Genomic DNA, 55799 nt, shown 5'->3' on the forward strand with positions numbered 1-55799 from the left:
TGTGGCCGGGGTGGTGTGAACCGGTGTGGCCGGTGCCGGTGCCGGGGCGGCCGGTGCCTGGGCGGCCGGCGCGGTGCCGTTGGCCGCGGTGAGCTGGGTTCGCACCCGGCGTCGGCGGCGGGCGGGCGCCTGGGTGCCGTAGCCGACCAGGACGTTCCCCGAGCCCTCGGCCTCGGCGGCGGGCTCCCCGGCCGGTCCGACGGAGTCGGGGGAGCCGACCGCGACCGTGATCAGCGGTGCGCCCACGGGCAGTTCGGTACCCTCCTCGCCGTAGCGGGCAGTGACCACGCCGCCGTAGGGGCAGGGGACCTCCACCATCGCCTTGGCCGTCTCGACCTCGACGACCGGCTGGTCGACGGCGACCACGTCACCGACGGCCACCAGCCAGCGCACGATCTCCGCCTCGGTGAGCCCCTCGCCGAGGTCGGGCAGCTTGAACTCCAGTACCTGGGCCATCAGTTCTCCGCCTCCCACTGGAGACGGGCCACCGCGTCCAGCACACGGTCGACACCGGGCAGGTGGTGCCGCTCCAGCATCGGCGGCGGATAGGGCAGGTCGAACCCGGCCACGCGCAGCACCGGTGCCTCCAGACGGTGGAAGCAGCGCTCGGTGATCCGGGCGGCGATCTCGCCGCCGGGCCCGCCGAACCCGGTGGACTCGTGCACGACGACCGCGCGGCCGGTGCGCCGGACGGAGGCGCACACCGTCTCGTCGTCGAAGGGCACCAGCGAGCGCAGGTCGACGACCTCCAGGTCCCAGCCCTCGGCACGGGCGGCCTCGGCGGCCTCCATGCACACCGGCAGGGAGGGCCCGTAGGTGATCAGGGTGGCGCTGGTGCCGGGGCGCCGGACGACCGCGCGTCCGATGGGCTCCACCTCGGTGGGGTGCTCGGCGTTCCAGGCGTCCTTGGACCAGTAGAGCCGCTTGGGCTCCAGGAACACCACGGGGTCGTCGGAGGCGATGGCCTGCCGCAGCAGCCCGTAGGCGTCGGCGACCGTGGCCGGGGTGACGACGTGCAGGCCGGGGGTGGCCATGTAGTACGCCTCGGACGAGTCGCTGTGGTGCTCGACGCCGCCGATGCCGCCGCCGTAGGGGACGCGGACCGTGATCGGCAGGGGCATGCGGCCCCGCGTGCGGTTGCGCATCCGGGAGACGTGGCTGATCAACTGCTCGAACGCCGGGTAGGCGAACGCGTCGAACTGCATCTCCACCACGGGCCTGAGGCCGTACATGGCCATGCCCACGGCGGCGCCGAGGATGCCGGCCTCGGCCAGCGGGGTGTCCGTGCAGCGGTCGTCGCCGAACTCGGCGGCGAGCCCGTCGGTGACCCGGAAGACGCCGCCGAGGGTGCCGACGTCCTCGCCCATGACATGGACGGCGGGATCGGCTGCCATCGCGTCGCGCATCGCGCGGGTGAGGGCCTGCGCCATGGTGGCGGGCTTGACGGCGACGGTGGTCATCGCGGGTCGCCTTCCTGGTCGTGCTGTTCGGCGGCCAGCTCGGTCTCGAGCAGCGCGCGCTGCTCACGGAGCTGCGCGGTGGGCTCGGCGTAGACGTGGTCGAAGAGGTCCATCGGGTCGAGCCGGGGGTCCTGGTTCATGCGCTCCCGCAGGTCGGCGGCCATCGCCTCGGCGTCCTGCCGGACCGCGTCGATCGCCGCCCCGTCGAGCAGGCCGCGCGAGGTCAGCTCGCGTTCCAGAAGCTGGACCGGGTCGTGCCGCCGCCACGCCTCGACCTCGTCGTCCTCGCGGTAGCGGGTCGCGTCGTCGGCGTTGGTGTGCGCCTCCACGCGGTACGTCACCGCCTCGACCAGGGTGGGGCCGCCACCCGCGCGGGCGCGCCGCACCGCGTCACCGAGCACCTCGTGCACCGCGACCGCGTCGTTGCCGTCGACCAGGCGGCCCGGCATGCCGTACCCGACCGCCTTGTGGGCGAGGGAGGGGGCGGCGGTCTGCTTGGCGAGCGGGACCGAGATGGCGAAGCCGTTGTTCTGCACCAGGAAGACGACCGGGGCCTGCCAGACGGCGGCGAAGTTCAGCGCCTCGTGGAAGTCGCCCTCGCTGGTGCCGCCGTCGCCGACCATGGCGAGCGCGACCACGTCGTCCCCCTTGAGCCGCGCGGCGTGCGCGAGGCCCACGGCGTGCGGCAACTGGGTGGCGAGCGGTGTACTGAGCGGGGCGACACGGTGGGTGTGCGGGTCGTAGCCGTTGTGCCAGTCGCCGCGCAGCAGGGTGAGCGTCTGCACCGGGTCGACCCCCCTGGCGACCACGGCGAGGGTGTCGCGGTAGCTGGGGAAGAGCCAGTCGCGTTCCTCCAGCGCCAGGGCGGCGGCGACCTCGCACGCCTCCTGTCCGGTGCTGGAGGGGTACACGGCGAGCCGGCCCTGCTTGGTGAGCGCGGTCGCCTGCGTGTTGTAACGGCGGCCGCGGACCACCTGGGCGTAGAGCCGGCGCAACAACTCCGGGTCTGCCTTGGCGGCCGTGTCGGTGCCGAGGACGCGATAGGGCTCGGCGTCGGGCAGCAGCGGCGCGGGGTCCGTGCGGGGCTGCCAGGCGGGCGGCGGCGATGGCCGGTACGCGCCCCGCTGCTCCATGACCGTCATGACGGCACCTCCTCGTGGGAGCGGCTACGAGAGGCGGGCCGACTGTGACCCGTCTCACCTACCGATTGTTCGGTCGTCGGCGCATTTTGGCTACCGGCCCCCTCAGGCTGTGGACAAACGGTTTTGCACAGCCTGGAATGAATGCAGGACGTCCACAGCGATGAAGCGGGGGGACATGACACCTGAACAAATGGCCCAGGCGGTGGAGGCGAACGGCGCGCCCCCGCCCCGCCCGCTGGACGCCATAGATCAGGACATCCTCAAGATCCTCCAGGCGGACGGCCGCGCCTCCATACGCTCGGTCGCCGAGCGGGTCCACGTCTCCCGCGCCAACGCCTACGCGCGGATCAACCGGCTGGTCGAGGACGGGGTGATCCGGGGCTTCGGCGCCCGCGTGGACCACGAGCGGGCAGGCCACGGCACCTCGGCGTACATCACGCTCAACATCGTCCAGAACACCTGGCGCACGGTGCGCGAACAGCTCCGCCGCCTGCCCGGCGCGTCCCACATGGCGCTGGTGGGCGGCGACTTCGACGTACTGCTGCTGGTGCACACGCCGGACAACAGGGCCCTGCGCGAGCTGGTGCTCACCCGGCTCCAGTCGATCCCCGAGGTGCTCGGCACCCGCACGCTGCTGGTGTTCGAGGAGGAGGACCTGGAGCCGGACGCGTGACCCCTACTCCCCGCGCAGCCCCGCGAAGACCAGCCGCACCACCGCGTCGGCCACCTCGCGCCCACTGGCCCCCCGCGTGTCGGGCCGGTACCACTCCACGATCGAGTTGATCATTCCGAAGACCAGCCGGGTCGCCAGCCGGACCTCCACGTCACCGCGCACGTCCCCGTCCTCGGCGGCCGCCCGCAGCAGGTCGGCCACCCGGTGGTCGAAGTCCCGGCGCCGCTCCAGCGCCCAGCGCTCCGCCTCGGTGTTGCCCCGGACGCGCAGGAGCAGCGTCACATAGGGCAGCTCGGCTATGAGCACCTCGACCATGCGCCGAACGACGTGCTCCAGCCGGTCCACCGGCCGTCCCACGCGCGCGTGCTCCTCGTCGAGGATGGCGAACAGCCCGTCCAGCGCCCGGCTGACGGCCCGGCGCAGCAGTTCCTCCTTGCCGCTGACGTGGTGGTAGATCGAGGACTTGGAGATGCCCGCGGCCCGCGAGAGGTGCTCCATGGAGGTGCCGTCGTAGCCGCGCTCGTTGAAGACCCCCACCGCGACCGAGAGCAGGGTCTCGGGGGTGTAGGTGTCGCGCCTGGCGGCGGTCATGAGGTGCCCTCCCGCTTGTCGGTGGCGTAGGCGTGGCGGTAGAGCGCGAGGGACGGCGCGTACCGGCCGGAGGGGTCGCGCAGGTGCAGGTCGTCCAGCAGCTCGTAGGCCCAGCTCCGGCCGAGCCTGCGACTCCACTCGAAGGGGCCGAGGGGGTAGTTGACGCCCAGGCGCATCGCCGTGTCGACGTCCTCCTCGGTGGCCACGCCCTTGGCCACGGCGTCGTGCGCGAGGTCGACGATCCGGGCCACGGTGCGGGCGACGATCATGCCGGGCACGTCCCCGATGACGCTGACGTCCTTGCCGAGCGCCTGGAAGAGGCCGACGGCCTCGGCGAGGGTGCGCGCGGAGGTGTCCTGGGAGGCGGAGAGCGCGATCCGGGTCGCGGCGCGGTAGTCGAGGGCGAGGTCGAAGTAGACGACGTCCCGGAACTCCACGGCGGTCTGGCCGTCGGCGAGGACCAGTTGGCCGCCGCTCGGCAGGGCCAGCCGGCTGCCCTGGTCCTCGTCCTCCTCGTGCACGGCGATGCCCGCCTCGCGGATCAGCGGGAGCAGCCCGGCGGCCGGTCCGAGGTCGCCCTCGACGGTGACGTGCGCCGGCGGCTTCTCCTTCTCGGCGGTGTGCGGCTCGGGACGCTCGGCGTCCTCCGCGTAATCGAACCAGCCCTGGCCGCTCTTGCGGCCGAGCCGACCGGACTCCACCAGGCGGCGCTGGGCGAGCGACGGGGTGAAACGGACGTCCTGGAAGAAGGAGTTCCAGACCGAGTGGGTGACGGATTCGTTGACGTCCTGCCCGATGAGATCGGTCAGTTCGAAGGCGCCCATGCGGAAGCCCCCGCTCTCGCGCAGTACCGCGTCGATGGTGGCCGGGTCGGCGCCCTGGGCCTCCAGCACGGCGAACGCCTCGGCGTAGAAGGGCCGGGCGATCCGGTTGACGATGAAGCCGGGGGTGTCCGCGCAGGCCACCGGACTCTTGCCCCAGGCACGGGCGGTCTCGTACGCGCGGGTGACGGACGTGACGTCGGTGGCGTGTCCGGAGACGACCTCCACCAGGGGCAGCAGCGGGGCGGGGTTGAAGAAGTGCAGGCCAAGGAAGCGGCCCGGGAAGGCGAGCGCGCCGCCGACGGCGGTCACCGACAGGGAGGAGGTGTTGGTGGCGAGCAGGCAGTCCTCGGAGACGATTCCCTCCAGCTCGCGGAACAGCTCCTGCTTGACGTCGAGCCGCTCCAGCACCGCTTCCACGACCAGCGCGCAGTCGGCCAGCTCATCGAGGTTCTCGACGGGGGTGAGCCGGGCGCGCGCCGCGTCCCGTTCGTCCGCGCCGAGCCGGCCCTTGGCCACGAGCCGGTCCAGGCGGGCGCCGATGGCCTCGGCGGCCTCCCGCGCCCGGCCGGGCAGCGCGTCGTGGAGCAGGACGGGGTGGCCGGCGGTCAGCGCGACCTGGGCGATGCCCTGGCCCATGGTTCCGGTGCCGACCACGGCCACGGGGCTGCTGAGGTCGATAGCTGTCATGTGCGCGATCCTCCCGCACGACGTTGTCCACAGATGCGGCGGACCCCCTTGTCCCGACCGATCGTTCGGTTACTCTAGCCCTGACCGCCCGCGGCCCACCACCGTCCGGCGGAAGGCTCCGCGGGCCGCGCCCGCCGCAACCCTGCCGTCTCTCCAAACGCCCAGGTCAAGAGCTCGACGACGAGTTCACGCAGACGAGGAGTTGGTCCCGGATGACCGCCCGACCGACCGCACACGAGCTGATCGCCAAGCACCGCCCCACCCTCGACCAGGCCCTCGAGGTGATCCGTACCCGCGCGTACTGGTCCCCGCACCCCGAGCACCCCAAGGCGTACGGCGAGCACGGCAGCCTGGACGCGGGCGCCGGCAAGGCCGCCTTCGACGCGCTCCTCGGCACCCGCCTGGACCTGGACCAGCCCGGCACGGACGACTGGGTGGCCGGCGAGGTCTCGCCGTACGGCATCGAGCTGGGCGTGAGCTACCCGCACGCCGACCCCGACGTACTGCTCCCCGCGATGCGCGCCGGGCAGGCCGCCTGGCGCGACGCGGGTGCGGAGACCCGCGCGGCGGTCTGCCTGGAGATCCTGAAGCGGATCAGCGACCGGACGCACGAGTTCGCGCACGCGGTCATGCACACCAGCGGCCAGGCGTTCATGATGGCGTTCCAGGCGGGCGGCCCGCACGCCCAGGACCGCGGCCTGGAGGCGGTGGCCTACGCGTACGCGGAGCAGACCCGCACACCCGGAACAGCGGAGTGGAGCAAGCCGCAGGGCAAGCGCGACCCGCTGGCGCTGACCAAGACCTTCACGCCGGTCCCGCGCGGCATCGCCCTGATGATCGGATGCAACACCTTCCCGACGTGGAACGGCTACCCGGGCCTGTTCGCCTCACTGGCCACCGGCAACGCGGTCCTGGTCAAGCCGCACCCGCGCGCGGTGCTGCCGCTCGCGCTCACCGTCCAGGTGGCCCGCGAGGTCCTGGCCGAGGCCGGGTTCGATCCCAACCTGGTCGCACTGGCCACCGAGCGGCCCGGCGAGGGCATCGCGAAGAGCCTCGCCACCCGCCCCGAGATCCGCATCATCGACTACACCGGCTCCACCGCCTTCGGCGACTGGCTGGAGGCCAACGCCCGCCAGGCGCAGGTCTACACGGAGAAGGCCGGCGTCAACACGGTGATCGTGGAGTCCACCGGCGACTACCAGGGCATGCTGGCGAACCTCGCCTTCTCGCTCTCCCTGTACAGCGGCCAGATGTGCACCACCCCGCAGAACCTGCTCATCCCGCGCGAGGGCATCAGCACCGACGAAGGCCACAAGTCCTACGACGAGGTGACCGCCGGCCTCGCCCGCGCGGTCGACGGCCTCCTCGGGGACGACGCCCGGGCCAACGCCCTGCTGGGCGCCATCGTCAACCCGGACGTGAAGGCCCGCCTGGAGGCCGCCGCCGAGCTCGGCGAAGTCGCCCTGGCCTCCCGCGAGATCACCAACCCGGACTTCCCGGACGCGGTGGTACGCACCCCGGTGATCGTGAAGCTGGACGCCGCCAAGCCGGACGACGAGGCCGCCTACCTCGGCGAGTGCTTCGGCCCGGTGTCCTTCGCGGTGGCGGTCGACTCGGTCGGGGACGCCATGGACCTGCTGCGACGCACCATCCGCGAGCAGGGCGCCATGACGGTCGGCGCCCACACCGTCGACCCGGAGGTCGCGCGGGCCGTCGAGGAGGTCTGCCTGGAGGAGCCCGCCCAGCTCTCCCTGAACCTGACCGGCGGGGTGTACGTCAACCAGACCGCCGCCTTCTCCGACTTCCACGGCTCCGGCGGGAACCCGGCGGCGAACGCGGCCCTCACCGACGGCGCGTACGTGGCCAACCGCTTCCGTGTGGTGGAGGTCCGCAAGCAGGCGTAGTGGCGCGGCTCAGGCGGTGGGCAGGCTCCAGTGGTACAGCGTCATGGCCACACTGGTAGCGAGGTTGTAACTGGAGACCTGCGGCCGCATCGGCAGTGCCAGCAGCCGGTCGGCGCGGGCCCGCAGCGGCGCCGAGAGCCCGCTGCGCTCCGAGCCGAAAGCCAGCACCGCGTCGTCGGGCAGTTCGACCCGCCGGATGTCGTCGCCCTCGGGGTCGAGGGCGAACAGCGGTCCGGCGGGCAGCTCGTCGACACCGAGGCGCTCCACGGCGGTGGCGAAGTGCAGCCCCGCCCCGCCGCGCACCACGGTGGGGTGCCAGGGATCGAGGGTGCCGGTGGTGACGACCCCGGTCGCGCCGAAGCCGGCGGCCAGCCGGATCACCGCGCCCGCGTTGCCCAGGTTGCGCGGCTCGTCCAGCACCACCACGGGCGCGGTGCGCGGCTGGTGGGCCAGCGTCCCGAGGTTGGCCTCGCGGGCCGGCCGTACGGCGAGCGCGGCCACGCCGGTCGGGTGCGGGCGGGGCACCAAGGAGGCGTAGACCGCCTGGGGCACCTCGGTCAGCAGCGCGTCCAGGGGGTCGCGGACGTCCCCGGCGAGTTCATCGGCGAGGGCGAGCGTCGCCCCGCGGTCGGTGGTGACCGCCACGGGCACCTCGGCCCCGAAGCGCAGCGCGTGCTTGAGGGCGTGGAAGCCGTCCAGCAGCACGGCGTCCGCGGCGCGCTCGCGCCAGCGGTTCAGGGCGTCGGTCATGCCCTGAACCCTACGTGCCCGGCGGTGGACTCCTCCGGGGCGCGGGGCGGGGGCACCCGGCCGGTCCCGCCGCGCCCTGTCAGCCGTCCACGCGCGCGTGCGGCCCAGCCGCCGAGGAGCAGCAGGAAGGCGGTGGGCAGGAAGACGGCGTCCGCCGTGATCATCGCCAGCGAGAAGAAGGGCAGCCCGAGGACGACGGCGATCACCGCGTGCTCGGTCATCATCAGCACCAGCAGGACGTTCTTCACCCGCCGGTTGAACAGGGTGAAGGGGAAGGCGACCTGCACCATGACCGTCCCGTAGGTCACGATCGTCATGAGGACGCCGCTGGCGGACATCAGGTCCGCGAGGGCCGGCCAGGGGGAGAAGTAGTCCAGGTGCAGCGGGTAGTAGACGGCGGTGCCGTCCTGCCAGCGCGAACCCTGGATCTTGTACCAGCCGGCAGTGGCGTAGATCAGGCACGCCTCCGCCATGATGACGGCGAGACCGGCGTTGTGGAGCACGTTCGCCAGCACGTCGAGGAGCAGCCGGGGCTGCTGTGACCGCGTCCAGCGGCCGGCCGTCCACCAGATGCCGAGTCCGGCCCACGCCGCCCACAGCAGCGCGGGCACCAGCCAGCCGCCGGCGAGCCGGCCGGTCACCGCGGCCGTGACCAGCACCATGCCGGACAGTGCCCACAGCACCGGGCCCACCCGGTCGGTGGGGACGTGCTCCCCACGCGCGCGTGCCTCCTCCGCGCGCCCGGCCCGGCGCGCGTCCAGCGACCACACCTGACCGCAGCGGGTGAGCACCAGGTAGAGGGACATCAGGTGCAGCACGTTGTCGCCGCCGTCCCCCATGAACACGCTGCGGTTCTGGAGCGAGAGCACCCCGACCATGAACAGCACGGCGGCGGTCCGGGTACGCCAGCCGACCAGCAGCATGGCACTGGCCAGGACCGCGAGGAGGTAGACGAGCTCGAACCAGAGCCGGCTGCCGGACCACATCAGCACGGTGAAGGCGTGGTTGTCGGCGATGAGCTGGTGGGCCAGGTTCCAGCTCCAGGGCCCGGCCGGCCCGTACAGCTCCTGGCGGTGCGGGAACTCGCGCAGTAGGAAGAGCAGCCAGGTCGCGGCGAACCCGATGCGGATCACGGCGCTCTGGTGCGGGCCGAGGGCGGCGCCGGTGACGCGTTCGACGCCCTTGTCGAGGGTCCGGGAGAGCCGGTTCATCGGGCGCCCTCCTCGGTCTCGTCACCGGTCACCGTCCACCAGGGCAGCACACGGAAAGCGGGGTCGGTGGAGACCTTCTCCCGGCTCCACTCGGGCGGGGGCACGTTGACGGTGCGGGAACGCACCTGCACGCGCTCGAGGGTTCCGGCGCGGTCCAGCCCCTCTTCCCGCCGCAGGCGCAGCACGACTATGCGGCGCACGTACTGCTCGGAGAGCGCCCCGCGCACGCCCACGGGCCGGTTGTCGGTGCCGTGGGTGGTGCCGAGGAAGTCCCAGGCGCGGCGCAGCTCGTTCTGCTGGGTGTGGCTGGGCAGCAGGTTGCCGTCGATGGCGGCGCCGTCCTCGGCCGACAGGTCGGTCCAGCCGGTCGTGCGCAGGTCACCGCCGTCGCCACGGATCTGGGCGCGGACCTGTACGGCGATGTTCTGCTGCAGCGGGTTCGGTGCGAACAGCTTCCAGTTCTGCTCGAACTCCGGGTACACCCACCCCTCCACCGCCTTGGTGTGCCGCTTGCTCACGGTGTTGGCGGGGGCGAGGCTCAGGAAAACCATGCCCAGGTGCACGGCGGCGACGGCCGCCACGGCCACGAGCGCGCCGCCCGCGACGAGGCGGTAGCGGGGGGAGAGGGCGGCCAGTCCGGCAGGCTGAGCCGGGTTCCCGCCCGCGTCCTCCACCCCGGTGTCCTCGCCCGGCGTGCCGGGGCCGCCCGCGCGACGCGCCCCGGCCGGGCCGCCCGGCCCGCTCAGGGCCTCCGGCTCCTCGTCGTACGCGTCCATCCCCGCCCCGTCCCGCTTTCGCTCCGGCATCGACGCACCCGTCACGGGGCGCCCCCTGGTCCTCGGGCACCTCTGCTTCCGCTTGGCACCCGCACGGAACGGTACTCAGCCCCACCCGCCCCGCGCAGCCCCGGGCCCGGCCTCCGCCGCCCGGCCCGGGGCCGCCGCACACCGGCCCCGCGCGGCCGGGAGCGCGGACCGGCCACCGGGGTTCTCCACAGGCGCGCGGCCGCGTCGTCCACAGCGGTTGACACCCGACGACGCCCCGGCACACCATTGACACGCACGAACCGAACGATCGGTCGGGGCGTGTTTCCGGCAGAGTCCTAGGTCAGGGGGACCGCATGGCCACAGCAGCCGCGCCTCGCACGGACCGCACACCCGCGGACGGCGCACCCGGCGCCACCGCGGACATCGCGGCGCACCAGCACGCCTTCGACGCGGCGGTGGCCGCCGAAGAGCGCATCGAGCCACGCGACTGGATGCCGGACGCCTACCGCGCGACGCTCGTCCGTCAGATCGCCCAGCACGCGCACTCCGAGATCATCGGCATGCAGCCCGAGGCGAACTGGATCACCCGGGCCCCCAGCCTGCGCCGCAAGGCGATCCTGATGGCCAAGGTCCAGGACGAGGCGGGCCACGGCCTCTACCTCTACAGCGCCGCCGAAACCCTCGGCACCAGCCGCGAGGAACTGCTGGACAAGCTGCACAGCGGTCGCCAGAAATACTCCTCGATCTTCAACTACCCCACTCTGACCTGGGCCGACGTGGGCGCCATCGGCTGGCTGGTGGACGGCGCCGCCATCACCAACCAGGTCCCGCTGTGCCGCTGCTCCTACGGCCCGTACGCCCGCGCCATGGTCCGCATCTGCAAGGAGGAGTCCTTCCACCAGCGCCAGGGGTACGAGCTGCTGCTCGCCCTGAGCAAGGGCACCCCCGAGCAGCACGCCATGGCGCAGGACGCGGTCGACCGCTGGTGGTGGCCCTCGCTGATGATGTTCGGCCCGCCCGACGACTCCTCCCAGCACTCCGCCCAGTCCATGGAGTGGAAGATCAAGCGCCACTCCAACGACGAGCTGCGGCAGCGCTTCGTCGACATCGCCGTCCCCCAGGCCGAGTCCCTCGGCCTCACGCTCCCCGACCCGGACCTGAAGTGGAACGAGGAGCGCGGGCACCACGACTTCGGCGCCATCGACTGGACCGAGTTCAAGGAAGTACTCAAGGGCAACGGCCCCTGCAACGAACAGCGCATCACCCAGCGCCGCCGCGCACACGACGAGGGCGCCTGGGTCAGGGAAGCGGCCGCCGCCCACGCGGCCAAACACGCCGGGAGCACCGGCCGGACAGGAGCGACGCGCGCATGACCCACACCGACTGGCCCCTGTGGGAGGTCTTCGTCCGCTCCCGTCGCGGCCTCTCCCACACCCACGCCGGCAGCCTGCACGCCCCCGACGCGGAGCTGGCCCTGCGCAACGCCCGGGACCTCTACACCCGGCGCGGCGAGGGCGTCTCCATCTGGGTCGTGCCGGCCACCGCCGTCACCGCTTCCTCGCCCGACGAGAAGGACCCGTTCTTCGAGCCGTCCGCCGACAAGCCCTACCGGCACCCGACCTTCTACGAGATCCCGGAAGGGGTGAAGCACCTGTGACCGCCACCGTCCCCACCACCGCGGCCCTCGCCCTCGGCGACGACGCCCTGGTGCTCTCCCACCGCCTCGGGGAGTGGGCCGGACACGCCCCCGTCCTGGAAGAGGAGGTCGCCCTCGCCAACATCGCGCTCGACCTGCTCGGCCAGGCCCGCGTGCTGCTCTCCATGGCCGGCGACGAGGACGAGCTGGCCTACCTCCGCGAGGAACGCGCCTTCCGTAACCTCCAGTTGGTGGAGCAGCCTGGCGGCGACTACGCCCACACCATCGCCCGGCAGCTCTACTTCTCCACCTACCAGCACCTGCTGTACTCGGAACTCGCCGCGCGGGAAGGCCCGTTCCAGCCGCTCGCCGGCAAGGCGGTCAAGGAGGTCGCCTACCACCGCGACCACGCCGAGCAGTGGACCGTGCGCCTCGGCGACGGTACCGAACTCAGCCACGACCGGATGAGCCGGGCCTGCGCCGCGCTCTGGCGGTTCACCGGGGAGATGTTCCAGCCGATCCCCGGCGTGGACGTCGACTGGGCCGCACTGGAGGCCAGTTGGCTCGCCTCCGTCACGGACGTGCTCGGGCGCGCCACCCTGCCCCTGCCCGAGGGCCCCCGTACGGGAGCGTGGGCGGCGGGCGCGGGGCGACAGGGCCTGCACACCGAGCCGTTCGGGCGGATGCTCGCCGAGATGCAGCACCTGCACCGCAGCCATCCGGGGGCGTCATGGTGACCACCACCGCGCTGGAGACGGAGCTGCTGAAGCTGGCCGGCTCGGTGCCCGACCCGGAGCTGCCCGTGCTCACCCTGCACGAGCTGGGCGTCGTGCGCGCGGTGCACCTCACCGGCACCGGCACCGTGGAGGTGGACCTCACCCCGACCTACACCGGCTGCCCGGCGGTGGAGGCGATGAGCGCGGACATCGCGGAGGCCCTGCGGGCCCACGGCATGCGGGAGGTCACCGTCCGCACGGTCCTCACCCCGGCCTGGTCCACGGACGACATCACCCCCGAGGGCCGCCGCAAGCTCCAGCAGTCCGGCATAGCCCCGCCGCGCACCCGGCATCCCGCGGGCCCGGTCACCCTCACCCTGGGCCCGACCCGCACCGGCGGCGGCATCGGAGAACAGGCACCGGAGGCCGTCCACTGCCCGCACTGCGGCTCCGCCGACACCGAGCTGCTGAGCCGCTTCTCCTCCACGGCCTGCAAGGCACTGCGCCGGTGTCTCGCCTGCCGTGAACCGTTCGACCACTTCAAGGAGTTGTGATGGCACGCTTCCACCGGCTCCGGGTGGCCGGGACAGACCGGCTGACCGACGACTCGGTCGCCGTCACCTTCGCCGTGCCACCCGAGCTGCGCGAGGAGTACCGGCACAAGCCGGGCCAGCACCTCACCCTGCGCCGCCGTGTGGACGGCGCCGACATCCGCCGCACCTACTCGATCTGCTCCCCTGCCCCCGACCCGGCCGGCCCCGGCCCGAGCATGCTGCGGGTGGGGGTGCGGCTGGTCGACGGCGGCGCGTTCTCGACGTACGCGTTCAAGGAGATCGCCGCCGGGGACGAGCTGGAGGTGATGACCCCGGCCGGGCGCTTCACGCTGGATCCGGCACCGGGTCACTTCGCGGCCGTCGTCGGCGGCAGCGGCATCACACCGGTGCTGTCGATCGCCGCCACACTGCTGGCCCGCGAACCGGGCGCACGGTTCTGCCTGATCCGGGCCGACCGCACGGCCGCCTCGACCATGTTCCTGGAGGAGGTGGCCGACCTGAAAGACCGTTACCCGGAGCGGTTCCAGCTGGTGACGGTGCTCTCCCGCGAGGAGCAGCAGGCGGGCCTGCCCTCCGGCCGCCTCGACCGGGACCGGCTGGCCGGGCTGCTGCCCGCTCTGCTCCCGGTGGACCAGGTCAAGGGCTGGTTCCTCTGCGGCCCGTACGGCCTGGTGGAGGATGCCGAACGGGCCCTGCGCGGCCTCGGCGTGGACCGCTCCGGCATCCACCAGGAGATCTTCCACGTGGACGGCGGCACCCTCCCGGCCACCACCGCGCCGGCAGCCGCCCACAGCACGGTGACCGCTCGCCTGGACGGCCGCGGCGGCAGTTGGCCGGCCCAGCAGGGCGAATCCCTCCTGGACACCGTCCTGCGCAACCGCCCCGACGCGCCCTACGCCTGCAAGGGCGGCGTCTGCGGCACCTGCCGTGCCTTCCTGGTCTCCGGCGAGGTCCGCATGGACCGCAACTTCGCCCTCGAACCCGAGGAAACCGAAGCGGGCTACGTCCTGGCCTGCCAGTCCCACCCCATGACGGAGAAGGTCGAGGTGGACTTCGACCGGTGAGCGGGCCGGCGGCGGCCGGTGACCCTTCCCGGTCACAGCACTAGATCACCACCCCGCCCTGCCCCGCATCCGTCACCACCGGGCGGCCCACGGCCTCCCAGTGCTTCATGCCGCCGTCGACGTTGACCGCGTCGATGCCCTGCTGGACGAGGTACATGGTGACCTGGGCGGAGCGGCCGCCGGAGCGGCAGATGACGTTGACGCGGCCGTCCTGGGGGGCGGCCTCGGTCAGCTCGCCGTAGCGGGCGACGAACTCGCTGACCGGGATGTGCAGCGCCCCTTCGGCATGACCGGCCTGCCACTCGTCGTCCTCGCGGACGTCCAGCAGGAAATCGCCGTCCTTGAGGTCCGCGACCTCGACCGTGGGCACACCAGCTCCGAAACTCATGCCCCCGACGCTACCCGAAGCGCCGCACGCGACGCCGGGTGATCACTCCTGCGTCAGCAGCGCCGCGAGGTCGGACTCCCGGCGGGCGATGTCGCCGTGCAGCCGCTCGGCGATCTCGGTGAGGAGGCTGTCGGGATCGTCCGGGGCGAGGCGGAGCATGCCGGCGATGGCGCCGTTCTCCAGTTCCCGGGCGACCAGGGTGAGGAGTTCCTTGCGCTCGGCGAGCCACTCCAGGCGGGCGTACAGCTCGTCGCTGGGGCTGGGCCGGCGCTCGGGCGGCACCGGGCCCGCGGCCCACTCGGCGGCGAGTTCCCGCAGCAGGGCCTCGTCCCCACGGGCGTAAGCGGCGTTGACGCGGGTGATGAACTCCTCGCGGCGGACGCGCTCGGCGTCCTCCTGGGCGAGGTCGGGGTGGGCTTTGCGCGCCAGGTCGCGGTAGAGCTTGCGGACCTCCTCACTGGGCCGCACCCGCTCCGGCGGCCGCACCGGCTGGTCGGTGAGCATCGCGGTGGCCTCCGGGAACAGCCCCTGGCCGTCCATCCAGCCGTGCAGCAGTTCCTCGACGCCGGGGATGGGCGACAGGTTGGCGCGTGCCTCGGCGGCGCGCCGGATGTCCTCGGGGTCCTGGGTACGGGCGGCCCGCGCCTCGGCGATCGAGGCGTCCAGCTCCTCGATGCGGGCGTACAGCGGGCCGAGCCGCTGTTCGTGCAGCCGGGCGAAGTTCTCGACCTCGACGCGGAAGGTCTCCACGGCGATCTCGAAGTCGATCAGCGCCTGCTCGGCGACCCGGACGGCCTTTTCCAGCCGTTCCTCGGGCCGCGGCGACTGGGACTGCTCGGTCTGCTCAGCTTCCGGGGTCGTCACCCGACCAGCCTAGGCCACACCCACAAGGCCCCCCTCGACGGAGCGGATTGACCGGCCCGGCTCGCCGGCCGCGCCTCCACACACAGGCCGCCGGGACCCACTCGGCCACCAGATCCCGGCACGCCACCACCAGCCGCCCGGGACGGCAGGCCACCTCATGGGTGCAGCCGCCCGGCAGCGGCAGGATCTCGTCCGTGATCACATCGCCCAGCGACGCCGGATCGCACACGCCCAGCACGTCCGACTGGAAGTCGGACACACCGGTGTAGCGGACCAGCAGATCCTCCTCGTGCCGGGTGCAGTCGTGCCGGAAGCGGATCTCGACGCCCCCGCCGGCCGTGCGGTTCACCCGTGTCGGCAGCAGGCCGCGGACACAGCGCCCGGCCTCGGGGTCGTAGTGCGCCGGGTCGGTCGCGAAGGCACGGGCGCCGGGCGGGAGTCCGGCGGCGATGCCGGGCAGCCGGGCGAGATAGGGACCCGGATCGGCGAGCACGGGCTCCTCGCCGCCGCCGCGCAGCTCGACGTACTTCATCTCAGCACTCCGGACGCCCTCTTCCCGCCTCGGCGGCTTCTCCCCGCATCCCCGCTCACACCCCCGTCTCGGCCGCGATCCGCCCGGAGCGGACCGCCTCCACCAGGCACGCGTGGTCGGCCTCGGTGAGGTCGGCGTAGACGGTGGCGAAGTCGGCCACGGCGTCGTCCAGTTCCTCGTTCTTGCCGCAGTACCCGGCGATGAGCCGGGGGTCGGCGCTGTGGGAGTGGGCGCGAGCCAGCAGGGCGCCGGTCATCCGGCCGTAGTCGTCGACCTGGTCCGGCGCGAGGGCGGCGGGGTCGACGCTGCCCTTGCGGTTGCGGAACTGCCGGACCTGGTAGCCGCGTCCGTCCACCGTGGTCCAGCCCAGCAGGATGTCGCTGACCACCTGCATCCGCTTCTGCCCCAGCACCACGCGCCGCCCCTCGTGCTCGGCGGGCGGCACGGGGAAGCCCGCGGTGGCCAGATGCGGGGCGAGCGCCGAGGGCCGGGCCTCCTTCACCTGGAGAACGAGCGGCTCACCGCGGTGGTCGAGGAGCAGCACCACGTAGGACCGGGTGCCCACGCTGCCGGTGCCGACGACACGGAAGGCGACGTCCTGCACCGCGTACCGCGCGAGCAGCGGCAGCCGGTCCGCGCCCAGCGTCGACAGGTACGGCTCCAGTGAGGCGGCGACGGCGGCGGCCTCGGCGTCCGGAACGCGGCGCAGCACCGGGGGCGCGTCCACGAAGCGGCGGCCACCGTCCTCGCACTCCTCGGTCGACCTGGCGGCGAAGCGGCCGCTGGTGTTGGCCCGCGCCTTCGCCGACACCCGCTCCAGGGTGCCCAGCAGGTCGTGGGCGTCGGCGTGGGAGACCAGTTCCTCGTCCGCGATGGCGTTCCAGGCGTCCAGCGCGGGCAGCCGGGCCAGCAGCCGCATGGTGCGCCGGTACGCGCCGACGGCGTCCCGCGCGGCGGCGCGACAGGTGTCCTCGTCGGCCCCCGCCTCACGCCCGGCCAGCACCAGGGAGGCTGTCAGCCGCTTCAGGTCCCACTCCCAGGGGCCGTGCACCGTCTCGTCGAAGTCGTTGAGGTCGATGACCAGACCACCGCGCGCGTCCCCGTACAGACCGAAGTTGGCCGCGTGGGCGTCACCGCAGAGCTGGGTGCCGATGCCGGTCACCGGGGTGCGGGCCAGGTCGTACCCCATGAGGCCGGCCGAGCCGCGCAGGAAGGCGAAGGGGGAGGCGGCCATGCGGCCCACCCTTATCGGGGTCAGCTCGGCAAGGCGCCCGGCGTTGGACTCCTCGACCGCGGCCACCGCGTCCGGACGCGCGCCGTCCACCACGAGATCCCGGTGGGCACCGCGGGGCACGTCGGCCCGCAGGGCCTTGCCCTGGTGCTTGGCGGACCCGGCCGGCGGCCACTGCGCGAACCCGCGCAGCCTCGGGACCCTGCCCACCGGCCCCGTCCCGGCAGGCTCCACCCCGGCTCCGGCCACCACGACCGCCTCCCCCGCGCCCCGAACGCTCCAGCACGAGCGTCTCGAACATCAACTCGTGCCGAAGGTACATGCGGTGGCCGAAACCTGTCAGACCCTGTGGACGACTCACCGTTCGTGGACATCCACGGCGACGTCCAAGACGGTCACCTCCCGCTTAGCCGGCACCCCTCCCACTACGCCGATCGCGGCCGCCTGGGAGACCGCCCCGACGGCACCGCGCTGGACCGGGGCGCCGTGCTGGACCCACTCCGACCTGATGCCGAGCAACCTGCTGGGCGCCGACGGCCGGCCGGCGGCGGTCATCGACTTCGGCACGGCGGGCGTGGGCGCCCCGGCGATCGACCTCACCCCCGCCCGGAACCTGAACAGCCCGACAAGGGTGGCCGCAGGCCCCACGTCTGCAGGGCATAGGGCCGTCCCTTCTCCTCCCCCTCGATCAGCGGCACGTCAAGCAGGCTGAATCCCGCCCTGGTGGCCACGGCGACGCTGGCGGAGTTCTCGGCCTCCAGCTCCAGGATCACTTCTTCCGCGCCCAGTTGTTCGAAGGCGTATCCGGCCATCACCCGCACCGCCCGCGCGGCCAGTCCCTGGCCGCGATACGCCGGGCCGACCGCATAGCCGATCTCTGTGCCCTCCGGGGCGCGCCGCAGCATCACCTCGCCCAGCGGCGCGCGGCCGTCAACGGTGATGGCGAGCAGGATGGTCGTGCCGTCCGCCCGCATCCGCCGGCCCCGGTCCAGCCGTGCGCGAGCGGCTGCTTCGTCGAAGGGTGAGACCATCGGCGTCCAGTACGCGATGTCGGGATGGTCGAACAAGTCCGGCATCGCGGGCAGGTCCGCTTCCGTCCAGTCACGCAGGACGAGCCCCTCCCCTGTGAGCTCGATCCGATCGGGAAACGGTGACGGGGTGCCGCTCATGGTGACGATCCTTCCTGGCCTGACGGGACAAGGCAGCGTGACCCGGGACACTCACCGCCTCACCAGGACGTGGCCCAGGCCGGGTACGCCCAGGTACCGGGCGGACGAGTTCGAGCCCGTCCGCCGAACGCAGCGGCTCCAGCAGGCACAGCAGGTCAGACCGGGACAGGACCACCGTACGCCTCCCGGGTTGACTGGCCTTCACCAATGGAGTCGCAGGTGGCCCACCCGCCGGCAAACGCTCCGAAGGATCCCCACGGGCGCCGCGGCACACCTCGTTCGCCCCGCAAAGCCGTTGCGCCGCGAGTCGGGCTCGGGCAACTCCTGGGCGCGGATACGACTACGCGTCAGGCAGTCACCGGACCAGCCGCGTGTGCGCCTCGCAGTGGGCGGCGGTGTGCACGCACTGAAGTACGTGGCGGACCTGGAGGTGCTCTCGAAGCACACCACGCGAACCATGCGGGTCGAAGCCCTGTGGACCGCCGCCAGCGTGTACGTCCGGCAGGGGAACCATGCGGCCGCCGCGGCCCGGCTGGCCGAGGCACTGGCGCTGAGCAGCAGCGCCGACGACCTCCGGCTGTGGATGCGGCTGCGCTTCGCCGCCGCGTCGCTTTACCTGCAGATGCACCCCTCCCGGCTCTCCGACGCGCAGCAGATCCTCAAGGAGGTCGAGCCCGCACTGGTCCTGGTCGGGGACGCCGGGCAGCATCTGGAGTTCCACACGATCCGGGCCCATGCGCATTTCCAGGCGGGGGAGCTCGACGCGGCGCGCAGTTTGTGCGAGGAGATCCGCCCCGACGCGAAGAAGCTCGAGTTCCGCGACATGATCCGGTTCGAGGTACTGGTCCATCTGCTCGACATCATCTCCGGGCAGGTGGAAGCCGGGGTGCGCGCCGTCGAGGCGCTGGCCGGAAAGGCGCACGAGGCGTCCAACATGGATCTCGCCGCGGAGATCTGGAAAAACCTCGCGGAAACCCTGGCCTTCGTCCAGTCGGCGAAGTCCGGCCCCGGGGCGGCCGCTTCGTAGTCCCCGCCTCACGGTCCCCACCTGGTCCGCCGCCCTCGCCGTCCCGCCTCGCATTCCGCGCCGAGGCGGGACGGGCGCGTATCAGGGACTACACCGGAGGAGGACAGGGGCGGGTTGATTCCTGAGCTGGAGGAAGCACAGTGCTCACCGATCCCGCCCCGGCCACCCGCCGGGCGCACGTCGTCGGGAGGCGGTGCATTGCCGCTGCAAGGAGCGGGGCCGACAGATGCGGGCGCTGAAGATGATCACGACGACGTCCCCGCCGTGCTGCTTAACGGGGTTCCAGCGGGAGCTGGTCCTCCCGGCGGGGCAGCGGCGGACCCGGCGGGTGCGCCCGCCGATGGCGAAGCAGCTCTTCGCCCGCCAGCCGCCGGGCAGTTGTGCATGTAAGAAGCGTCACACCGCAGCCCATCTGCCTGGACACACGGAAACGGGCTGATCGTTATCACGATCAGCCCGTCTCTTCGGTGCAACCAGAGCACTTCTAAGGGTGCTCCGTTGTGCGCGAGGGGGGAGTTGAACCCCCACGCCCTTTCGGGCACTGGAACCTGAATCCAGCGCGTCTGCCTATTCCGCCACCCGCGCATTGGGTGTGTCTTCCGGTTCGGCCCTTGCGGGCTGGCCCCTTCCGACATGCAGAACACTAGCACGGCCCACGGGGTGGAATCACATCCCTTTCCCAGGCCCCCCACCAGGCCATCTGTCCCGCCGGGTCCGAGGACGCGCATCGCACGGCGGCCCCGCCCGGCGACCCCGAGACCCCCGCTCCTGCGGACAAAGCTGTTCAGGTATCAACCTCGTACCGGTCCCGGCCATCTCATCCACAGGAGGACCGGACCGGACGCCGGGTGCGGGACACTGGACCGGGACCACCTCTACGATCCTCCTCCGAAGGAGTTCGAAGGGGGTCCGCTGGGGGAACCGGCTGATTGCCGGGCGCGTAGATACGATCAGTGAGCAGTACGGGCGAGGCTGCCGCGCCGAGCACGGCACGGCAGGACGGCAGCGACGGAGGAGGTGCCCCATGGGAGTCCTGAAGAAATTCGAGCAGCGTCTCGAAGGTCTGGTCAACGGCACCTTCGCCAAGGTGTTCAAGTCCGAGGTCCAGCCGGTGGAGATCGCCGGCGCGCTCCAGCGGGAGTGCGACAACAACGCGACGATCTGGAACCGCGACCGGACCGTCGTGCCCAACGACTTCATCGTGGAGCTGAGCACGCCCGACCACGAGCGGCTCAGCCCCTACTCCGGGCAGCTCGGCGACGAGCTGGCCGGAATGGTGCGCGACTACGCCAAGCAGCAGCGCTACACCTTCATGGGGCCGATCAAGGTCACCCTGGAGAAGGCCCCCGACCTGGACACCGGTCTGTACCGGGTGCGCAGCCGCACCCTCGCCTCCTCCAGCAGCCAGGAGCCCCAGGCCCCGCACTCCGGCGGACCGGGCCCCTCGGGACCCCAGGCCCCCCAGGGCGGATACGGCTACCCGCCCGCCGGCGCCCCCCCGATGCCGTCCGCGCCGCCCCCCGGCGCCCGGCCCGGCGGCTACGGCTACCCCCAGCCCGCAACTCAGCGCCCCGCCGCCGCCCCGATGGGCGGCGCGGCGACCCGGTACTGGATCGAGGTCAACGGCACCCGCCACCAGATCTCCCGCCCGACCCTCGTGATGGGCCGCAGCACGGAGGCGGACGTACGGATCGACGACCCCGGCGTTTCCCGCAGGCACTGCGAGATCCGCACCGGGACGCCCTCGACGATCCAGGACCTCGGGTCCACCAACGGCATCGTGGTGGACGGGCAGCACACCACCCGCGCTACGCTCCGCGACGGCTCGCGGATCGTCGTGGGCAGCACCACCGTTATCTATAGGCAAGCCGAAGGGTGAAGCGGGGGCAATGTCAGAGCTGACCCTCACGGTCATGCGGCTGGGTTTCCTGGCCGTACTGTGGCTGTTCGTGATCGTGGCCGTGCAGGTCATCCGAAGCGATCTGTTCGGTACCCGCGTCACACAGCGCGGAGCGCGCCGGGAGGCCCAGCGACCGCAGGCCGCCGCCCGGCAGCAGTCCGCGCCCCCGCAGCAGCGCGGCCAGCGCGGGCAGCGGGCCCAGCCAAGCAGCGGCGGCCGGCAGCGGCGCAACGCGCCCACCAAGCTCGTCGTCACCGAGGGCACCCTCGCCGGGACCACCGTGGCGCTCCAGGGCCAGACCATCACCCTGGGCCGCGCGCACGACTCCACGATCGTGCTGGACGACGACTACGCCTCCAGCAGGCATGCCAGGATCTACCCCGACCGCGACGGCCAGTGGATCGTGGAGGACCTCGGCTCCACCAACGGCACCTACCTGGACCGGTCCCGGCTGACGACCCCGACGCCGGTCCCGCTGGGCGGGGCGATCCGCATCGGCAAGACCGTCATCGAGCTGCGGAAGTAGTGCTACACCAATGAATGAGCGCGAGCGGAGCGAGCACGCGGCGGCGGACCGCAATCCGGTCCCCGGCGCGCTCCCGACCGGAGGGTGGGCAGTGTGGCTCGACACGACCGGCTGTACCCGGAGCCGACTGGCGAGGTGCGCATGAGCCTGTCACTGCGCTTCGCCGCCGGATCGCACAAGGGCATGATCCGGGAGGGCAACGAGGACTCCGGGTACGCCGGTCCGCGCCTGCTCGCCATCGCCGACGGCATGGGCGGCCAGGCCGCCGGTGAGGTCGCCTCCTCGGAGGTCATCTCCACCCTGGTCACGCTCGACGACGACGTGCCCGGCTCCGACATCCTCACCTCGCTCGGCACCGCCGTGCGCCGTGCCAACGAACAGCTGCGCTCCATGGTCGAGGAGGACCCGCAGCTCGAAGGCATGGGGACCACCCTCACCGCGCTGCTGTGGACCGGCCAGCGGCTCGGCCTCGTACACGTCGGCGACTCGCGCGCCTACCTGCTGCGCGACGGCATGCTCAGCCAGATCACCCAGGACCACACCTGGGTGCAGCGCCTGGTCGACGAGGGCCGGATCACCGAGGAGGAGGCCGGCGCCCACCCGCAGCGCGCGCTGCTGATGCGCGCCCTCGGCAGCGGCGACCACGTCGAGCCCGACCTCTCCATCCGCGAGGTCCGCGCCGGCGACCGCTACCTGATCTGCTCCGACGGGCTCTCCGGCGTCGTCTCCCACCAGACGATGGAGGAGGCGCTCGCCAGTTACCAGGGCCCGCAGGAGACCGTGCAGGAGCTGATCCAGCTCGCGCTGCGCGGCGGCGGCCCCGACAACATCACGGTGATCGTCGCCGACGTGCTCGACCTGGAGACCGGCGACACCCTCGCCGGGCAGCTGTCCGACACCCCGGTCGTGGTCGGCGCCGTCGCCGAGAACCAGCACCACCTGAACCACGACAACGGCATCATGCAGACCCCGGCCGGCCGCGCCTCGCACCTCGGCCGCCAGGGCCGCAGGCAGTCAGGCGGCGGCCGGCACGGCGCGCCCTCCGGCGACACCGAGGAATACGCCCCCGCGGGCAGCTTCGGCGAGTACTCCGAGGAGGACTTCACCAAGCCCCGCAAGGGCCGTCGCTGGCTGAAGCGTTCCCTCTGGAGCGCGCTGGCCCTCGCGGTCGTCGGCGGCGCCGTCTACGGCGGCTGGCGCTGGACCCAGACCCAGTACTACGTCGGGGTCAACGGCGAGCACGTCGCGCTCTACCAGGGCATCAGCCAGGACCTCGCCTGGGTCTCGCTGTCCAAGGTCGAGCAGGACCACCCCGAGATCGAACTCAAGTACCTGCCGTCGTACCAGCAGAAGCAGGTCAAGAACACGATCGTGGTGGCGGGCGGCCTGTCCCAGGCCCGTTCCAAGGTGCAGGCGCTCTCCGTGCAGGCGTCCGCCTGCCGCAAGGAGGCCGAGCACACCGCCGCCGAGCGTGAGCAGCAGAAGTCCAAGACGGGCCAGGGCGCGACCGGCGGCACCACCGGTGCCACCAAGACCGCCTTCACCAAGGCCAGCCCCTCGCCCGACCCCTCGGCCTCCGGGTCGAAGTCGCAGGCGTCGCCCTCGAAGTCCCCGACCGCGTCCGCCACTCCCCGGCCCGGCCCCAGCCTCTCCGAGGATGAGCAGAAGGTCGCCGATCAGTGCGGCAAGCAGTAGGCAAGCCGTGAGAGGCCCCGTCACACGATGAGCAGTACTACCAATTCGCCGACGCACCACACGTCCACGATCGGCTCGATCGGTGCGCCGAGCCGCCGCAACACCGAGCTGGCCCTGCTGGTCTTCGCCGTGGCCATCCCGGTGTTCGCCTACGCCAATGTGGGCCTGGCCCTCAACGACCAGGTCCCCGCGGGCCTGTTCGGCTACGGCCTGGGCCTCGGCCTGCTGGCGGGCGTCGCCCACCTCGCGGTCCGCAAGTTCGCGCCCTACGCCGACCCGCTGCTGCTGCCGCTGGCCACCCTGCTCAACGGGCTCGGTCTGGTGGCGATCTGGCGCCTGGACCAGTCGAAGCTGCTGCAGTCCATCGGCCAGGCAGGCGGCAAGGCCACCAACCAGCTGGTCTACACGGCGCTGGGCATCATCCTGTTCGCCGTCGTGCTGATCTTCCTCAAGGAGCACCGCACGCTGCAGCGGTACACGTACATCTCCATGGTGGCCGCGCTCGTCCTGCTGCTGCTCCCGCTGGTGCCCGGCCTGGGCGCGAGCGTGACCTACGGCGCCAAGATCTGGATCCAGATCGGCAGCTTCACCATCCAGCCCGGTGAGTTCGCCAAGATCGTGCTCGCGGTGTTCTTCGCCGGATACCTGATGGTCAAGCGGGACGCGCTCGCGCTCGCAAGCCGCCGCTTCATGGGTCTCTACCTGCCACGCGGCCGTGACCTCGGCCCGATCCTGGTCGTCTGGTTCACCTCGATCATCATCCTGGTCTTCGAGACCGACCTCGGAACCTCGCTGCTGTTCTTCGGCATGTTCGTGATCATGCTGTACGTGGCCACCGAGCGGACGAGCTGGATCGTCTTCGGTCTGCTGATGAGCGCCGTCGGCGCGGTCGGCGTGGCGAGCTTCGAGACACACGTTCAGCAGCGTGTCCAGGCGTGGCTCGACCCGATGAAGGAGTACACGCTCTCCCGTCAGGGCCAGGCCGGCCACTCCGACCAGCTCCAGCAGGCCCTGTGGGCCTTCGGCTCCGGCGGCACCCTCGGCACCGGCTGGGGCCAGGGCCACTCCGAGCTGATCCGCTTCGCCGCCAACTCCGACTTCATCCTCGCCACCTACGGCGAGGAGCTGGGCCTGGCGGGCATCATGGCGATCCTGCTGATCTACGGCCTGATCGTGGAGCGCGGTGTGCGTACCGCGCTGGCCGCCCGCGACCCCTTCGGCAAGATGCTCGCCATCGGCCTGTCCGGCGCGTTCGCCCTCCAGGTGTTCGTCGTCGCGGGCGGCGTGATGGGCCTCATCCCGCTGACCGGCATGACGATGCCCTTCCTCGCGTACGGCGGTTCCTCCGTCATCGCGAACTGGGCGCTCATCGGCATCCTGATCCGCATCAGCGACACCGCCCGGCGCCCGGCACCCAGCCCGGCCGGCAACCCCGACGCCGAGATGACGCAGATCGTGCGGCCCGGCACCTCCGGGCCCGACCCGCAGTGAGCACGGCGGGCGGCGGGACCGTACCTCAGGGCGGGTCCCGCCGGGCCTCAGGAGCGTCCGCGTCCACAGGCAGTGCCCCTAGACTGTGGGCGGCCAAGGACGGGGGCCAGCCCCAGCGACACCGAGAGACCGAAGCGACAGGCGTCCCTGTCAGCTCGTGGAAAGGCCGGACGTGAACAAGCCCCTGCGCCGCATCGCCCTCTTCTGCGGACTGCTCGTCCTGGCCTTGCTGATCCGCGACAACTGGCTCCAGTACGTCCAGGCCGACAAGCTCCGCACCGCGAGCGACAACCGCCGCGTCGCCATCGAGCGCTACGCGGCCCCGCGCGGTGACATCATCGTGGACGGCGAGCCGATAACCGGTTCCGTCGAGACCAAGGCCGGCGACTTCAAGTACAAGCGCACTTACAAGAACGGGCCCATGTGGGCACCGGTCACCGGTTACTCCTCGCAGGCGTTCGACAGCACCCAGCTCGAGAAGATCAACGACGGCATCCTCACCGGCAACGACGACCGGCTGTTCTTCCGCAACACCCTGGACATGCTGACCGGCAAGCCCAAGCAGGGCGGCAACGTCGTCACCACGCTCAACTCCGCGGCGCAGAAGGCCGCCTACGCCGGGCTGAAGAACCAGGGCGGCAAGGGCGCGGTCGTCGCTCTGGAGCCCTCCACCGGCAAGATCCTCGCGCTGGCCTCGTTCCCCTCGTACGACCCGTCGTCGTTCGCGGGTTCCCGTGACGGCGACGCGGAAGCCTGGTCGAAGCTGCAGAAGAAGAGCGACGCCGCCGACCCGATGCTCAACCGGGCGCTGCGCGAGACCTACCCGCCCGGCTCGACGTTCAAGGTGGTCACCGCCGCCGCGGCGCTGGAGAACGGCAAGTACTCCTCCGCCGACCAGAAGACCGACAGCCCGCTGCCCTGGGTGATGCCCGGCACGCAGACCGAGCTGAAGAACGAGGGCAACATCCCCTGCAAGGACGCGACGATGCGGGTCGCGCTCCAGTACTCCTGCAACACCGTCTTCGGCAAGATCGGCGCCGACCTCGGCAACGACAAGATGCTGGCCGAGGCGAAGAAGTTCGGCTTCGACTCCGAGCAGTTCACGCCGATCCGCGCCAACGCCTCCGTGTTCTCCAAGGACATGAACGACTCGCAGACCGCGCTGTCCTCCATCGGCCAGTTCAACACCGCGGCCACCCCGCTCCAGATGGCCATGGTCGCCTCCGCGGTCGCCAACGACGGCAAGCTGATGAAGCCCTACATGGTCGACTCGCTGCAGTCCTCCAACCTGGACCCGGTGGAGAAGAGCGAGCCGCAGGAGATGAGCCAGCCGCTCTCACCGGGCAACGCGCAGATCCTCCAGTCGATGATGGAGACGGTCGTCAAGGACGGCACCGGTAAGAGGGCGCAGATCAACGGTGTGACGGTGGGTGGCAAGACGGGTACCGCGCAGCACGGTGTGGAGAACAGCGAGAACCCCTACGCGTGGTTCCTCTCCTACGCCAAGCTGCCCGACCACAGCTCCCCGGTGGCCGTGGCCGTGGTCATCGAGGACGACAACGCCGTGCGCGACGACATCTCCGGTGGCGGCCTGGCCGCCCCGATCGCGAAGAGCGTCATGGAGGCGGTCATCAAGTCCAAGAAGTGAACCCGCTCACGTGCCCTTCACATCGCCGCACGTTGCGATACCGGTCCGGTATCGGGTTACCGGCTTGGCCGGGTCACACAGAGCGAGCCGGGTACGGTAGGCCCGGACGGAAGCTCCGGCCGCGCACACCCGTGCCGGGCGGGACCGACGGAGAGGGCTGGTAAGTAGCTATGGAAGAGCCGCGTCGCCTCGGCGGCCGGTACGAACTGGGCCACGTACTCGGCCGTGGTGGCATGGCAGAGGTCTACCTCGCGCATGACACCCGCCTCGGCCGCACCGTGGCGGTGAAGACGCTGCGCGCGGACCTCGCGCGTGATCCGTCCTTCCAGGCCCGGTTCCGCCGGGAGGCCCAGTCTGCCGCCTCGCTCAACCATCCCGCGATCGTCGCGGTCTACGACACGGGCGAGGACTACATCGACGGGGTCTCCATCCCGTACATCGTGATGGAGTACGTCGACGGCTCCACGCTCCGTGAGCTGCTGCACTCCGGGCGCAAGCTGCTGCCCGAGCGGTCGATGGAGATGACCATCGGCATCCTCCAGGGTCTGGAGTACGCCCACCGCAGCGGCATCGTCCACCGGGACATCAAGCCGGCCAACGTCATGCTGACCCGCAACGGCCAGGTCAAGGTGATGGACTTCGGCATCGCCCGCGCCATGGGCGACTCCGGGATGACGATGACGCAGACCGCGGCCGTGATCGGCACCGCCCAGTACCTCTCGCCGGAGCAGGCCAAGGGCGAGCAGGTCGACGCCCGGTCCGACCTGTACTCCACCGGCTGCCTGCTCTACGAGCTGCTGACCGTCCGCCCGCCGTTCGTGGGCGACTCCCCGGTGGCCGTCGCCTACCAGCACGTGCGCGAGGAGCCGCAGCCGCCGAGCGTGTTCGATCCGGAGATCACGCCGGAGATGGACGCGATCGTCCTCAAGGCGCTGACCAAGGACCCGAACTACCGCTACCAGTCGGCCGACGAGATGCGCGCCGACATCGAGGCGTGCCTCGACGGCCGGCCCGTCGGCGCGACCGCGGCCATGAGCACGGTCGGCTACGGCTACGCCGGCGACCAGGCGACCACCGCGCTGCGGCAGGAACCGGCCGGAGCGACGACGATGCTCCCGCCGATGAACCCGGACGACGGCGGCTACGGCTACGACGACCGGCCCGACCGGCGGCGCCAGCAGAAGAAGAACAGCAACAACACCTCGACGATCCTGCTGGCGGTCGCGGGTGTGCTGGTGCTCGTCGGCGCGATCCTCATCGGCATGTGGATGTTCCCCGGCAACACGGAGAAGCCCTTCAAGGCGCCGAACTTCGTGGGCAACACCGTCGAGGACGCCCGGAAGATGGCGGATGCCTCGGATCTGAAGCTGGGCGACATCACGCGCAAGCCGTGCGACGCCCAGCCCAGGAACAAGATCTGCTCCCAGACCCCGGCGGCCGGCTCGGACGTCAACAAGAAGGACACCATCGACCTGGTGGTCTCCACGGGCGCGCCCAAGGTGACGATCCCGAGCGTCATCGGACTCAGCTTCGACGAGGCACGGGCGAAGCTCGAGGGTGACGACTACCAGCTCACGGTGAAGAAGGAGACCCGCGTCTCCAGCGACACCCCGGACAACGTCCTCGACCAGGACCCCACCGGCGGCAAGCAGGTGCAGAAGGGGTCGACGATCACCCTGACCGTCGCCAAGGCCGAGGAGAAGGTCACCATCCCGGACGTCAAGGGCAAGTCCTGCGACGAGGCCAAGGCCGCTCTCCAGCAGGCGGGTCTCGTCCCGACCTGCAACGACCAGCCGGTGGCCGACCCGGCCCAGAAGGACAAGGTCCAGGGCACCAACCCGGAGATCGGCCGCCAGGTCAAGAAGGGCACCCCGGTCTCCATCAGCGTCGGCAAGAACGACGCCCCGGAGCAGGTCCAGGTCCCGGACGTCACCAAGCAGTCCCTGAAGGACGCCCGCAACACCCTCCAGGGCCTCGGCCTCCAGGTGAACGCCCAGGGCCCCGGCGCCGGCGACGAGAACTCCACGGTCCTCACGCAGAGCGTCCAGCCCGGCACCCCGGCCAACAAGGGCGACACCATCACCCTCATCACCGTGAGCCAGGGCAACGGCAATGGCAATGGCGGCGGCATCGGCGGAATCTTCGGCGGCCAGAACGGCTGACCCCCTCCACTCCGTCCAGCGGACAGCCCCGGCACCCACAGTGCCGGGGCTGTCCCGTTTTCCGATCGTGCCTTCATATGCCCGCAGGTCGTTGACAGGCCGTGATCGACGAATCCGTACTCCCATGGCATGGTCGTCCTGCGCGGCGCTGACCTGCGGAACTTCGAGAGTGACAACGTGTCACTCTCGCTGGAGAGTTATCCACAGGCCCGTCGGAGCCTCACCGTCTACTCCCGCCGAGCCGTCCTCAACATCGCCATGCTCCTCCGCGACAGCGAGGTCGCCCGGCGGGTGCGCACGTACCTGCTGGACGTGGAGCAGGCGTCCCGTCGCGAACTCGGCCAGGCGGCGCTGGACGACCGTATCGACCGGCGCATCGCGCACGTCCTCGGCAGGACGGTGGTGCCGATGTTCAACGCGCTGATCGAGACCTCCGGCGACCGTCAGCGGGAGCTGTCGGCGATGCGGGACGGGGTGCGGCGGATCGAGCAGCGGCTGCGGACGCATCATGCGCGGCTGCGGCGGCTGGAGTGCCCAAGGCCCTGATCAGCGCAGTTCGGCCGGAGGGGTGCGCCTGGCGTCGACCTTCTCCGTGCGGACCAGCTCCGCCCAGACCACGTAGCGGTAGCGGCTCGTGTAGACCGGGGTGCAGGTCGTCAGGGTGATGTAGTGGCCCGGCTTGGTCCTCCCGGACTCCTCGGGGACCTGGGCGAGGACGTCGACGTTGTACTTCGAGGTCTCGGGGAGGATCGAGTAGACCTTGTAGACGTACCACTCGTCCTTGGTCTCGAAGACGACCGGGTCGCCCTCGTGGACCTTGTCGATGTTGTGGAACTTGGCACCGTGGCCGTCGCGGTGGGCGGCGAGGGTGAAGTTGCCCTTCCTGCCGGTCATCGGGAGGGCGGCCTCGGCCGGGTCGGTGTAGTAGCCGGCCACGCCCTCGTCGAGGACGTCGGTGGAGGTGCCCTTCTCCACCAGGACCGCGCCGTTGCGCATCGCCGGGACGTGCAGGAAGCCGATGCCGTCCTTGGTGTCCAGCGCGCCGGGACCGGTCGCGGAGTTCGCCCAGTGGTCGCGGACCTTGTCCGCCTGCCGGTCGGCGTGCCGGTCGGCGACGACGTTGGTCCACCACAGCGAGTAGACGACGAACAGCCCGAGCACCACCCCGGCCGTGATGAGGAGTTCCCCGAGGAAGCTCACCGCCCGCGCGACCGGTCCCTGCCCCCGCGGCGGGCCCCCGCCCGCGCCGGACCCGGCCGTGTGCTCTTCGGTGCCGTCGGCGGTCGCTGCCACAGATCCCCTGCCCATGTTCGGCTCTTCGGCTGGTGAGACGGACCGCCGCTACTGGACGAGCGCGTCCGGCTTGCCCTTGCTGCGCGGGCGTTCCTCGACCATCTTGCCCCAGACGATCAGCCGGTACTTGCTGGTGAACTCCGGCGTGCAGGTGGTGAGGGTGATGTACCGACCCTCACGGGTGAACCCCGACCCGTTCGGCACCGGATTCAGCACGCTGGTGTTGGACGGCGGGGTCACCGGCAGCATCGAGGCCACCTTGTACACGAAGTACTCGTCCTGCGTCTCGACCACGACGGCGTCCCCCGCCACCAGCCGGTTGATGTAACGGAACGGCTCCCCGTGGGTGTTGCGGTGCGCAGCGAGCCCGAAGTTGCCGGTCCTGTCGTACGGCATCGCCGTCTTCAGCGGCGCTTCCCCGTAGTGCCCGACCATCCCCTTGTCGAGCACCTTCTTGTTGCTGACGCCCTCCGCGATCGGCGCGACCACGTCCAGCTTGGGGATGTGCAGGATGGCGAACCCCTGACCCGGCTCGAACACCCCCGGCGCCCGCTTGCCGTTCGCCCAGTCGTCCTGGAGCTGGCTCGTCTCGCTGCCGGCCTCCGCGTGGGCCCGGACGTTGGTCCACCAGAGCTGGTAGGTGACGAACAGCAGCATGACCACGCCGGTGGTGATGAAGAGTTCGCCCACCGCACGGCTCACCATGACGGCCGCCCCCGGCTTGCGCGCCCGCGCCTGCCGCCGGGCCTCCACCCGCGACAGCGGCCGCGCCGGACCGTCAGCGATGGCGGACACCCCCTCGCGTCCCCCGCCACGCCGCCCGCCCCCGCGCTTGGCGGCCTTCCTGCGGGCCGCACGCCCACCGGTGGCTCCGCCGGAGCCCACCGCATCCGTGGAGGCGCTCAGCGAGCCGTACGCGCCCTCCGCCGCAGCGGGCACCCGGAGCGCCATGGTCCGGTCGTCCAGGGGGAGTTCGGGACCGGCCGCGTACGCGCCTCGGCCACCGTGGCCGTCGACCGGCGGCATCCGTGCCGTCCCCGGATCGCCCGCGCCCACGAACGCCGGACCGTAGAACCCGTACGGCGCCCCGCCGTACGCGTCCTCGCGTTCCGGGCGCGGGGTGGTCACGCCGTGGCCCTGCCCACCACCGGGGCGAGCCCCGCCGACCTCGCCACCGCGTCCCGGTCGCCGCACTCGGCGAGCCAGTTGGCCAGCATCCGGTGACCGTGCTCGGTCAGCACCGACTCCGGGTGGAACTGCACGCCCTCGACCGGGAGCTCACGATGGCGCAGCCCCATGATGATCCCGTCCTCGGTGCGGGCGGTGACCTCCAGCTCGGCCGGCACGGTGGCCGGCTCGGCGGCCAGGGAGTGGTACCGGGTCGCGATGAACGGCGTCGGCAGACCCGCGAAGACGCCCCGGCCCTCGTGGATCACCGGCGAGGTCTTGCCGTGCAGCAGCTCGGGCGCGCGGTCCACCACCCCGCCGTAGGCGACCTGCATCGACTGCATGCCGAGGCAGACCCCGAACACCGGGACGCCGGTCGCGGCGCAGTGCCGGACCATCTCCACGCAGACCCCGGCCTCCTCCGGCGTACCCGGGCCGGGCGAGAGGAGGACGCCGTCGAAACCGTCCTGGGCGTGGGCCGTGGTCACCTCGTCGTTGCGCAGCACCTCGCACTCGGCGCCGAGCTGATACAGGTACTGGACGAGGTTGAAGACGAAGCTGTCGTAGTTGTCGACGACGAGAATCCGGGCGCTGCTCACTGGTTGTCCACCGTCACATCGTTGAAGGGCAGCAGTGGTTCCGCCCACGGGAACACGTACTGGAACAGGACGTAGACCGCGGCCACGACGAGCACGAGCGAGATCAGTGCCCTCACCAACGCGTTGCCCGGCAGATGCCGCCAGATCCAGCCGTACATGCCGTCCCTTCCGTTCCTCCACGGCCCCTGACTCACGCCGTACGGCACCAGACTAACGGCGCCGGGTCCGTCACCGGCGTGCCTGGAGCACACCTGGACTTACGGGGCCGGGCGCCGATCACCTCAATGACGGGCGGAACGGTTTCGCGCCGCGAACACGCGGTCGGCGGGTGAGGGGCGGCTCCCTCCCGCGCCGCTACTTCACGGGCGTCGCGTAGTGCAGGTCGACGGTTCCGGTGTAGCCGGGCAGCGTGACGGTGCCCTCGTCGGCGACGTCCCAGCCGAGGCCGTAGACATTCACGTACACCATGTAGTTCTGGATCGCCTTGCTCGCGGCGAGCGCCTGCTTCAGCCGCTCCGGGTCGCCCACGGCAGTGATCTTGTACGGGGGTGAGTAGACACGGCCCTGGAGGATCAGGGTGTTGCCGACGCAGCGGACCGCGCTGGTGGAGATCAGCCTCTGGTCCATGACCCTGATGCCCTGCGCGCCGCCGTTCCACAGCGCGTTGACGACCGCCTGGAGGTCCTGCTGGTGGATGACCAGGTAGTCGGGCTGGGGCGGGGGATAGCCGGGGAGCTTGGCGGTGGCGTTCGGCGGAGCGTCGTCGAGGGTCACGGTGACCGCTCTGCCGGTGAGCCGCTCGGTGCCCGCGCTCTTCTCCAGCCCGCCGAGCCTCTGGTCCTGGGCACGGGTGCTGCCGTCGTCGCCCTCGGCCAGCGACTCGACGCTGTGCCGCAGTGTGGCGTTGGACTCGTCCAGACCCTTGTTCTTCCGGCTGCGCTCCTGGATGAGGTCCGACAGCTTCAGCAGTGAGGTGTCGGTGCGCAGGTCGGTGCCCTTGGCGGTGTTGAAGCTGGTGACGAAGATGAGGCCGGCCAGAGCGAAGACGCCGGCGGTGAGAATCCGCACCGGCCGGAAACGGGGACGACGGGCGGTCGCGGAACCCATTGCTCCCGTCCCTGGGGAGTCGGCAGAATTGCTCAACGTACCCTTATCTCCTTCGGCGCCGCGGAAGCACTACGCTAACGGACGTCCGGGGGAGGACTCGGTGCGCCCTTGCCGTCCCCTTGTACGCTGCCCCGAGCTCGACCCAGACACCTGCGCGGCCACGCAGCGCATCGACAGGAGAGACCTTCGTGCCGAAGTCACGTATCCGCAAGAAGGCCGACTACACGCCGCCGCCCGCCAAGCAGGCGCAGGCCATCAAGCTCACCAACAGCGCCTGGGTCGCGCCCGTCATGCTGGCCATGTTCCTCATCGGCCTGGCGTGGATCGTGGTGTTCTACGTGACCGACGGCTCGCTGCCGATCGACAGCCTGGACAACTGGAACATCGTCGTCGGCTTCGGCTTCATCGCGGCGGGCTTCGGCGTCTCCACCCAGTGGAAGTGACCGGGCCCCGACCCCGGTCCCGGCGACCTCTGCCCACGGCTCTCCACTGAGTTATCCACAGGCCAACGAAGTATCCACATCCCCCTGGGGAAAAGGAATACGATCTGTGGATAACTAATCCCCGGTTGACGCCGGGAACACCATCCGACGACCGGCTCTCCCGCGCACGCCCCCTGTCTGACCTGCGGATTCTCATCCGAGCGACGGGGGGCACGGTTGTTCCCGCACAGTGTGCACAAGATCGGGCACAGACTGTGGACAACGGTTCGGGCTCAGGTGAGCTGAAGGGTTCTCACCAGGGTGAGAACGGCCACGACCAGGAGCACCAGCGCACAGGCCCCGTACTGGATCAGCGCCCGCCGTTCGCGCGGGGCGTGGATCATGGCGTACCCCACGACGACACCGGCGACCAGCCCGCCGATGTGCGCCTGCCAGGCGATGCCCGGCACCCCGAACGTGATGATCAGGTTGACCACCAGCAGCACGACGACCGGACGCATGTCGTACCGGAGCCGGCGCAGCAGCACCGCGGTGGCGCCGAACAGGCCGAAGATCGCACCGGAGGCCCCCAGCGAGGGCTGGTTGGGCGCGGCCAGCAGGTAGGTCAGCGCGCCGCCGGCCAGGCCGCACACCAGGTACAGCGTGAGGTAGCGGGCACGGCCGAGGGCGCCTTCCAGCGGGCCGCCGATCCACCACAGGCTGAGCATGTTGAACAGGATGTGCACATAGCCGCCGTGCAGGAACATCGAGGTCAGCAGGCGGTACCACTGGCCCTCGGCGACGCCCTGGATGCCGGCGAGATGGGGGGCGTAGGCCCGGCCGATCAGGTCGAACTGGTTGGTGAAGACGTCGCCGAGGGCGAGCTTGACCAGGAAGAGAGCCAGGTTCAGGCCGATGAGGACCTTGGTGACCAGGCGGGGGTCGCGGGTGAGGGTGCCGCCCGCGAGTGTGCGGGGGCGATTGTCGGCCGGTGCGGACACGCTGCCGCCCGAGCCGGAGGCGCCGCCGCGCACACAGTCGGGGCACTGGAAGCCGACGGAGGCGTCGACCATGCACTCGGGGCAGATCGGGCGGTCGCAGCGGGTGCAGCGCACGCCGGTCTCGCGGTCCGGGTGCCGGTAGCAGACGGGCACCTTGCGGGCGCCCGGGGCGTCGGCCGCTGCCTGGTCCATGAGATCCCCTTCGTCCCCGCGTCGTCCGTCGTCACTCCACCGGGCGTGGAACCGCCCCCGCCCATCCTTACGGACAAGGGGGGCGTTTGGTTCCCGCGCGGAACCCACCGGCCGCAGGTCAGCCCTCGGTCTTCTCCACCACGACGGACTCGATCACCACGTCCTCGACCGGGCGGTCGTTGCGGCCGGTGGGGACGGCGGCGATGGCGTCGACGACCTTCCGGCCGGCCGGGTCGGCGACCTCGCCGAAGATGGTGTGCTTGCGGTTCAGCCAGGTGGTCGGGGAGACCGTGATGAAGAACTGCGAGCCGTTGGTGCCCGGCCCGGCGTTGGCCATGGCGAGCAGATAGGGCCTGTTGAACGACAGGTCGGGGTGGAACTCGTCCGGGAACTGGTAGCCGGGGCCGCCGATGCCGGTACCGAGCGGGTCGCCGCCCTGGAGCATGAAGCCGCTGATCACCCGGTGGAAGGTGGTGCCGTCGTACAGCGGGTCCGTGCTCTCGACGCCGGTCCCGGGGTGCTTCCAGGAGCGCTCGCCCCGGGCCAGCTCGACGAAGTTCCTGACCGTGGCCGGCGCGTGGTTCGGGAACAGCCTGATCTTGATGTCGCCGTGGTTGGTCTTCAGGGTGGCGTAAAGCTGCTCGGCCACGGTCTGCCTTCCGTCGTCTTTCCGTTCACTGCAGATCCTCGCACGCTCCGGGCCGCCCGGAACCGGGCGGGTGACGGCGAGTTCGACCCGTATGGGCGGCGCCGGGCGGTGCATCATGGCAGGGTCGTGAGCGGGCTCGTTGCCCGGATTTCCACCGCTTCGCCGGAGATCGGCACCCGTATGCCCGTCCACACATGCTGTGTGGACCACCGACAGGCATGATCCGTAACAGGGTGGACAGTCGAAATACCGTACCGCCACCGAGGAGGAGGTTCCCGTGACCCGCATCGACAGCGTGCGCGCCGCGACCGGTTCGGCCAAGGACAGCGTGCTGCACGCAGCGGACGTGGTGGCGCCCTATGCCGACACGGCCAAGGAGCGTGCCGCTCACTACACGCAGGAGGCACGTGTACGGCTGGCGCCCGTGGTCTCGCAGGCGGCCGACCAGGCCCGTCTTCAGTACGACGCCAAGCTCGCCCCGCAGGTGGAGCGAGCGCTCTCCCACGTCCCGCCGAAGGTCGATCAGGCGGCACAGGACGCCGCCAAGCTGACCCGCAAGGCCGCCAAGCAGGCGGCGGAGTACTCCCGCCCCAGGATCGAGCAGGCCGTGGCCGCCGCCACCCCGGTGTACGACGAGGCCGCGGCACGCAGCGCCGCCGCCCTGGTCGCACTGCGGGGCAATGTCTCGGCCAAGGAGATCAAGAAGCTGGCCCGCCGCAACGAGCGCCGCGGCCGCACCGGCCGGGCGCTCAGGTACGTGGCCCTGGCCAGCCTGCTCGCGGGCGGCGCCTACGCCGTCTGGCAGTGGTGGGACCGCCAGGCCAACCCGGACTGGCTGGTCGAGCCCCCGGCCGCTACGGAGATGCCGGACTCCGCCCGACTTCACTCGGTCGACGGCGCCGGCTCCTCCGTCCTGGACCCCGAGGTCCAGGCGAAGCAGGTCGAGGACGACGTCGAGGGCGACGAGAACCGTTGACCGGACGCCTCAACTGACGGGCACCGCACGCTGTTTCACGTGAAACAGCGTCGGCGCCGCCCTGAGCCCCCGTCCCCGCGGCAGCATGAGAAAACCCCCTCCGTACTGCGTTTCCGCAGCTCGGAGGGGGTTTTTGGTTGTGGAGCCTAGGGGAGTCGAACCCCTGACATCTGCCATGCAAAGACAGCGCTCTACCAACTGAGCTAAGGCCCCGGAAGGGAACGACCGACGAGAGGACTGGCTCCCGGAGGGCGTCACAGACCAGAGTACCGGTTCACCCCCCGTATCCCGCAAAAAGATTGGGGCTCCCCGCGAATCACCCCGCTCCGTAGGATGCTCGACGTGGTTCGCTTCAGCGAACCACGGTTTCTGGGGAAGCGATGGGGAGACGCAATGGATGCCGCACAGCAGGAAGCAACCGCGAGAGCGCGGGAGCTCCAGCGGAACTGGTACGGGGAGCCGTTGGGGGCGCTCTTCCGTAAGCTCATCGACGATCTCGGGCTCAACCAGGCCCGGCTCGCCGCCGCGCTCGGGCTGTCGGCCCCGATGCTGTCGCAGCTCATGAGCGGCCAGCGGGCCAAGATCGGCAATCCCGCGGTGGTGCAGCGGGTGCAGCTGTTGCAGGAACTGGCCGCGCAGGTGGCGGACGGCAGTGTGAGCGCGGCCGAGGCGACCGACCGCATGGACGAGATCAAGAAGTCCCAAGGGGGCTCGGTGCTCAGCAACACCACGCACACGACGAGCAGTTCGGGCGCGCCCACCGTGAAGCGGGTCGTGCGCGAGATCCAGTCGCTGCTGCGCTCCGTCGCCGCCGCGGGGGACATCATCGACGCCGCGGACACCCTCGCCCCGACGCACCCCGAACTGGCAGAGTTCCTCCGGGTCTACGGCGCGGGCCGCACCGCCGACGCGGTCGCGCACTACCAGTCCCATCAGAGCTGACCCCCGGCCCGGTCCGGAGGGGGTCCGGCACCGGGCCCGGCCGTACGGCCGGGGCAGCGCATCAGGGGGAGGAGCCGCGCGGTCATGGGTGAGGTCTTCGCGGGCCGGTACGAGCTGGCCGACCCGGTCGGGCGTGGCGGTGTGGGCGCGGTGTGGCGCGCCTGGGACCACCGCAGGCGGCGCTATGTCGCCGCCAAGGTGCTCCAGCAGCGCGACGCCCACACCCTGCTGCGCTTCGTGCGCGAGCAGGCGCTGCGCATCGATCATCCGCATGTGCTGGCGCCGGCGAGCTGGGCGGCCGACGACGACCAGGTCCTCTTCACCATGGACCTGGTGTCCGGTGGCTCCCTGGTCCATCTGATCAACGACTACGGTCCTCTTCCGCCGGTGTTCGTCTGCACCCTGCTGGACCAGCTGCTGTCCGGCCTGGACGCCGTGCACGCCGAGGGGGTCGTGCACCGGGACATCAAGCCCGCGAACGTGCTGCTGGAGGCCACCGGCACCGGCCGGCCCCGGCTGCGGCTGTCCGACTTCGGCATCGCCATGCGGTTCGGAGAGCCCCGGCTGACCGAGACCAACCTCGTGGTCGGCACGCCGGGCTATCTGGCGCCCGAGCAGCTGCTGGGGGCCGAACCCGACTTCCCCGCGGACCTGTTCGCGGTGGGGCTGGTCGCCCTGTACCTGCTGGAGGGGGCCAAGCCGGACGGCAAGGAGATCGTCCGGTACTTCCTGGAGCACGGGACGCCGAGCGCGCCGGCGCGGGTGCCCGAGCCGCTGTGGCAGGTGATCGCCACCATGCTCCAGCCCGACCCCGCCGCACGCTTCCGCACCGCCACGGGCGCCCGCAAGGCCCTCGCCGCCGCCCGTGAGCTCCTCCCCGAGCCCGGCCCCGACGACGAACCGATAGAGATCTTCGACCAGCTCGGCCCCCTGCCTCCCGGCTTCGGCCCGGAGGGCCCCCGAAAGCCCGCCCCCGCGGTGGACGCCCGCTGGGGCCACCGGCCCCCGGGCGCCCCGGACACCAGCGGCACGACGACGAACGCCCCGCTGCCCGGCACCCCGGCCACGCCCCCGACAGCCGACCTGGGCACCCGGCCCCCGGCCGTCAGCACCCCGTCCATGTCCGACACCGGCAGCTTCCACCTCCCGCCCCCACCGCCGCCCCGGCCCACGTCCGACCCCCACACCGCCGCGTACACGGCCCGCGACCCCCGCACACCGGGCCGGCCCCCCGAGGCTCCGCGCACCCCCGGCCACCGCGCCCACTCCCGGCCACGCTCCGGCCCCTCCGCCAAGGTCGCGGTCCCGGTACTGCTGCTGGCGCTGCTCTGCTACGCCGTCGGCTTCTGGGCACTGACCCGCGTCTGAGACCGCCGGACCAGCAGCGTCCACGCCCCCAGCCCCAGCAGCAGCGCGCTACCGCCGCCCAGGCCGCCGTACGCCAGCACCCGCATCGTCGGATCACCGCTCCCGGTGCCCACGCCCGAAGCCGCCCCCCGGTCCCCCGCGCTCATGCCGAACAGATCCGCCGGCGCGGTGCGCCCCTGGTACTTCGGGCCGGCGTGGGCGGTCCCGTCCAGTTGTGTCCGGAGCGTCACTCCGAAGGGGTCCGTGCCGAAGGAGTCCGCGAGGCGTTCGCTGAGGTGGACCACAAGGTAGTAGTCCCCCGCGAACCGCATTCCGTTCTCCCCGCTCGGCACCGCGTACCGGTTGGCGTACTCCACCGGCGGCACCGGGGCGAGGGACACCGCCCGGCGGGCGCCGGTGTAGCCGAGGGCCGCGTCGTCGACCGGGGCGCGGGCCGGGTTGAGAAGAGAGAGCGTGAGGGCGCCGCCGACGTATCCGTGACCGGTGGCGGCAGCCAGTTCCGCACTCGCGTGCACCTGGCGTCCCCAGTCGACCGGCACCTTGTAGAAGGCGGTGTCGCCGGGGACGAGACGGGTACGCCAGATGCCCTGGCCCAGCAGGCGGGCGGAGGAGAAACCCTTGCCTCCCCTCCTCTCTCGCGGGGCGTCGCCGGGCGGCCGGGGCGTGGCGGAGTTCCAGGTGCGGGGCGGTGCCGTGGGGCCGGTGGCGGCGAGTCCGGGTTCGGTGGCGGGGGCCAGCTCCAGATTCCAGCGGCCGGGGTCGGAGGTCCTGGCGTCCAGCCGCTCCACCAGCAGGTAGTACACCGCCGCGCTCCGGCACAGCGACTTGCCGGTGTCCCGCTGGCCGACGGCCGTGACGGGCCGGGGGCTGAGCGCGGCGCCGAAGGAAGCGGAGGAGTAGAAGCAGGGGTTGCCGTCGGCGTCCTGCAGCGAGACCCGTATGCCGTCCGTCGCGGCGACGGTCGCGCCGCGCGGGGGTACGGCCGTGACCGGGACATAGGCGTTCGCCGTGGCGTTCAGGGGGAGCCGGTAGTAGAGCCGGCCGTGCACCGGGAGCGAGCTGCGGTAGGTGCGGCCGGGCACGAGCGTCCGGGCCCCGGCGGTGTCCGGGGACCCGGCGACGTCCTCGGCCCCCGGAGCGAAGGCGTACCCGTCCAGAACCGCCGCCGCGGGTGTCCCGGCGAGGGCCCACACCACGGCCCCCGCGCACAGTCCCCGTACCGCGTTCCGCAACCCCCGCCGCATCAGCCGCCCCCTGCCCCTAGGTCACCGCGCCGGGCCCCATCCTGCCCGGTACCGCTTGCGCCATCAGGGTTTTCGCGCGGCCGTCCGAAACGCCCGCGCTCCCGGGACGAGGCCTACCTCAGGTTCCGGGGTCCGGCAACACAGAACCCCGGCCGCTCTGGCGACCGGGGTTCGTTCAGACCGTGGAGCCGGGTTTCAGGAACCGGTGGGCACGGAGTCGGTGGCCTCCGTCCACAGGTCCTGCTCGGCGCGATCCGCCTGGATCTGGCGGTACACAAGGAGACCGCCGATGGCGGCCAGTGCGACCAGGAGAAGCTTCTTCACCGCGCGACCTCGTCTTTCGTTGACGTAGGGGACCTCTGGCGCCCGACTATACACACCGGCCGAGACCGATCGGTGACCTGCGCCGGGCCCCCAACTCCCGTCTCCCGACGGCCCGGAGCCGGTGCGGCCGGAGGGTGATCACACCCGCACAGAGGGTTGTGTTCCTCCCGTTCGGTAGGGGTCTCGGAGACTTTTCGCCTCTTTACGGCTGTTCGAGTGGTGTTCATCTGAACATCGACGCGCCACGGGCGTCGGTCCACCACTTCGCCGCCCTCATACACATCATGAGGAAAGTACGCAAATCGCCCAACCTGAAAGTGAGGGGCCATGGCCAGGAACAAGGTCATGACGTTGTGGACCGCCATCGTCACCGCCTTCCTCGCGCTGTGCACGGCGCTCGGACTCGTCACCGCGACCGCCCCGGTCGCCTCGGCCCACGCCGGGAGCCCGAGTCAGGGCAGCACGGAGCACACCGCAGCGGAGGCACCGGAGGCCGTCAGCCACCAGGTCTGGCCACAGGCCAGGTCCCTGCCCCCCACGATGAAGCAGCGCATCCGGGCCGAGGCCCACGGGAAGTCCCCCAACTGCCGGCACCGCTCACTGGCCGGAAGGGAAGCCGGGGCCCTCGCCCCGCACCGGGTGAACGCCCCCGACCGCACCGAGACCACGCACCGGCAGGAAAGCACCGAGCAGTACGCGTCCCACCTCGACTGCTGAGGCCGCCGAGCCCCACGGCAGGCATCAAGTACCGCGGACGTCTCGGCACAACGGCGACTTGCGTACCCGACCGTCGACACGGAAAGCCCCCCGGCCAACGGCCTGGGGGCCCGCACCGCGTCCGCCTCACTCCCCCAGCAGCACGGCCTGCGAGGGACACCTCTCCACGATCTCGCGCACCAGCGGATCGTCCCCGGAATTCTCCCGGCCCGGCCTGACCACGCCGTACCCCTCGACGAAGTCGAAGACCTCGGGCGCGCGGTACGCGCACTCGGCCGAGCCGTAGCAGACCTCCCGGTCCACGGACACCCTCATGCGTCCTCCCCTGCTCGCACGGACCCCCGACGGCCCGCGCCCACGACGTCCCTGCCCCGCGCGCACCCGCCCGAACCGGACGTGCCACCGCCCGTCCGGCACCGGTCCCTCCCCTCGTGGGGACCGGTACCGAACGGAGCGGGGGGTCTTCGTCCCGGGCCGTGCCGGTGTGCCCGGCGCGATGGGCCCGCGGATCCGGTGGCGTCCCGCCGAGCCGGGCCGCCGCTCCCGGCGAATTTGGCCGAGAACATCCGGCGCCCGGGGGGAACCTTCGTACGGACCGGGCCGGTGGCCTGTCCGGACGGTCTGTGACAGCTCCGCTACGGCGATGCGATCCTGCCATCCGTGGCAGCCGGCGAGGAGGTCCGGATCGCTGCACCAGGGCTTTCCCGCAGGTCAGCCCTATAGGGTGAGTTTTCCGGTCCGGACGCGTCAGATGGGGGAAGTGAGGGGTGGAACCTTGGGTTCCGACTCAGGGGCACGCACAGCCTTCGCCGAACGTCTCGCCCTGCTGTACAGGGAAGCCGGGAATCCGCCCCTGAAAAGCGTCGCGGAGGCGGTCGTCCGGCTCCAGCGGGTGGACGAGCGGGGCCGTCCGGTACGGGTCTCCGCACAGCGCATCAGCGACTGGCGGCGAGCCAGGAACGCACCCGCCCAGTTCGCCGCCCTGGCCGCCGTCCTCCAGATCCTCATCCCCGAGGCCCGCCGCGCCAGCCCCACGCCGGTCTCCGGCGGCCTGTACGACCTGTCCCAGTGGCAGCGGCTGTGGGAACGCGCCCTGGCCGACCCGGTCGGCGAGCGCCCCGACGGCCCCGTGCCCGATCCCCCGCCGGCCGAGTCCCCGGTGTGCCCGTACCGGGGACTCGCCTCCTACCGGCAGCAGGACGCCCGCTGGTTCTTCGGCCGGGAACGGGGCACGGAGGCGCTGGTGGCCCAGTTGCGGGCCGCCGAGCACGACGGGGGACTGGTGGTGCTGGTCGGTGCCTCGGGCGCCGGGAAGTCCTCACTCCTCAACGCCGGCCTGGTGCCCGCGCTGGAGGAGGAGGGCGCGCCCGCGGTCCTGCAACTCGTGCCGGGCGCCGATCCGCTGGGGGAGCTGACCCGCCTGGTCCCGGCCCTCGCCCCGCTCGCCGAGGAGGCGCGGGCCGCCGAGGAGGACCGAAGCCCGGCCGCCGGGGCGATACGGGAGGCGGTCACCGAGTGGGCCCTCGGCCGGCGGCACCCGGACACCGTCGCCGTCCCGGCCCCCCGCTCCTCCCCGGAGTCCCCGGCGCCCGCCCCCCGCGGGTCGGTCCGGCCGGTACTGATCGTGGACCAGTTCGAGGAGACCTTCACCCTCTGCCCGGGCGAGGGCGACCGCCGGGCCTTCGTCCGGTTCCTGCACGCCGCCTGCACCCCCGGACCCACCGGTCCCGCCCCCGTCCAGGTCGTCCTCGGCATCCGCGCCGACTTCTACGAGGAGTGCCTCGGCTACCCCGAACTCGCCGACGCCCTCCAGCACCGCCACATGGTGCTCGGCCCGCTGACCACCGCCGAGCTGCGCGAGGCGGTGAACGGGCCGGCGCGGGCGGTGGGGCTGGAGCTGGAGGCGGGCCTGACCGAGCTGATCGTCCGCGAGGTCAGTGCCGACGGCCCACGCGGCGCCCACGACGCGGGCGTGCTCCCACTGCTCTCCCACGCCCTGCTCGCCACCTGGCAGCGCCGCAGGGCCGGCCGGCTGACGGTGGCCGGATACCGGTCGGCCGGCGGCATCCAGGGCGCGGTCGCCGCCAGCGCCGAGCGCGCCTGGTCCGGGCTCGACCCGGCCGCCCGCACCGCCGCCCGGCTGCTCCTGCTGCGCCTGGTCCGGCTCGGCGAGGACACCCAGGCCACCCGCAGGCGCGGTACCTGGCGCCAGCTGGCAGCCGAGTCCACGGACCCGGACAAGACCGAGGAGTCGCTGGAGGCGCTGGTCCGCGCCCGGCTGGTCACCCTCGACGCGGAGACCGTGGAGATCACCCACGAGGCGCTGCTGCACGCCTGGCCCCGGCTGCGGCACTGGATCGACGACAACCGCGGCGACCATCTGCTGCGCCAGCGGCTGGAGGAGGACGGCCGGGCCTGGGAGGACTCCGAACGCGACAGTTCCCTGCTGTACCGGGGTTCCCGTCTGGAGCAGGCGCGCGGCGGGGCGCAGTCCGCCGGGGACACCTATCTGACGCGGGGCGCGGTGGACTTCCTGGCCGCGTCGGTACGGCTGCGCAAGCGGACGGTGCTGATCAGCAGGGCCGCGGTGGCGGCGCTCACCGTGCTGGCGGTGCTCGCGGCGGGGGCCGCGGTGGTGGCCTGGCAGCAGCGGAACGACGCGGTCTTCGAGCAGGTGCTCGCGGAGGCCGACCGGGTCCAGCACACCGACCCGTCGCTCGCGGCGGGCCTCGACCTGGTCGCGCACCGGCTGCGCCCGGACGACGAGGGCGCCTACAGCAGGCTGATCTCCATAGTGAACGCCCCGCTCGCCACCCCGCTGACCGGTCACACCGGCGCCGTCTACCTGACCTCCTTCAGTCCCGACGGCAAGCTCCTCGCCACCGCGAGCTACGACCGCACCGTCCGCCTGTGGAACGTCGCCGACCGGGGCCGTCCCAAGCCCCTGGGGGCCCCGCTGCACGGACACCGGTCGTGGGTGAGCAGCGCGGTGTTCAGCCCGGACGGGCGCACCCTGGCCAGCGCGGGCGACGACGGCACCATCCACCTCCGGGACGTCACCGACCCCGCCCATCCCCGGCCCCTGGGGGAGCCCCTCACGGGCCACGACGGCACGATCTACCTGGTCGCCTTCAGCCCGGACGGCCGCACCCTGGCCAGCGCGGGCGAGGACCGCACCGTACGGCTGTGGAACGTGGCCGATCCGCACCGGGCGAAGCCGCTGGAGGTGCTGCGCGGGCACAGCGCGCCGGTGCGCTCGGTGGCGTTCAGCCCCGACGGGCGGACCCTCGCCTCGGCGGGCGACGACGACACCGTGCGGCTGTGGGACGTGGCCGACCCCCGCCGTCCAAGGGCCCGGCGGGGAGTGTTGCGGGGCCACACGGATCTGGTGCACTCGGTGGCGTTCAGCCCCGACGGCAAGGTGCTGGCCAGCGGCAGCGCGGACGACACCATCCGGCTGTGGAACGTGGCCGACCCGGAGCGTCCGGCCCCGCTGGGAGCGCCGCTGACCGGGCACACCGGGCCCGTGTGGTCGGTGGCGTTCAGCCCGGACGGGGGAAGGCTCGCGGCGGCCAGCGCCGACTCCACGGCCAGCCTGTGGAACGTCACCGACCCCGCCTCCCCGTCCCAGGTCGGCGAGCCGCTAGCCGGGAGCAGCGGGGAGATGTACGCGCTGGGCTTCAGCCCGGACGGCCGTACCCTCGCCACCGGCAGCGGGGACGGCCGGGCCCGGCTGTGGGCGGTGCCCACCTCGGACATGACCGGGCGCAGCGCCGCGTTCCGCCGGGACGGCAAGGTGCTGGCCACGGCAGCGCGCGACGGCCGGGTCCGGCTGTGGCGGGTGACGGCGCCGGGCCGGCCGGTGGCGCTGGGCGCTCCGTTCATGCCGGCGGACGGCGGACAGCGCACCCTGATGTTCGCCCCCGACGGCCGCACGCTGGCGGTACTGACCGGGAACCGCTCGGTGTACCTGTGGAACGTGGCCGACCCAGCCCGTCCGGTGGTCGCCGGTCCGCCGCTCAGACTGATGACCCGTTTCATGGGCCCCGACGCGCTCGACTTCAGCCCCGACGGCAGCGTCCTCGCAACCGCCTACGACGACCACCGGTTCCGGCTGTGGAACGTGGCCGACCCCGCCCACCCCGCTCCCTACGGGGCACCCCTGGCGGGACACCGGGGATACATCAACGCGCTGGAGTTCACCCCGGACGGACACACCCTGGCCAGCGGCAGCGCGGACGGCACGATCCGGCTGTGGGACGTGACCGCCCCCGCCCGGCCCGTGCTGCGCGGCCGCCCGCTCACCGGCCACTCGGGCCCGGTCAACGCGCTGGAGTACACCTCCGACGGCCGCACCCTCGTCAGCGGCGGAGACGACGACACGGTCCGTCTCTGGGACGTCACCGACCCCGCCGCCGCGGCCCCCGTCGGCCGCCCCCTGACCGGACACACGGAGTCGGTGACCTCACTGACCTTCAACGCCGACAGCCACACCCTGGCCAGCGGCGGCAACGACAACACCGTCCGCCTCTGGAACCTCACCCGCCCCGGCTCGGCGGCGCCGATCGGCCAGTCGATGAGCCCGTACGCCAAGACCGGCAACTTCCTCGCGTTCAGCCCCGGCAGCCGTGTCCTCGGCGTCTCCAGCGGCGCGGACACGGTACGGCTGTGGAGCCTGGACGCGGACGAGGCGGTCCGCCACATCTGCGCGGTCACCCGGGGTGTCCTCACGCCCCAGAAGTGGCACGAGTACCTCCCCCGCCTCCCCTACGACCCCCCATGCCCCCACTGACCCACCAGGATCAGCCAACTACCCTACTTATCAAGCTCGTTGGCCCCGCATCGCCTCCAACCTTGTTACCCTTGGCCATAGCCCGATCGCTGGCGCATCCCCCGTCGCCAGCGATCGGGTCTTTCGCGTCCACCACCCCGCGGACCTCCGCTCACGAGACTTCCGGGAACGCCGAAGCCCCCAGTCGGAACCGACTGAGGGCCTTCGAAAAAAGCCTGAGGGCTGGAGGGTTCCCAGTCTTATTCGCCGCTGTTGGTGTCAGACGTTGGTGTCAGGTGTCGGCGCTGTTGTCGACAGATCAGTCCCCCGGGCCCTCTCCCGATGACGCCAGCCCTGGGACCAGCAAGTCAGCAAGAGGCCAGCCAGCGCTAGCAGGCTCTGGCCACGGAAGGGCACCAGCCACATAGCCGTGAGGCTCGCCGCGATCAGCGACGCCCCAGCACCCCATACGCGAGGCTGTTCGACTCCCTTGCGCACCCAGGGGAGTGCGATGCGCCCAGTCGTCATGGCCAGCACGCCGGTCACGGTCAGTATTGACGCCGTCACGAGAACGAGCACAAGAACGACAGGCACTTCAGTCATCTGATGTGACCCAGCAGTTCTGAGACGGGATCGTGAGGAGTTCACAGGCGGCGGCATCCTCCTCCGCCTCAGCGCCCCCCGCATCCGTGGATCGGGGTTTCTGCAGATAGGCCGCTGCCGCACGGGTCGCGCCACCGAAACAGGTCGGATTCTGCTCGACGATCAAGCCGACGATGTGCACCTGAGCCGACTCCGCATGCCAGTTCATGGAGTTGGCGTAGTCCTCATCGTGGGCTTCGCGCTCCTTCTGCTTCCGGAGTCGACCGGCTCGCTTCCCAAAGTCGTAGCCGGCCTGCCGGCACACAGCGGACTGCTCGGATGCGCTGTCGTGCCGCGTCGCTCCGACGGCGTACCCGCCTCCGGCAAGGGTGACTGCACCTGCGCTGACCAGCGCGATCATGGAACGCTTCATAGCTGCGGATCGTATAGGTGCAAGTGAAAACGCTGATCGCCCCGAGGAGTACTCGTAGCCGGTTGACGCGGTGACGTGACCGACCCGTATCGCGAGGTGTCAGCCATGGATGTCAAAAGACCCCCAGCCGATATCGACTGGAGGTCTTTTCGCATGTGGGGCTAACAGGATTTGAACCTGTGGCCTCATCCTTATCAGGGATGCGCTCTAACCAACTGAGCTATAGCCCCGCCCGCTTCGCGGGGTGTGTCCCGCGCGCTGACTCCTGAAGATTAGCGCACGACCGGGGCAGTCCCAAAATCGGTTGTCGGGGGAACGTCGGCCGAGGCGGGAGGCACCCTCACTCGTCCTCCGCGAGGGTCAGCTCGACACCGCCCACGAAGCCCGCGGAGAGGTTGTAGATGAAGGCACCCAAGGTCGCCAGGGCCGTGGCCAGGACGACGTCGATGACCGCGATGATCGTCGCGAACATCAGGACGTGCGGCAGCGAGAGGTAGGACTGGAGGTCGAAGCCGGACGCCTCGGTGGCCCCGGTCGCCTCCGAGATCGTGCCGCCCACAGTGGAGAACACGCCCATCGCGTCCAGCACCATCCACAGCACCGCCGACGCCACGATCGTGCAGACACCGAGCGCGATCGAGAGCAGGAAGCTCACCTTCATCACCGACCACGGGTCCGCCTTGGCCACCCGCAGCCGCGCCTTGCGGGTGCGCGGCGCCGTGCCGACCCCCGTGCGCGGACGGCGCACCGCCCCGGCCGGCGGCTGCGCCGCGTACGCCTGCGGCGGGTGGTAGGGCCCGGCAGGCTGCGCGGGACCACGCTCACCGGGCAGCGGGGAGGCCGCCATGCCCTCGGTCGTACCGCCGCCGGCCCGCGCACCACGGGTGTCCGTCACGGTTCCCCCCTGGGAACTCGAAGAATCAGGAGTAGAAGCAGGAGAAGTATCGACGGAGGCCGCCTGCGAGGCGGAGCCACGGCCGCCGCCGTCCGTTTCCGTACCCCTGGAGGTACCGGCCGATCCGGCGCCCGTGGCTCCGCTCACGTGATTCACTCCTCGTGCTACTCGGCCGAGGGCGCCTCACCCTCGTCCGTGGCGATCGTGGTGACCTCGGCGGTCTCGTCGACGACGAGCTCGCCGTCGACCTCCTCCGCCTCACGCCCCGCTTCGGCGTTGCGAGCGATACCGACCACGGCATCGCGCTTGCCCAGGTTGATCAGTTGGACGCCCATGGTGTCACGGCCCGTCTCCCTGACCCCGCTGACGCGCGTGCGAATCACACCGCCGGAGAGGGTGATGGCGAGGATCTCGTCACTCTCCTCGACGATCAGCGCGCCGACGAGCGAGCCCCGGTCCTCCACGATCTTGGCAGCCTTGATGCCCAGACCGCCACGTCCCTGCACGCGGTACTCGTCCACGGCAGTTCGCTTGGCGTAACCGCCGTCCGTGGCGGTGAACACGAACGTACCCGGCCGCACCACGTTCATCGAGAGCAGTTCATCGCCCTCGCGGAAGCTCATGCCCTTCACACCGGAGGTGGCACGGCCCATCGGACGCAGCGTGTCGTCCGACGCGGTGAACCTGATGGACTGCGCCTTCCGGCTGACGAGGAGCAGGTCGTCGTCGGCGGAGACCAGCTCGGCGCCGATCAGCTCGTCGTCCGCGCCGTCCTCGCCCGCCCGCAGGTTGATGGCGATGACACCGCCGGAGCGCGGCGAGTCGTAGTCCTTCAGCGGGGTCTTCTTGACCAGGCCCGCCTTCGTGGCCAGTACCAGGTACGGCGCCGCCTCGTAGTCCCGGATCGCCAGGATCTCCGCGATCGCCTCGTCCGGCTGGAAGGCGAGCAGGTTGGCCACGTGCTGGCCGCGCGCGTCCCGGCCGGCGTCGGGGAGCTCATACGCCTTGGCCCGGTAGACACGGCCCTTGTTGGTGAAGAACAGCAGCCAGTGGTGCGTGGTGGAGACGAAGAAGTGGTCGACGATGTCGTCCTCCTTCAGCTTCGCGCCCCGCACCCCCTTCCCGCCGCGCTTCTGCGCCCGGTAGTCGTCCGTCTTGGTGCGCTTGATGTAGCCGCCGCGCGTGACGGTGACGACGATGTCCTCCTCGGCGATCAGGTCCTCGATGGACATGTCGCCGTCGTAGGGCACCAGCGTGCTGCGCCGGTCGTCGCCGAACCGCTCGACGATGGTGGCGAGCTCGTCGTGGACGATCTGCCGCTGCAGCTCCTCGGAGGCGAGGATGCGGTTGTACTCGTCGATCTTCGCCTGGAGCTCGTCGTGCTCCTGGACGATCTTCTGGCGCTCCAGGGCGGCCAGCCGGCGCAGCTGCATCTCGAGGATGGCGTTGGCCTGGATCTCGTCGATCGTGAGCAGGTCCATCAGGCCGCCGCGGGCGATCTCGACGGTCTCACTGCGCCGGATCAGCGCGATGACCTCGTCGATCGCGTCCAGGGCCTTCAGCAGACCGCGCAGGATGTGCGCGCGCTCCTCGGCCTTGCGCAGCCGGAACTTGGTCCGGCGGACGATGACCTCGATCTGGTGCGTCACCCAGTGGCGGATGAACGCGTCCAGCGACAGCGTGCGCGGCACCCCGTCGACCAGGGCCAGCATGTTGGCGCCGAAGTTCGTCTGCAGCTCGGTGTGCTTGTACAGGTTGTTCAGCACGACCTTGGCCACCGCGTCCCGCTTGAGGACGATCACCAGACGCTGACCGGTGCGCGAGGAGGTCTCGTCGCGGACGTCGGCGATGCCGCCGATCTTGCCGTCCTTCACCAGGTCGGCGATCTTCTGCGCCAGGTTGTCGGGGTTCACCTGGTACGGCAGCTCGGTCACGACCAGGCACTGCCGGTTCTGGATCTCCTCGACCTCGACCACCGCGCGCATCGTGATGGAGCCGCGCCCGGTGCGGTACGCCTCCTCGATGCCCTTGCGGCCCACGACCAGCGCGCCGGTCGGGAAGTCCGGGCCCTTGATGCGCTCGATGAGGGCGTCCAGCAGTTCCTCCTGCGACGCCTCCGGGTGCTCCAGGTGCCACTGGGCGCCGGCCGCGACCTCGCGGAGGTTGTGCGGCGGGATGTTGGTCGCCATGCCGACCGCGATACCGGCCGAGCCGTTGATCAGCAGGTTGGGGAAGCGGGCGGGCAGGACGGTCGGCTCCTGGGAGCGGCCGTCGTAGTTGTCCTTGAAATCGACGGTCTCCTCGTCGATGTCGCGGACCATCTCCATCGACAGCGGTGCCAGCTTGCACTCGGTGTACCGCATGGCAGCCGCGGGGTCGTTGCCCGGCGAACCGAAGTTGCCGTTGGAGTCGACGAGCGGCATGCGCATCGACCACGGCTGCGCGAGGCGGACCAGGGCGTCGTAGATCGAGCTGTCGCCGTGGGGGTGGTAGTTGCCCATGACGTCGCCGACGACACGCGCGCACTTGTAGAAGCCGCGTTCGGGGCGGTAACCGCCGTCGTACATCGCGTACAGCACACGGCGGTGGACGGGCTTGAGGCCGTCCCGGACGTCGGGCAGCGCGCGCGACACGATGACGGACATCGCGTAGTCGAGGTAGGAGCGCTGCATCTCGGCGTCGAGGCCCACCGGCTCGATCCGGAGGGTGACGGTCTCGCCCGTCTCCTCCTCCGGGGTCACCGGCTCGGGCGTGAACTCGGGGGTTTCGTCGGTCATTGCTGGTGAAGATCCTTCCTGGGTGCGGTCAGCCGGGACCGACTCAGATGTCGAGGAAGCGGACGTCCTTGGCGTTGCGCTGGATGAAGAGGCGGCGGGCCTCGACGTCCTCGCCCATCAGGACCGAGAACAGGTCGTCGGCCTGGGCGGCGTCGTCGAGGGTGACCTGGCCGAGGACACGGTGCTCCGGGTCCATCGTGGTCACGCGCAGCTCCTCCGCGTTCATCTCACCCAGACCCTTGAAGCGCTGGATGGAGTCCTCGCGGACGCGCTTGCCGCGCTGGCGGCCCATTTCGAGCAGCGCGTCGCGCTCGCGGTCGGAGTACGCGTACTCCACGTCGTCCCGGCCCCACTTGATCTTGTAGAGCGGGGGACGGGAGAGGTACACGAACCCGGACTCGACCAGCGGTCGCATGAAGCGGAACAGGAAGGTCAGCAGCAGGGTGTTGATGTGCTGGCCGTCGACGTCGGCGTCCGCCATCAGGATGATCTTGTGATAGCGGAGCTTCTCGATGTCGAAGTCCTCGTGCACACCCGTGCCGAAGGCCGAGATCAGCGCCTGGATCTCCTGGTTCTGCAGGATCTTGTCGATCCGCGCCTTCTCCACGTTGAGGATCTTGCCGCGGATCGGGAGGATCGCCTGGTACTGCGGGTTGCGCCCGGACTTGGCCGAACCGCCGGCGGAGTCGCCCTCGACGATGAAGATCTCGCACTTGGACGGGTCGTTCGACTGGCAGTCGGACAGCTTGCCCGGCAGCGCGCCGGACTCCAGCAGACCCTTGCGCCGGGTGAGGTCACGGGCCTTGCGGGCCGCCACCCGCGCGGTGGCAGCCTGGATGCCCTTGCGGATGATGTCCGCCGCCTCGACCGGGTTGCGGTCCAGCCAGTCGTTGAGGTGCTCGTAGACCGCGCGCTGCACGAAGGTCTTGGCCTCCGTGTTGCCCAGCTTGGTCTTGGTCTGGCCCTCGAACTGCGGCTCGCTCAGCTTGACCGAGATGATCGCGGTCAGGCCCTCGCGGATGTCGTCACCGGTGAGGTTGTCGTCCCGCTCGCGCAGCAGCTTCTTGTCGCGCGCGTACTTGTTGATCAGGGAGGTCAGCGCCGCGCGGAAGCCCTCCTCGTGGGTGCCGCCCTCGTGGGTGTGGATGATGTTGGCGAAGGAGTAGACACCCTCGCTGTATCCGCCGTTCCACTGCATGGCGACCTCGAGGGACAGGCTCTTGTCCTTGTCCTCCGCCTCCAGCGAGACGACCGTCGGGTGCACGACGTCGCCCTTGCGGGAGTTCAGGTACGTCACGAAGTCGACGATGCCGCCGTCGTAGCGGTACGTGACCGACTTGACCTCGGCCTTCTCGTCCGCGCCCGCCTCGTCCGCGCCGCTCGTGGCCTTCGCCGACTCGCGCTCGTCGGTGAGCCTGATCGTCAGGCCCTTGTTGAGGAACGCCATCTCCTGGAAACGCCGGGACAGCGTCTCGAAGGAGTACTCCGTGGTCTCGAAGATCTCCGGGTCGGCCCAGAAGGTGACCGACGTGCCGGTCTCCTCGGTCTCCTCGTTCTTCACCAGCGGCGCCGTGGGGACGCCCATCTTGTAGTCCTGCGTCCAGCGGTGGCCATCGGTCCTCACCTCGACGGCGACCTTCATGGACAGCGCGTTCACCACGGACACGCCCACACCGTGCAGACCGCCGGAGACGGCGTAACCGCCGCCGCCGAACTTGCCGCCCGCGTGCAGGACGGTCAGCACGACCTCGAGGGCCGGCTTGCCCTCGGAGGCCACGATGCCGACCGGGATGCCTCGGCCGTTGTCCACCACGCGGACGCCGCCGTCGGGCAGGATCGTCACGTCGATGGTGTCCGCGTGGCCGGCCAGCGCCTCGTCGACGGAGTTGTCGACGACCTCGTACACCAGGTGGTGCAGACCGCGCTCACCGGTGGAACCGATGTACATTCCGGGGCGCTTGCGGACCGCGTCCAGCCCTTCGAGCACGGTGATGGCGCTGGCGTCGTACGAGGCGGCGACGGCCTCGCCGACGACACCGGCGTCGGTGGAAGGGATGTTCTCGTTGGGGTTGCCGGAATCGGCCACGAAGCGCCCTTTCTGGCACAGCACGAGCGCTCCTTGCGGCTGCGCGCCCCCCGGAAGGAGGGTTGCCGGAGCGGCTGCGGCATGTTGCGTTGGTAAGCCCTGAATCAGCGTTGCTCAGCTTTTCCCGGACGGTCCCCACGATTGGGGCGGGATCGCCTTCCAGTCTACCGGTAGCACTGACAATGATGGGGGCTTGCGGGCACCTGAGTACGCATGTGCCGCCCTGAACCGGCCCCGATCGGGTCCCGATATGGGGAAGGGGGCTGCAAGGGGCTCACAGCGGCACTCAGGGCTTCGGACCGTCAGCCCTTGTCCATCGGGGGATCGGCCCGTGATCGGCCGCTGATCCGCACACCCGTACGGCCGCGGAGTGCCCATACGCCTGGCTGGTCAGACGTGAGGTACGTCACCCGTAGGTGTCGCCCGGACCGGCGCTCCCGGGGGCCCTCAGCGGCCCGTACCTGCGCACCGGGGCGCCCGGACCGTTCACCTTGATCAGCCGGACCGTGCCGTGACCGAGGTCCTCGTTCAGCCGGGCCACGAGCGTCGGCGCCAGGAGCCGGAGCTGCGTCGCCCACGCCGTCGAGTCGCACGAGACCGACAGCACCCGCTCGTCCTCGTCGTACCGCTGCGGCACGCAGTGCTTCGCCAGGTCCTCGCCGACGATCTGCGGCCAGCGGCCCATGACCCCGCCGACCGCCGCCGGGGCCTCCCAGCCGCGCTCGTTCAGCAGCCGGTTGATCGCCGCGCCCAGCGCCATCGGATCGCGGCCGTCCGCCCGTGCCCCGGACCGCAGGCCGCCGCCGCGCCGCGCCTGCTTCTTCTGCCGCGCCGCGTCCCCACGCGCGCGTGCCTGCTCCTTCGCCGCGCGCAGGGCCACCCGCGCGAGGTCGACACCGGACGGCTCCGGCGCCCTGCGGTCCTGCTCGCCGCCCTCGCTCATACCGGCTCCACCGCGCCGTCGGACACCGCGTACCGGGCGCCCGCCAGGACGTGCGGCACGTCGTCGTCGACCGCGGCCGTCACCAGCACCTGCTCGCCGGGCGCCACCAGCTCGGCCAGCCGCTCCCGGCGGCGGGCGTCCAGCTCGGCGAAGACGTCGTCCAGGATCAGCACCGGCTCGTTGCCCTCGGCACGCAGCAGGTCGTAGGAGGCCAGGCGCAGCGCGAGCGCGTAGGACCAGGACTCGCCGTGCGAGGCGTAGCCCTTGGCGGGGAGACGGCCCAGACGCAGCACCAGGTCGTCGCGGTGCGGACCGACCAGGGTGACGCCCCGCTCGATCTCCTGCCTGCGCGCCTCGGCGAGCGCGGCCAGCAGTTGCCCCACCAGCTCCTCGCGGGTGTGCGCGGTGCCGGGCGCGGAGGGCTTGTACTCCAGCGCGACGGGTCCGCCGCCGGGCGCGAGCTGCTCGTACGCCTTGTCCGCGAGCGGCTGGAGCACCCCGATCAGGTCCAGGCGCTGGGCCAGCAGTTCGGCGCCCGCGTGCGCGAGGTGCTGGTCCCACACGTCCAGCGTGGAGAGGTCCATGGAGCGGCCGCCGTGCCGGCGTGCGAGGGCGGCCGACTTCAGCAGGGTGTTGCGCTGCTTGAGCACCCGCTCGTAGTCGGAGCGGACGCCCGCCATGCGCGGGGCACGCGCGGTGATCAGCTCGTCCAGGAAGCGGCGGCGCTCACCGGGGTCGCCCTTGATCAGCGCGAGGTCCTCCGGCGCGAACAGCACGGTCCGCACGATGCCGAGTACGTCACGCGGCCTGACCTGCGAGGACCGGTTGATCCGGGCCCGGTTGGCGCGGCCGGGGTTCAGCTCCAGCTCGACGAGCTGCTGCCGTTCGCCCTGACGGACCTGCGCCCGGACCACGGCACGCTCGGCGCCCATGCGGACCAGGGGGGCGTCGGCGGAGACCCGGTGGCTGCCGAGGGTGGCCAGGTAGCCGACGGCCTCGACGAGATTGGTCTTCCCCTGCCCGTTGGGGCCGACGAAGGCGGTGACGCCCGAGCCGAGCGGAACCTCGGCCCGGGCGTACGAGCGGAAGTCGGCCAGCGAGAGATGCGTGACGTGCATGGTCGTTCGCCGACCTCCCTCAACAGTCTGTGGATCACCGCGGTGACCCTGTGGACTACTTCTTCTTGCTGGTCAGGCCTTCTTCTCGACGGCGTGACCGCCGAACTGGTTGCGCAGCGCGGCGATCATCTTCATCTGCGGCGAGTCGTCCTGCCGCGAGGTGAACCGCGCGAACAGCGAAGCGGTGATCGCGGGCAGCGGCACCGCGTTGTCGATCGCGGCCTCCACCGTCCAGCGTCCCTCACCCGAGTCCTGCGCGTAGCCCCGCAGGCCCTCCAGGTGCTCGTCGTCGTCCAGCGCGTTGACCGCGAGGTCGAGCAGCCAGGAACGGATGACCGTGCCCTCCTGCCAGGAGCGGAAGATCTCGCGGACGTTCTCCACGGAGTCGACCTTCTCCAGCAGCTCCCAGCCCTCGGCATACGCCTGCATCATGGCGTACTCGATGCCGTTGTGGACCATCTTCGAGAAGTGGCCCGCGCCGACCTTGCCGGCGTGTACGGAGCCGAAGTCGCCCTCGGGCTTCAGCGCGTCGAAGACGGGCCGCACCCTGGCCACGTTCTCCTCGTCGCCGCCGTACATCAGCGCGTAGCCGTTCGCCAGGCCGTGGACACCGCCGGAGACGCCGCAGTCGACGAAGCCTATGCCCTTGGCCGCCAGCTCCTCGGCGTGCTTCTCGTCGTCCGTCCAGCGGGAGTTGCCGCCGTCCACGACCACGTCGCCGGGCTCCAGCAGCTCGCCGAGCCGGTCGACGACTCCCTGCGTCGCCTCCCCCGCGGGGACCATCACCCAGACCACGCGCGGAGCGCTGAGCCTGCCCACAAGCTCTTCGAGGCTGTGGACGTCCGCGAGGTCCGCGTTGCGGTCGTATCCGATGACGGTGTGGCCTGCGCGGCGGATGCGCTCGCGCATGTTGCCGCCCATCTTGCCGAGGCCGACGAGACCGAGCTCCATCAGTTGTTCCTTAGGTCGCTTGTGTGGCGTGCCGGGCACATGGGTGCCCGGCACCGAGCCTAACGGCGACCCGTCCTGCACAACTGTGGGTACGGGCGCTCATACGTACGCCCCCACCTGGGCTTTTGCCAGCGGCCCCGCCTCGGGGAGCCCGGCTCAGCCGCTCAGGCGCACCGGCATGATCAGGTACTTGTAGGCGTCGTCCGCCTCCGCGTCCAGCGCGGGCTTGCCGCTGAGCAGCGCCGGCTTGGTCGAGGTGGTGAACGAGAGCTGGGCCACGGGGGAGTCGATGGCGCTCAGACCGTCCAGCAGGAAGGTCGGGTTGAAGGCGATCGAGATGTCGTCGCCGTCGAGCTGGGCGTCGACCCTTTCCACAGCCTGTGCGTCGTCGCTGGATCCCGCCTCCAGGATCAGCACGCCCTGCTCGAAGCTCAGCCGCACCGGGGTGTTCCGCTCGGCGACCAGGGCGACGCGCTTGACGGCCTCCACGAAGGGGGCGGTCTCGATCACGGCGACCGAGTTGAACTCCGTCGGGAACAGCGTGCGGTACTTCGGCAGGTCGCCCTCGAGCAGCCGCGTGGTGGTGCGGCGGCCGGCGCCCTCGAAGCCGATGAGGCCCTCGCCCGAACC

Annotated in this window: 53 protein-coding genes and 3 tRNA genes (2 of these 56 cut by a window edge); 22 read left to right on the forward strand and 34 right to left on the reverse strand. The window is 71.3% G+C overall.

Translation table 11 applies throughout. From position 1 onward, the window contains the following. The 3 genes in view from ACWCV3_RS08775 to pdhA are tightly spaced (each overlapping or abutting the next) and all read right to left on the reverse strand, a layout consistent with a single transcriptional unit that may run on beyond the window. On the reverse strand, positions 1-456 hold the beginning of the coding sequence (locus ACWCV3_RS08775) for a dihydrolipoamide acetyltransferase family protein (RefSeq protein WP_451220477.1). The gene continues 909 nt to the left of window position 1, outside the view; the window shows 456 of its 1365 coding nt (coding positions 1-456); the start codon lies at positions 454-456; its stop codon lies beyond the left edge, outside the window. Further along, positions 456-1460 (reverse strand): alpha-ketoacid dehydrogenase subunit beta, encoded by a 1005-nt coding sequence (locus ACWCV3_RS08780; RefSeq protein WP_451220480.1) that lies wholly within the window; start codon positions 1458-1460, stop codon positions 456-458. The genes ACWCV3_RS08775 and ACWCV3_RS08780 overlap by 1 nt, the downstream gene beginning before the upstream one ends. Beyond that, entirely contained in the window at positions 1457-2602 is a 1146-nt protein-coding gene (pdhA, locus tag ACWCV3_RS08785) for a pyruvate dehydrogenase (acetyl-transferring) E1 component subunit alpha (RefSeq protein ID WP_451220483.1), read from the reverse strand. Before pdhA ends, ACWCV3_RS08780 begins: the two co-directional genes overlap by 4 nt. A 175-nt stretch (positions 2603-2777) precedes the next feature. Between pdhA and ACWCV3_RS08790 the strand changes: the two genes are divergently transcribed. Next, positions 2778-3275 carry an Lrp/AsnC family transcriptional regulator gene (locus tag ACWCV3_RS08790; protein ID WP_373310032.1) on the forward strand — a complete coding sequence of 166 codons (498 nt, stop codon included), beginning with the start codon at positions 2778-2780 and terminating at the stop codon, positions 3273-3275. 3 nt (positions 3276-3278) lie between these two features. Here ACWCV3_RS08790 and ACWCV3_RS08795 read toward each other — a convergent pair whose 3' ends face one another. Together ACWCV3_RS08795 and ACWCV3_RS08800 are read right to left on the reverse strand one after the other, a co-directional pair. Then, on the reverse strand, positions 3279-3866 hold the full coding sequence (locus tag ACWCV3_RS08795; protein WP_451220486.1) for a TetR/AcrR family transcriptional regulator: 588 nt from the start codon (positions 3864-3866) through the stop codon (positions 3279-3281). Continuing rightward, complete coding sequence (locus tag ACWCV3_RS08800) at positions 3863-5377, reverse strand: 3-hydroxyacyl-CoA dehydrogenase (protein WP_451220489.1); 1515 nt, start codon at positions 5375-5377, stop codon at positions 3863-3865. The genes ACWCV3_RS08795 and ACWCV3_RS08800 overlap by 4 nt, the downstream gene beginning before the upstream one ends. A 212-nt stretch (positions 5378-5589) precedes the next feature. Here ACWCV3_RS08800 and paaN point away from each other — a divergent pair, with 212 nt between their 5' ends. Continuing rightward, entirely contained in the window at positions 5590-7281 is a 1692-nt protein-coding gene (paaN, locus tag ACWCV3_RS08805; RefSeq protein WP_451220492.1) for a phenylacetic acid degradation protein PaaN, read from the forward strand. 9 nt (positions 7282-7290) lie between these two features. On the opposite strand, the gene ACWCV3_RS08810 is transcribed toward paaN, so the two are convergent. Genes ACWCV3_RS08810 through ACWCV3_RS08820 form a run of 3 tightly spaced genes read right to left on the reverse strand, consistent with a single transcriptional unit; the run spans position 7291 to position 10018 of the window. Then, positions 7291-8031 carry a TrmH family RNA methyltransferase gene (locus ACWCV3_RS08810; RefSeq protein ID WP_451220495.1) on the reverse strand — a complete coding sequence of 247 codons (741 nt, stop codon included), beginning with the start codon at positions 8029-8031 and terminating at the stop codon, positions 7291-7293. After that, the gene (locus ACWCV3_RS08815) at positions 8028-9242 is read right to left on the reverse strand and encodes an HTTM domain-containing protein (protein WP_451220497.1); all 1215 of its coding nucleotides are present in this window, start codon (positions 9240-9242) and stop codon (positions 8028-8030) included. The genes ACWCV3_RS08810 and ACWCV3_RS08815 overlap by 4 nt, the downstream gene beginning before the upstream one ends. Continuing rightward, positions 9239-10018, reverse strand: coding sequence for a DUF5819 family protein (locus tag ACWCV3_RS08820; RefSeq protein ID WP_451220916.1), 780 nt, complete (start codon positions 10016-10018; stop codon positions 9239-9241). Before ACWCV3_RS08820 ends, ACWCV3_RS08815 begins: the two co-directional genes overlap by 4 nt. A 344-nt stretch (positions 10019-10362) precedes the next feature. Here ACWCV3_RS08820 and paaA point away from each other — a divergent pair, with 344 nt between their 5' ends. The 5 genes from paaA to paaE are packed head-to-tail and all read left to right on the forward strand — an operon-like array spanning position 10363 to position 13979. Then, positions 10363-11382 carry a 1,2-phenylacetyl-CoA epoxidase subunit PaaA gene (gene paaA, locus ACWCV3_RS08825; RefSeq protein ID WP_451220500.1) on the forward strand — a complete coding sequence of 340 codons (1020 nt, stop codon included), beginning with the start codon at positions 10363-10365 and terminating at the stop codon, positions 11380-11382. After that, on the forward strand, positions 11379-11666 hold the full coding sequence (paaB, locus tag ACWCV3_RS08830; RefSeq protein ID WP_030805879.1) for a 1,2-phenylacetyl-CoA epoxidase subunit PaaB: 288 nt from the start codon (positions 11379-11381) through the stop codon (positions 11664-11666). The genes paaA and paaB overlap by 4 nt, the downstream gene beginning before the upstream one ends. Continuing rightward, positions 11663-12382, forward strand: a complete 720-nt coding sequence (gene paaC / locus ACWCV3_RS08835) for a 1,2-phenylacetyl-CoA epoxidase subunit PaaC (RefSeq protein WP_451220502.1) — start codon at positions 11663-11665, stop codon at positions 12380-12382. Before paaB ends, paaC begins: the two co-directional genes overlap by 4 nt. Beyond that, positions 12376-12915, forward strand: a complete 540-nt coding sequence (gene paaD, locus ACWCV3_RS08840; RefSeq protein ID WP_451220505.1) for a 1,2-phenylacetyl-CoA epoxidase subunit PaaD — start codon at positions 12376-12378, stop codon at positions 12913-12915. The genes paaC and paaD overlap by 7 nt, the downstream gene beginning before the upstream one ends. Continuing rightward, positions 12915-13979, forward strand: a complete 1065-nt coding sequence (paaE, locus tag ACWCV3_RS08845; RefSeq protein ID WP_451220508.1) for a 1,2-phenylacetyl-CoA epoxidase subunit PaaE — start codon at positions 12915-12917, stop codon at positions 13977-13979. The genes paaD and paaE overlap by 1 nt, the downstream gene beginning before the upstream one ends. 40 nt (positions 13980-14019) lie before the next feature. Here the strand turns inward: paaE and ACWCV3_RS08850 are convergent, their stop codons facing one another. From ACWCV3_RS08850 to ACWCV3_RS08865, 4 genes are read right to left on the reverse strand one after another with little or no spacing between them, the layout of a single operon-like run. Next, on the reverse strand, positions 14020-14349 hold the full coding sequence (locus tag ACWCV3_RS08850) for a rhodanese-like domain-containing protein (protein WP_451220919.1): 330 nt from the start codon (positions 14347-14349) through the stop codon (positions 14020-14022). Positions 14350-14409: 60 nt separating this feature from the next. Further along, the gene (locus ACWCV3_RS08855; RefSeq protein ID WP_451220511.1) at positions 14410-15231 is read right to left on the reverse strand and encodes a hypothetical protein; all 822 of its coding nucleotides are present in this window, start codon (positions 15229-15231) and stop codon (positions 14410-14412) included. Beyond that, complete coding sequence (locus ACWCV3_RS08860; RefSeq protein ID WP_451220513.1) at positions 15212-15763, reverse strand: hypothetical protein; 552 nt, start codon at positions 15761-15763, stop codon at positions 15212-15214. Before ACWCV3_RS08860 ends, ACWCV3_RS08855 begins: the two co-directional genes overlap by 20 nt. A gap of 55 nt (positions 15764-15818) precedes the next feature. Beyond that, positions 15819-17246 (reverse strand): DUF2252 domain-containing protein, encoded by a 1428-nt coding sequence (locus tag ACWCV3_RS08865; RefSeq protein WP_451220516.1) that lies wholly within the window; start codon positions 17244-17246, stop codon positions 15819-15821. A 73-nt stretch (positions 17247-17319) separates the two neighbouring features. On the opposite strand from ACWCV3_RS08865, the gene ACWCV3_RS08870 reads away from it, so the two are divergent. Continuing rightward, positions 17320-17706, forward strand: a complete 387-nt coding sequence (locus ACWCV3_RS08870; protein WP_451220519.1) for a phosphotransferase — start codon at positions 17320-17322, stop codon at positions 17704-17706. Here ACWCV3_RS08870 and ACWCV3_RS08875 read toward each other — a convergent pair. Further along, on the reverse strand, positions 17591-18163 hold the full coding sequence (locus ACWCV3_RS08875; RefSeq protein ID WP_451220522.1) for a GNAT family N-acetyltransferase: 573 nt from the start codon (positions 18161-18163) through the stop codon (positions 17591-17593). The two genes, ACWCV3_RS08870 and ACWCV3_RS08875, sit on opposite strands and share 116 nt — an antisense overlap. Positions 18164-18578: 415 nt before the next feature. Here ACWCV3_RS08875 and ACWCV3_RS08880 point away from each other — a divergent pair, with 415 nt between their 5' ends. Then, the gene (locus tag ACWCV3_RS08880; RefSeq protein ID WP_451220525.1) at positions 18579-19190 is read left to right on the forward strand and encodes a hypothetical protein; all 612 of its coding nucleotides are present in this window, start codon (positions 18579-18581) and stop codon (positions 19188-19190) included. A gap of 501 nt (positions 19191-19691) precedes the next feature. Here ACWCV3_RS08880 and ACWCV3_RS08885 read toward each other — a convergent pair. Further along, positions 19692-19775, reverse strand: a tRNA-Leu gene (locus ACWCV3_RS08885). A 439-nt stretch (positions 19776-20214) separates the two neighbouring features. On the opposite strand from ACWCV3_RS08885, the gene ACWCV3_RS08890 reads away from it, so the two are divergent. The 7 genes from ACWCV3_RS08890 (at position 20215) to ACWCV3_RS08920 (ending at position 29158) form a co-directional block, all read left to right on the forward strand. Beyond that, positions 20215-21069: an FhaA domain-containing protein gene (locus tag ACWCV3_RS08890; RefSeq protein ID WP_451220528.1), complete on the forward strand. Its 855-nt coding sequence runs from the start codon at positions 20215-20217 to the stop codon at positions 21067-21069. Between the two features lie 10 nt (positions 21070-21079). Beyond that, complete coding sequence (locus ACWCV3_RS08895; protein ID WP_451220531.1) at positions 21080-21616, forward strand: FHA domain-containing protein FhaB/FipA; 537 nt, start codon at positions 21080-21082, stop codon at positions 21614-21616. Positions 21617-21757: 141 nt separating this feature from the next. Continuing rightward, entirely contained in the window at positions 21758-23311 is a 1554-nt protein-coding gene (locus tag ACWCV3_RS08900; protein ID WP_451220534.1) for a Stp1/IreP family PP2C-type Ser/Thr phosphatase, read from the forward strand. A gap of 27 nt (positions 23312-23338) precedes the next feature. Continuing rightward, on the forward strand, positions 23339-24802 hold the full coding sequence (locus tag ACWCV3_RS08905; protein WP_451220537.1) for an FtsW/RodA/SpoVE family cell cycle protein: 1464 nt from the start codon (positions 23339-23341) through the stop codon (positions 24800-24802). A gap of 172 nt (positions 24803-24974) precedes the next feature. Then, positions 24975-26450 (forward strand): peptidoglycan D,D-transpeptidase FtsI family protein, encoded by a 1476-nt coding sequence (locus tag ACWCV3_RS08910; RefSeq protein ID WP_451220540.1) that lies wholly within the window; start codon positions 24975-24977, stop codon positions 26448-26450. Positions 26451-26620: 170 nt separating this feature from the next. Next, positions 26621-28612, forward strand: a complete 1992-nt coding sequence (gene pknB, locus ACWCV3_RS08915) for a Stk1 family PASTA domain-containing Ser/Thr kinase (RefSeq protein WP_451220543.1) — start codon at positions 26621-26623, stop codon at positions 28610-28612. A gap of 129 nt (positions 28613-28741) precedes the next feature. Next, complete coding sequence (locus ACWCV3_RS08920; RefSeq protein ID WP_451220546.1) at positions 28742-29158, forward strand: hypothetical protein; 417 nt, start codon at positions 28742-28744, stop codon at positions 29156-29158. On the opposite strand, the gene ACWCV3_RS08925 is transcribed toward ACWCV3_RS08920, so the two are convergent. From ACWCV3_RS08925 to ACWCV3_RS08945, 5 genes are all read right to left on the reverse strand, one after another. Then, positions 29159-29905 (reverse strand): class E sortase, encoded by a 747-nt coding sequence (locus ACWCV3_RS08925; RefSeq protein WP_451220922.1) that lies wholly within the window; start codon positions 29903-29905, stop codon positions 29159-29161. It abuts the gene before it with no gap. A gap of 48 nt (positions 29906-29953) precedes the next feature. Then, complete coding sequence (locus tag ACWCV3_RS08930) at positions 29954-31033, reverse strand: class E sortase (protein ID WP_451220548.1); 1080 nt, start codon at positions 31031-31033, stop codon at positions 29954-29956. Next, positions 31030-31671, reverse strand: coding sequence for an aminodeoxychorismate/anthranilate synthase component II (locus tag ACWCV3_RS08935; protein WP_451220551.1), 642 nt, complete (start codon positions 31669-31671; stop codon positions 31030-31032). Before ACWCV3_RS08935 ends, ACWCV3_RS08930 begins: the two co-directional genes overlap by 4 nt. Continuing rightward, positions 31668-31829 (reverse strand): hypothetical protein, encoded by a 162-nt coding sequence (locus tag ACWCV3_RS08940; RefSeq protein WP_030805941.1) that lies wholly within the window; start codon positions 31827-31829, stop codon positions 31668-31670. Before ACWCV3_RS08940 ends, ACWCV3_RS08935 begins: the two co-directional genes overlap by 4 nt. Positions 31830-32025: 196 nt before the next feature. Continuing rightward, on the reverse strand, positions 32026-32814 hold the full coding sequence (locus ACWCV3_RS08945; protein WP_451220554.1) for a DUF881 domain-containing protein: 789 nt from the start codon (positions 32812-32814) through the stop codon (positions 32026-32028). 152 nt (positions 32815-32966) lie between these two features. Between ACWCV3_RS08945 and crgA the strand changes: the two genes are divergently transcribed. Further along, positions 32967-33221 carry a cell division protein CrgA gene (crgA, locus tag ACWCV3_RS08950; RefSeq protein WP_061922326.1) on the forward strand — a complete coding sequence of 85 codons (255 nt, stop codon included), beginning with the start codon at positions 32967-32969 and terminating at the stop codon, positions 33219-33221. Between the two features lie 272 nt (positions 33222-33493). Here crgA and ACWCV3_RS08955 read toward each other — a convergent pair whose 3' ends face one another. Together ACWCV3_RS08955 and ACWCV3_RS08960 are read right to left on the reverse strand one after the other, a co-directional pair. Beyond that, positions 33494-34393 carry a rhomboid family intramembrane serine protease gene (locus ACWCV3_RS08955; RefSeq protein ID WP_451220557.1) on the reverse strand — a complete coding sequence of 300 codons (900 nt, stop codon included), beginning with the start codon at positions 34391-34393 and terminating at the stop codon, positions 33494-33496. A gap of 118 nt (positions 34394-34511) precedes the next feature. After that, complete coding sequence (locus tag ACWCV3_RS08960) at positions 34512-35042, reverse strand: peptidylprolyl isomerase (RefSeq protein WP_451220560.1); 531 nt, start codon at positions 35040-35042, stop codon at positions 34512-34514. A 277-nt stretch (positions 35043-35319) separates the two neighbouring features. Between ACWCV3_RS08960 and ACWCV3_RS08965 the strand changes: the two genes are divergently transcribed. Next, positions 35320-36018 (forward strand): DUF5324 family protein, encoded by a 699-nt coding sequence (locus tag ACWCV3_RS08965; protein WP_451220562.1) that lies wholly within the window; start codon positions 35320-35322, stop codon positions 36016-36018. Between the two features lie 140 nt (positions 36019-36158). Here the strand turns inward: ACWCV3_RS08965 and ACWCV3_RS08970 are convergent. Then, a tRNA-Ala gene (locus tag ACWCV3_RS08970) sits at positions 36159-36231 on the reverse strand. 180 nt (positions 36232-36411) lie between these two features. On the opposite strand from ACWCV3_RS08970, the gene ACWCV3_RS08975 reads away from it, so the two are divergent. After that, complete coding sequence (locus ACWCV3_RS08975) at positions 36412-36960, forward strand: helix-turn-helix domain-containing protein (RefSeq protein WP_164188304.1); 549 nt, start codon at positions 36412-36414, stop codon at positions 36958-36960. Positions 36961-37044: 84 nt separating this feature from the next. After that, a complete protein-coding gene (locus tag ACWCV3_RS08980; RefSeq protein ID WP_451220565.1) occupies positions 37045-38328 on the forward strand; it encodes a protein kinase domain-containing protein in 1284 nt (427 codons plus the stop codon). On the opposite strand, the gene ACWCV3_RS08985 is transcribed toward ACWCV3_RS08980, so the two are convergent. Continuing rightward, a complete protein-coding gene (locus ACWCV3_RS08985) occupies positions 38292-39572 on the reverse strand; it encodes a hypothetical protein (protein WP_451220568.1) in 1281 nt (426 codons plus the stop codon). The genes ACWCV3_RS08980 and ACWCV3_RS08985 overlap by 37 nt on opposite strands. A gap of 195 nt (positions 39573-39767) precedes the next feature. Next, positions 39768-39896, reverse strand: coding sequence for a DLW-39 family protein (locus ACWCV3_RS08990; protein ID WP_003999697.1), 129 nt, complete (start codon positions 39894-39896; stop codon positions 39768-39770). 327 nt (positions 39897-40223) lie between these two features. Here ACWCV3_RS08990 and ACWCV3_RS08995 point away from each other — a divergent pair, with 327 nt between their 5' ends. Further along, on the forward strand, positions 40224-40613 hold the full coding sequence (locus tag ACWCV3_RS08995; RefSeq protein ID WP_451220570.1) for a DUF6344 domain-containing protein: 390 nt from the start codon (positions 40224-40226) through the stop codon (positions 40611-40613). 126 nt (positions 40614-40739) lie between these two features. On the opposite strand, the gene ACWCV3_RS09000 is transcribed toward ACWCV3_RS08995, so the two are convergent. Then, on the reverse strand, positions 40740-40928 hold the full coding sequence (locus ACWCV3_RS09000; RefSeq protein WP_451220573.1) for a ferredoxin: 189 nt from the start codon (positions 40926-40928) through the stop codon (positions 40740-40742). A 436-nt stretch (positions 40929-41364) separates the two neighbouring features. On the opposite strand from ACWCV3_RS09000, the gene ACWCV3_RS09005 reads away from it, so the two are divergent. Continuing rightward, the gene (locus ACWCV3_RS09005) at positions 41365-45405 is read left to right on the forward strand and encodes an nSTAND1 domain-containing NTPase (protein WP_451220576.1); all 4041 of its coding nucleotides are present in this window, start codon (positions 41365-41367) and stop codon (positions 45403-45405) included. Positions 45406-45979: 574 nt separating this feature from the next. Here ACWCV3_RS09005 and ACWCV3_RS09010 read toward each other — a convergent pair. The 9 genes from ACWCV3_RS09010 to dnaN all read right to left on the reverse strand — a co-directional run. Continuing rightward, positions 45980-46387 (reverse strand): hypothetical protein, encoded by a 408-nt coding sequence (locus tag ACWCV3_RS09010; protein ID WP_451220579.1) that lies wholly within the window; start codon positions 46385-46387, stop codon positions 45980-45982. Positions 46388-46555: 168 nt separating this feature from the next. Continuing rightward, positions 46556-46629 (reverse strand) — tRNA-Ile (locus ACWCV3_RS09015). A 110-nt stretch (positions 46630-46739) separates the two neighbouring features. After that, positions 46740-47441 (reverse strand): DUF3566 domain-containing protein, encoded by a 702-nt coding sequence (locus ACWCV3_RS09020; protein WP_451220581.1) that lies wholly within the window; start codon positions 47439-47441, stop codon positions 46740-46742. 17 nt (positions 47442-47458) lie between these two features. After that, the gene (gene gyrA, locus ACWCV3_RS09025) at positions 47459-50071 is read right to left on the reverse strand and encodes a DNA gyrase subunit A (RefSeq protein ID WP_451220584.1); all 2613 of its coding nucleotides are present in this window, start codon (positions 50069-50071) and stop codon (positions 47459-47461) included. 43 nt (positions 50072-50114) lie between these two features. Next, positions 50115-52181 (reverse strand): DNA topoisomerase (ATP-hydrolyzing) subunit B, encoded by a 2067-nt coding sequence (gene gyrB, locus ACWCV3_RS09030; RefSeq protein WP_451220587.1) that lies wholly within the window; start codon positions 52179-52181, stop codon positions 50115-50117. Positions 52182-52563: 382 nt separating this feature from the next. Then, a complete protein-coding gene (locus ACWCV3_RS09035; RefSeq protein ID WP_451220590.1) occupies positions 52564-53100 on the reverse strand; it encodes a DUF721 domain-containing protein in 537 nt (178 codons plus the stop codon). Beyond that, the gene (gene recF / locus ACWCV3_RS09040; RefSeq protein WP_451220593.1) at positions 53097-54218 is read right to left on the reverse strand and encodes a DNA replication/repair protein RecF; all 1122 of its coding nucleotides are present in this window, start codon (positions 54216-54218) and stop codon (positions 53097-53099) included. Before recF ends, ACWCV3_RS09035 begins: the two co-directional genes overlap by 4 nt. 72 nt (positions 54219-54290) lie before the next feature. After that, on the reverse strand, positions 54291-55169 hold the full coding sequence (gene gnd, locus ACWCV3_RS09045; protein WP_451220595.1) for a phosphogluconate dehydrogenase (NAD(+)-dependent, decarboxylating): 879 nt from the start codon (positions 55167-55169) through the stop codon (positions 54291-54293). A 156-nt stretch (positions 55170-55325) separates the two neighbouring features. Next, positions 55326-55799 carry the final stretch of a DNA polymerase III subunit beta gene (gene dnaN, locus ACWCV3_RS09050; RefSeq protein ID WP_030806004.1) on the reverse strand. Its footprint extends 657 nt past the window's final position, so only the last 474 of its 1131 coding nucleotides appear in the window; the start codon falls outside the window, past its right edge; its stop codon occupies positions 55326-55328.

The organism is Streptomyces sp. NPDC001781 (assembly GCF_053596035.1).

Bases quoted from the DNA above. Each gene is read 5' to 3' on its own strand.
- gnd (WP_451220595.1), bottom strand. From the start codon at position 55,169: ATGGAGCTCGGTCTCGTCGGCCTCGGCAAGATGGGCGGCAACATGCGC.
- ACWCV3_RS08790 (WP_373310032.1), top strand. From the start codon at position 2,778: ATGACACCTGAACAAATGGCCCAGGCGGTGGAGGCGAACGGCGCGCCC.
- ACWCV3_RS08820 (WP_451220916.1), bottom strand. From the start codon at position 10,018: ATGGACGCGTACGACGAGGAGCCGGAGGCCCTGAGCGGGCCGGGCGGC.
- ACWCV3_RS08860 (WP_451220513.1), bottom strand. From the start codon at position 15,763: ATGAAGTACGTCGAGCTGCGCGGCGGCGGCGAGGAGCCCGTGCTCGCC.
- paaB (WP_030805879.1), top strand. From the start codon at position 11,379: ATGACCCACACCGACTGGCCCCTGTGGGAGGTCTTCGTCCGCTCCCGT.
- paaE (WP_451220508.1), top strand. From the start codon at position 12,915: ATGGCACGCTTCCACCGGCTCCGGGTGGCCGGGACAGACCGGCTGACC.
- ACWCV3_RS08895 (WP_451220531.1), top strand. From the start codon at position 21,080: ATGTCAGAGCTGACCCTCACGGTCATGCGGCTGGGTTTCCTGGCCGTA.
- pdhA (WP_451220483.1), bottom strand. From the start codon at position 2,602: ATGACGGTCATGGAGCAGCGGGGCGCGTACCGGCCATCGCCGCCGCCC.
- ACWCV3_RS08815 (WP_451220497.1), bottom strand. From the start codon at position 9,242: ATGAACCGGCTCTCCCGGACCCTCGACAAGGGCGTCGAACGCGTCACC.
- ACWCV3_RS09035 (WP_451220590.1), bottom strand. From the start codon at position 53,100: ATGAGCGAGGGCGGCGAGCAGGACCGCAGGGCGCCGGAGCCGTCCGGT.
- ACWCV3_RS08980 (WP_451220565.1), top strand. From the start codon at position 37,045: ATGGGTGAGGTCTTCGCGGGCCGGTACGAGCTGGCCGACCCGGTCGGG.
- recF (WP_451220593.1), bottom strand. From the start codon at position 54,218: ATGCACGTCACGCATCTCTCGCTGGCCGACTTCCGCTCGTACGCCCGG.
- ACWCV3_RS09000 (WP_451220573.1), bottom strand. From the start codon at position 40,928: ATGAGGGTGTCCGTGGACCGGGAGGTCTGCTACGGCTCGGCCGAGTGC.
- ACWCV3_RS08940 (WP_030805941.1), bottom strand. From the start codon at position 31,829: ATGTACGGCTGGATCTGGCGGCATCTGCCGGGCAACGCGTTGGTGAGG.
- ACWCV3_RS08905 (WP_451220537.1), top strand. From the start codon at position 23,339: ATGAGCAGTACTACCAATTCGCCGACGCACCACACGTCCACGATCGGC.
- ACWCV3_RS08985 (WP_451220568.1), bottom strand. From the start codon at position 39,572: ATGCGGCGGGGGTTGCGGAACGCGGTACGGGGACTGTGCGCGGGGGCC.
- gyrA (WP_451220584.1), bottom strand. From the start codon at position 50,071: ATGACCGACGAAACCCCCGAGTTCACGCCCGAGCCGGTGACCCCGGAG.
- ACWCV3_RS08995 (WP_451220570.1), top strand. From the start codon at position 40,224: ATGGCCAGGAACAAGGTCATGACGTTGTGGACCGCCATCGTCACCGCC.
- ACWCV3_RS08800 (WP_451220489.1), bottom strand. From the start codon at position 5,377: ATGACAGCTATCGACCTCAGCAGCCCCGTGGCCGTGGTCGGCACCGGA.
- ACWCV3_RS08900 (WP_451220534.1), top strand. From the start codon at position 21,758: ATGAGCCTGTCACTGCGCTTCGCCGCCGGATCGCACAAGGGCATGATC.
- ACWCV3_RS08780 (WP_451220480.1), bottom strand. From the start codon at position 1,460: ATGACCACCGTCGCCGTCAAGCCCGCCACCATGGCGCAGGCCCTCACC.
- ACWCV3_RS09010 (WP_451220579.1), bottom strand. From the start codon at position 46,387: ATGATCGCGCTGGTCAGCGCAGGTGCAGTCACCCTTGCCGGAGGCGGG.
- pknB (WP_451220543.1), top strand. From the start codon at position 26,621: ATGGAAGAGCCGCGTCGCCTCGGCGGCCGGTACGAACTGGGCCACGTA.
- ACWCV3_RS08795 (WP_451220486.1), bottom strand. From the start codon at position 3,866: ATGACCGCCGCCAGGCGCGACACCTACACCCCCGAGACCCTGCTCTCG.
- paaD (WP_451220505.1), top strand. From the start codon at position 12,376: ATGGTGACCACCACCGCGCTGGAGACGGAGCTGCTGAAGCTGGCCGGC.
- ACWCV3_RS09005 (WP_451220576.1), top strand. From the start codon at position 41,365: ATGGGGGAAGTGAGGGGTGGAACCTTGGGTTCCGACTCAGGGGCACGC.
- ACWCV3_RS08920 (WP_451220546.1), top strand. From the start codon at position 28,742: ATGGTCGTCCTGCGCGGCGCTGACCTGCGGAACTTCGAGAGTGACAAC.
- ACWCV3_RS08955 (WP_451220557.1), bottom strand. From the start codon at position 34,393: ATGGACCAGGCAGCGGCCGACGCCCCGGGCGCCCGCAAGGTGCCCGTC.
- ACWCV3_RS08890 (WP_451220528.1), top strand. From the start codon at position 20,215: ATGGGAGTCCTGAAGAAATTCGAGCAGCGTCTCGAAGGTCTGGTCAAC.
- ACWCV3_RS08810 (WP_451220495.1), bottom strand. From the start codon at position 8,031: ATGACCGACGCCCTGAACCGCTGGCGCGAGCGCGCCGCGGACGCCGTG.
- paaA (WP_451220500.1), top strand. From the start codon at position 10,363: ATGGCCACAGCAGCCGCGCCTCGCACGGACCGCACACCCGCGGACGGC.
- paaN (WP_451220492.1), top strand. From the start codon at position 5,590: ATGACCGCCCGACCGACCGCACACGAGCTGATCGCCAAGCACCGCCCC.
- ACWCV3_RS08875 (WP_451220522.1), bottom strand. From the start codon at position 18,163: ATGAGCGGCACCCCGTCACCGTTTCCCGATCGGATCGAGCTCACAGGG.
- ACWCV3_RS08975 (WP_164188304.1), top strand. From the start codon at position 36,412: ATGGATGCCGCACAGCAGGAAGCAACCGCGAGAGCGCGGGAGCTCCAG.